This window comes from Senegalimassilia sp., assembly GCF_977052095.1.
Genome location: NZ_CDRSTZ010000008.1, coordinates 1 through 57,671 on the forward strand (window position 1 = coordinate 1; position 57,671 = coordinate 57,671).

Genomic DNA, 57,671 nt, shown 5'->3' on the forward strand with positions numbered 1-57,671 from the left:
CATGTTCATTCGCTGGTCAACTCCGTAGCGTCGACCGAAAGGTCGACACCTCATAGAAAGCGCCGCAGGCGCGCCACCAATTTCTCAAGGCGCCCGCAAAACGCGGCGCCCGCTTCCTAAAACGCCCTCGGCGCACTTTCGCTCAACGCGGGGCGAGCGCATCATGACCAGTCGTCGCAAATTTTTCAAATTGGGGTCCAATCACGCAGATGTGGGAAAGCGATTCAGGATACTATGGTTCCAACGCCTCGAGAAAGGACCCATCTATGATCCTGCTGTCTATTATCTTCCTGGTGGTTGTGTTGGCTGTTGTTTCTGCCGTTATGGGCTCGCCCATGTTCTTCGTGGTGCGGCAACAGGAGTCGTCCATCATCGAGCGGCTTGGCAAGTTCAACCGCATCGTCACGCCTGGCTTCCACGTCATGATTCCGTTCATCGAGCGCCGCGCTGCCAATGTGAACCTGCGCACGCAGGAAGCGCGCTATTCGCTGAACGGCAAAACGAAGGACAACGTCACCATCGGCACGGCCGTGTCCGTGCAGTTCCGCGTCGAGCAGAATCAGGCGCCGGTGGTCGAGCAGTCTGGCATTTACCGCAGTTACTACATTTTGAGCAATCCTATCAACCAGATGGAAAGTTACATTGCTGATGCGCTGCGTTCGGCTATTCCCGGCTATACGCTCGACGAAGTGTTCGACAACAAAGACCTCATCGCGCAAAACGTCAAAGATTCCGTCACCGAGCTGATGGCGGGCTACGGCTACGAGATTATCACCACGCTTATCACCGATATCGAGCTGCCGAAGGACGTTGAGCGCTCCATGAACGCCATCAACTCTGCGCAGCGCGACCAGGAAGCCGCTAAAGCGCTGGCCGAGGCGGAGCGCACGAAAACCGTGGTGGCAGCAAAAGCCCAGGCCGAGGCCATGGAGCAAACGGGCATCGGCATTGCCAACCAGCGCAAGGCCATCGCCGACGGCATCGCAGCGTCGCTCGACACCATCAAATCGTCGGGCGTCACCGCCCAAGAGGCCAACGAGCTGTTCCTGTACACCCAGTGGGTCGAAATGATGAATTCGTTCGCTGAATCCGGAAAAGCGTCAACGGTGGTGCTGCCCAGCTCCTTCGACAGCAAGTCCTCAATTCTGCCCGACCTGCTCGCGGCTCAGCAAACAGAGAAGGGCTCGGGGGAATAGCGGACGCTTAACCCGCCAACTTACGGAGCAGTTCGATCTCTGCGGCGTAACCGGGCAGTTCGTTGGGGGTTTCTAGAATGAACGGCAAATCGCGCAGCTGCGGGTGCGTGACGATGCGCTCGAATGCTTCCAGGCCGATGTAGCCTTCGCCGATGCGTTCGTGGCGGTCTTTATGGGCGCCGCAGGGGTTCTTCGAATCGTTCAAGTGCACGGCGCGCAACCGCTCGATGCCGATGACGCGATCGAATTCGTCAAGCACGCCGTCAAGGTTGTTCACGATATCGTACCCACCGTCGTGCACATGGCACGTGTCCAGGCACACGCCCATGTGGTCGGAAAGCTCCACGCGCTCGATGATGGCAGCCAGTTCCTCGAACGTGCGGCCGACTTCCGTGCCTTTGCCTGCCATGGTTTCCAGCAGAACCGTGGTGGTCTGCTGGGGGCGTAACACCTCGTTCAGCAGGCCCGCAATCAGATCGATGCCTGCTTCGGCGCCCTGCTTCACGTGGCTTCCCGGATGGAAGTTGTAGTAACTGCCCGGCACGGCCTCCATGCGCACCAGGTCATCGGCCATGCACTCGCGGGCAAACTCGCGCGCATGCGGCTTGTCCGAGCATGGGTTCAACGTATAGGGCGCATGCGCCACCAACGTGCCGAAGTTGTTAGCGGTTAGCAATTCGCGCAACGCCGCGGCGTCAGCGGGATCGATTGCCTTTGCCGAACCGCCGCGCGGATTGCGCGTAAAGAAGGCGAACGTGTTCGCCCCGATGCCTAGCGCGGTCTTTCCCATGGCAAGATAGCCCTTTGATGTGGATAAATGACATCCAATGGTCAGCATTGTCAATTCCTTCCTGCGACTGAGCAACAAAGCCCACCGACAGCTCATTACGAATGACGGCAAGGCGAAGTGCTGCAGCCGCGTTTCGTAGTTTTAACCTAGATTGACATCTCAAAGTACGTTCGATGTGACATAAGTCTGTCAAAAACCAAGAACGAGCTGGTAATATTCAAACATGCTTCCTGGGCGCCAGGAAGGAGCGCGACATGCCAGTTTCAAAAGGCAGGCACCTTGTCATGTTCGATAGGCGCATGATCGAAGACATGCTCAGAGACGGCGAGAGCGTGGGCGCGATCGCCGGAAAGATCGGCGTAAGCTGGGCGACGGTGGCCCGCGAAATCAAGAGGCACAGGACCCGGGACACCACCCACTATCAGAACCTGGACGGCAAGAACCTCTGCCAGTTCCGCGACAGCTGCAGGATGACGAACATGTGCAGGACGGGCTGCAATTCGAGATGCTCGAGGTGCGCCAGCGCGGCATGCAACAAGGTGTGCGAAAAGTACGTCGAGGTGCCCGAATGCCCCAAGCTCTCGAGGGCGCCGTACGTGTGCAACGGGTGCCGGTCGAGGATCACGCTCGCATGCAGGCATCGCTGCTGGTTCTACGACGCGGACGCGGCAAACGAGGAGGCCGCATGGGCGAAGGTGGCGGGCCGCCAAGGCGTCGACTGCTCGCCCGAGGAGCTCGCGGCAATGGTCGCCGTGGTGAAGCCGCTGATGAAGAAGGGGCAAAGCCTGAGCCATATCTGGCAGACCCACGGGTCCGAGTTTCCCGTCGGAGCGAGGACGTTCTACCGCTACATCAATCTCGGGATCCTCGACATCTGCAACCTCGAGCTCCCCAAAAAGGTGAAATACAAGCCGAGGCGGAGGCGAAAGAAGGACGAGGTCCCGTTCAGGCATTCCCTTGAGGGCAGGACATACGAGGACTTCCAGAGGCTCGACTACGACGTCCAGATGTCTGCCGTCGAAATGGACTGCGTGGTGTCGGCCAAAGGCTCGGACAAAGCCATCCTCACACTCCTGTTCAGGCGCTTCTGCTTTCAGATCATGGTGATGCTGCCGGCGCATACCTCGGAGTGCGTGACGAGGGCGCTCGACAGCATCGAGATGCTCTGCGGGCGGCAAGCGTTCATGGACAGCTTCAACGTCCTCCTCACTGACAGGGGGTCCGAGTTCCTCGACTACGAGGCGATCGAGCGAAGCGTGGACGGAGGCAGGCGCTGCTCCGTCTACTACTGCGACCCGCTGCAGTCCGGGCAGAAGGGCCGCTGCGAGAAAAACCACGTCGAGCTGAGGAAAATCCTCCCAAAGGGAACCTGCTTCGAGGGAATCACCAACTACGAGCTCTCGATCATCTGCTCCCACGTCAACTCTTACACGAGGCCGGTGCTGGGCGGCACGGCGCCCATAGACATCGCCAGCAGAATACTGCCCGCCGACCTGTTCGACGGGCTGGCAATCAGGAAGATCAACCCCGACGAGGTCGTCATGAGGCCGAGCCTGCTCGCCGAGCTAGGGCTCAGGTAGACGCGAGGACGAACCGCGAAAAAGCAAGGCGCCCGGGACCGAACGGAATACGCTCTCCATTGCGCGCCCTGAGCATGTGACATAAGTCTGTCACATCATTTGACGGGGGCTAGGATACGTGTATGCTGTAAGGGGGTCGAACAAGCAGGCGCACAACCGTTCTCTGACCTCGACGGACTTAAGTCAGCATCCTCCAAGGCGCCTGGCCAGGGATTGTCAGGGTTAAGTCACAACTTCATCCAGACTTCACGAAATGCTGACTTTGCTTTGTCAATCAACCTGCGAACCTGCGAAAAGAATGTTAACGATTTATCGATAATATATGTTATGTAAACTAACCGATAATAGGTGAATGATTTCCGATTTGTATTGTCACTTATCGTCATTTGCTTCTTTAATCACCTAACCGCGTTCCGAACATTCTCACACGCAAGACATTTTTGAATAAACTTGTAGCCCAATGATTATGCCAAGGCCCTTGGGTTCGACAATGCGCATACTGGACACGCTTACTGCTAGGAACACCCTAACTGTTTACTGGATCTTCTGAATTGACGAATCGAAGATGTACTGCACGCCGTGGATTTTCAGCCCTTGAATCTTTCCATCCTTCAGTAACGACAGTACGCGTTGTTCGGAAGCAGACAGCCGAGCAGCAGCATCCTCGACTGAAATCATATTCGAGTCAAAGCGCATAGATTCAAGCATCAACGCGCCTTGGTCTTCCAAGGTTAGCCTTTGATACGTAGTGCCATAATCTTCTCCAGGCTCGGTATTATCGGCAATTGCGCGAATGACCGCATCGTCTTCTGGCTTAATGGCCGCCGCGCTTAACAACTTGCGCATAATCAACGGATACCCAGCCCGTGGAGCTGTGATATACAGATCCTCATCGTCAAGCGTCACTTCAACGCCTTCGCGCTGAGCGATGGATTTCAACTCGGACAAAAGCCAGCCCCAAGCACGTATTTCTTCATGATTGCCCGTAGCCATATCATTCTCCCTAACTAGATTCGATCTATTGCAACCTTTTGTAATATTCAGTATAATACCGAACAGAGGTTCGATTATTAGTTGCTCATACCTCTATCGTTTCTGCACCATGTACTTAACAACCAGGAAGGCTCATATGAATTCAAGCAAAATGCATCCATTGCAGGCAAAGAGCCTTCTATTCTTCGTTAGCCTGCTGGCTTTGCTCATTTGCGCCATCATCGCACTCAACGGATGCGGGCCGTCTGATGAAGAGCGCATCACCGAAGCCCTTACCACCGAGCTTGAAACCATCAAAAGCCATGACGATCAATTTATAAGCTCTCTCGTTTCCGAAGACACGCAACAGGCGTTGCAAAACGTAAATATTAATGCAAAAACATTCTGCACCTCCCTACTTGATGGGTTCGATTATCAAATCAACTCGATTGAAGTCAATAAAGATACCGCTCAAGCATCCGTAACTATCACATGCAAAAACTTGTCGGATGCAACAAGCACCCTTAAGAGCGACGCTGAAACCAGTTCAGCAAACGGGACGGGAACGAACCTCACCGACGACGAGCTCTCTCAAACCATAGCGGAGAACTCGCTGGATTACCTACAAAACGCTCAACCCAAGCAGCACGACCCCATTACCATCTCGCTTTCGTTACAAGACAAGAAATGGGAAGTTGACCAGCAAGCAAAATCAGCGTTCACTCAGCTACTTCTCTAGCAGACAGATCGCGATATCATGATTCTATAAGCTCATTGCGTTACTAAAAAGGCGTAATGCGCGGCTATTGCATCAACCTTATCAGCCCGCAAACCTTTCCAAGAAACACAGGAAGCCGAAAACGACAGAAGGCATGCTCAACGTTGAAATCCTCAAGAGTTAGTCAACGGACGTTATCTTGCAACAGGTCTTCTCGAGCAAATGCCTGCAGACCCGAGGCGTTATGCCAAAGCGTATAGTTATGCGTTATGCAAAGAGGTTACGATTCGCAAACTTTTTCATAGATCGCAAACAGCTCGGGCATTTCGCGTTTGATGCTTACCGGCTTGAACGTGTCCGAGGACACAAGACAATGCACGCTCGAACCGGTGCAGCAAGGACGAGCCGTTTCCAAGTCATCGCCCTCCTTGAATACCTCATATGAATACGTGGTTTTCGTACCCTTTGATTCCGAAACCCACGTACGCACGATAGCAACATCACCATAACGAAGAGGCTGGCCATAGTTGACGGTAAAGCTTACAACAGGAGACATGTACCCAGCATCTTCGATTTTTTTGTACGGAAACCCGTTCGCCTCAAGAAAGTGCGTGCGAGCGTCCTCGAAATACAGCAGGTAGTTAGCGTGGTATACCACGCCCATTTTGTCGGTTTCCGCATAACGAATGGTTATCGGCGTGCAGACTTTCATGATGCTCTCCCTAACCAGCTAAAACGTTTAGAATGGAATGTATGGACTCAATCGTAACGTATATCGAACGCGAACAAAGAACATTCGCCGAATCGCCGTTTAACCCCGTTGATTCGCTGGTGTTCTCTTCCTTGTGCTATTTCAACTTCGATACCGCTTCCCCACTTGAGCAGTTTGCAGGCGCCAACGTTACGCTTGATGCACATACCGAACAACGCGTCTTGATTGCAGACATCCTTGCACTTTGCGATCACACGCAATTGACAAGCGGAAGCTGGCTCAAAGACGCTGATGAGACCACGCAGTTTATCGCAGCGCTTCGCGCAAGCCGTCGCTATCGCGACGTCGCCATTGCTTTTTTCGCCAACGAAATGGCCGATGCTGTAGACAAGCAGTTTTCCGCTTCAACGTTCTTCTTTTATGGAAAGCATAGCGAAGTAGCTTACGTTGCGTTCCGTGGCACCGATGGAACGCTTACCGGCTGGAAGGAAGACTTCAATCTTTCATACAAAGCCGTCATACCGTCTCAACGATCGGCGGTGGCGTACCTCTCCGGCGTATCGTCTGCGACCGATTGTCCGTTGATACTAGGCGGACACTCCAAAGGGGGCAATTTAGCCCAGTATGCGGCATTATGCACTGATGGAGCTACGTACCAGAAAATCATTGCCGTGTACGATCACGATGGGCCCTCGTTTTTGGAAGACCCCTCCCCTCGCCGCTCGAGCGCTTCTTATGAACAAAAGCTGCATAAGATGGTTCCCGAATCATCCGCATTCGGCATGATCCTGGAACGTCGCGATGATTACCAAGTGGTGCAGGCATCGGCGTTCGCTCTCTTTCAGCACTGCCCCTTTACGTGGCAGGTTGAAGGTGATGATTTCGTCTACCAGCAAGACCTCAATGCATCGGCGCAGGTCTTCGACAACGCGCTGGACACATGGCTACGAAGCAAAACGCCTGCTGAGCGTGAACGGTTCATTCAAACCATCTACGATTTGATAACGCAAACAAATGCAACCAGCTGGGCGGAATTTCAAACAAATCTAGCCTCGAATATGGCAACCGTTATGGGAGCCGGGTCAAAACTCGACGTAGACACAAAGCGGTTTCTTGCAAGCACACTCAAAGGACTCGGCAGAACGCTGAAAGCCCAAACAATCGAACGCATCAAGAATGCCGGCAGCTCGCTCTGGCAAACAGACACAAGAAAGCGATAACCATACATGACCAACGCCAACAATCAAAATAAGCAATCATTCGGACGTTTCACACTTACCATGGCATGCAATCTAGCTGCCCCGCACACCTGGCCAGCAGCTATTCTCCCTACGTCTGTTGCCGTTGCCTGCGCAGCCGCAACGGGAGGCACCGTATCGTTCAGCATGTCCTGCGTTTTGTTTGCCATCTGCATCCTTATGCAATCGTCCGTCAATACCTTTAACGACTATTACGACTACGTGAAAGGCGCTGACTCTATCGATGACGATGTCGATCCGTCAGACGCTGTACTGCTTTACAACAACGTGAACCCACGATCTGCGCTTGCGCTTGCCGTAGGGCTTTTAGTTGCCGCGTTTGCCCTGGGTATCTACGTCATTTGGCAGGCAGGTATTATTCCGCTCATTATTGGCATCATCGGCGCTGTGTTCGTGGTGTTGTACTCCGCCGGCAAAACACCCATCTCATATCTGCCTATCGGCGAAGTTGTAAGCGGCGTGGTGATGGGCGGTCTTATCCCGTTGGCGTGCTACTACGTGCTTTCCGGCAGCCTTACTCCCCTGGCACTTCTTTGGGCACTTCCGGAAATCTTGGGCGTGGGCCTCATTATGTTCACGAACAACACTTGCGATATCGAAAAGGATATCGACGCAAACCGTCACACCTTATCGGTAGTGCTCGGGCGCGAAAAAGCACGCAGGGCATACCACGCAGTGCTATATACCTGGATAATTGCCATCGTGGTACTTGTTGCATTCTGTTTCACCAAAGGGGTTATTGCCCTTCCCTTCATGATTCTGTCCGCATATCCTATGCTGAAAGCGCTGCTGGCTAATCCGCTTGCACCGCAAAGTAGGCAAGCTGCCATGTCACAAGTTTGCGGCGTAAACATCGCATTGGGCGCATGGTATACTGCAGCGATTTTCGCAAGTAACGCGGCGATTATGTTATAGATGCACCAAGGGGATACGGCTAAAGGACTCAACGTAAGGGGACGTCATGCTTGAACTACTTCGTATATTTGTAGCGGTGGGGCTTGGTTGTGCTTCGGCCATCATTGGCATGCAATTGCTTCGCGGCAACTACCTATCGTTGGTTTTCAAGTTCGACGATTCGAAGAACTTCGAGAAGCAGCAACAAGAGCACACTGCTCAACTGCTGGGTAAACTAGCAGCAACTGTAACGTTTGCATTTTTCGCAGCTGACGTATGCTTGCTGTTCTTCGAGATTGGCCGATCGCTGAACGTACCGCCGATGTCGCAAATCTTCTCGATCGGTTGCGATGTGGCCATGATTGCGTTCTTGGTTCTGACGGTGCGTTTGTTCGCGAAACTGGGCACCACAAAAGACCCCAAAGCCAAGTTCAAATCAAGCAACGTGCGTGTTTCAACCTATGTGTTGGTGCTGGTGATTCTACTGACCGTACTCTCGCTGCTCTTCTAACGAGAGCAGAACTAAGGCCTAACGCCAAGCAATCTGAACCTTGTCAGCGATCATGTGCGGCAACGATGCCAGAGAGAAACCATTAAGCAGCTGTTCCGGTGTTGCAGGTTCACACGTTGCTGCAATGCCGGTAATACCTGCAATGTGCCCGATAACGGCTTCAGGCGAACCAAAGCGAGCAAGCAGTTCATCGATAGCGGCATCGTGATCGCGCTTGGACAAGCGACGATTCATCTCGGCAACAACCAGAGGGATATGGGCATACTCGGGGTGTTCAAGGCCAAGCACGTCCTGAAGATACAACTGTTGCGGCGTTGAACACAGCAAGTCAACGCCCCGAACAACGGAAGTCACGCCTTGAGCCGCGTCATCGACCACCACGGCAAGCTGATAGGCAAATGCCTGGTCGGAGCGCTGAACAAGAAAGTCACCACACTCGGTAGCAAGATTCTGCCGATAGTCCCCCTGTACCAAATCGGCAAATGCATACACGGCATCCGGAACGATCAACCGTTGCGCCGGCTTTCGCGTCAAAGCGCGTTCTTTGCGTTGTTCGTCCGTTAGATTCTTGCATGTTCCGGGATAAACAAACTTCTCACCGCGATGTGGCGCCGATGCTGCGTGCAAATCCGCCCGCGAGCAAAAGCACGGGTATACCAACCCTTTATTCTGAAGCAGACGAAACCCCTCTCGATACGCCTCGTCCCTATCATGCTGAAAATACGGGCCCTTGTCCCAGGTAAGGCCCAAGGCTTCGAAATCACGCTGCACGGCATCGATATAGCACGCCTTCGAACGCTCCCTATCCAGGTCTTCAATGCGCAGCACGATGCTGCCGCCTTGGGACTTCGCCACCAGCCACGCCATCAGCGCCGCAAAAATGTTGCCGGCATGCATGCGGCCGGTAGGACACGGAGCGAACCGCCCCACAACGGGACGGTTCGCAGGTACCTTGCAGACTATTTCGGAAGGACAAGCCATTACTTGCGCAGATCCTCTACATGCTTCGTTTTGCCGATGGAACGCTCGATGCCACCGGGCTCGACAAGCTTCACCTTCGAAGCAACCAGCATAACGCTCTTGAGCTCCTTCTCGATGCGCTTGCGGAACGCATCCATCTCCTCAAACGAATCGCTGAACGCCTCGGGCTTCAGCTCCACATGCACGACCATGCGGTCAAGGCCGGTCTCGTTATCCACAACGATGCGGTAATGCGGCGTGACGCCCTCGATACCGGAAAGCACGTCCTCAACCTGGCTGGGGAACACATTCGTTCCGCGGATGATGAGCATGTCGTCGCAGCGAGAACGAACCTTCTGCATGCGCGCAGACGTGCGGCCGCACGCACACGGCTCCGTGATGACGCGCGTGAGGTCGTGCGTGCGATAGCGCAGCACGGGGATAGCTTGCTTGTCAAGCGGCGTGAGCACCAGCTCGCCCATTTCTCCCTCGGGCACCGGTTCGCCCGTGTTCGGATCGACGACCTCCCACAGGAAGTGGTCCTCGGCAATGTGCTGCATGTCGCGCGATGCCAGGCACTCGCCCGACACGCCCGGGCCCATAACTTCTGTAAGGCCGTAATTGTCGGTGCACACGATATGCATGCGGGATTCAATCTCAGCCTTCAGGGCCTGCGGACACGGTTCGCCGCCGAACAGGCCGACGCGCAGCGTGGACTTCTCCCAATCGAAGCCCATCTGCTCGCCCACCTCGCACACGTGCAGCGCGTAAGACGGCGTGGCCACCAGCACGGTTGAGCCGTAATCCTGAATCATCTGAATCTGACGCTCGGTGTTGCCCGAACCAGCGGGAATCATCATGCAGCCAAGGCGCTGCAGGCCGTAGTGCAGGCCGAAACCGCCGGTGAACATGCCATAGCCGAATGCCATCTGCACGCGATCGGTAGGCACGACGCCAGCCATCTGCACCAGGCGCATGATGCAGTCGTTCCACACATCCATATCGTGACGGTTGTAGCCAACGACGATCGGCTTGCCCGTGGTGCCCGAAGAGGCGTGCAGCTCGACAACCTCTTCAAGCGGAACGGCGAACATTCCGTACGGGAACGTCTTGCGCAGGGCGCTTTTGTCCGTAAACGGCAGCTTGCGAACATCCTCGAGCGTTTTGATGTCGCTGGGCTTCACGCCCATCTCGTCCATCTGGTTGCGATACCACTCGACGCGCTCGTAGGTCCATGCAACCTGCGCGATGAGCTTCTCCAGCTGAATAGCGCGGATGCGCTCGCGGGAGCAGCACTCAACATCCGGGTTGTGGATGGGCAGCTCGTCGAACTTGCCTGCGGCAGCGGCGGCAAGGGCCGCACCCTTTTTCGAAATATCGATCATCGTCAAAACTCTTTCCTGCCGCGCGTTAGGCGACGTCAGCGCTCATGTTCTTCAAATCCTCTTGAGCAAGCAGCTCGACCGGCTGCTCGGCAAGCAGCTGCTCGGCGCGCTCAAGGTCTTTCACGTACAGGCAAATATACGTGGAGATGAGCGAATAGCTGTATTTGACGTTGATGTTGCACGCGGACAGCACGCCCATGACGCGCGCCAGCTCGCCGGGATTGTCCTCGAGGCGCAGGCACAGCACCGGCGTTTTCGTGGCAGCGCAGTTCATATCGCGCAGCACCTCAAGCGCCTTGTCGGGGTCGTCCACCACGAAGCGCACGATGCCGTAATCGCCGGTATCGGAAGCGCTGTATCCGCGCACGCTGACGTTCGCCTGCGTGAAGCCATCGATGACGCGTGCCAAATGGCCCGGCTTGCTTTCAACGAACACGCTGATCTGCTCGACGCTCATGGGGACTTACGCCTCCTTCTTCGCGAACTCGTAGCCCGCACGGAATGCGCGCATGTTCGCCTCGATGGTTTTCTGCGGAACGCGCTGCGAGATGACCTGCTCCCACACTTCCTCGGAGAAGTCCAGGCGCGTGGCAAGCGCGCCAAGCAGCACGACGTTCACGGATTTCGCCGTGGCCACCTCGGCCGCAATGGGGCCCGCAGGGATAAGCGTGGCGCCCACAGCTTCAAGCTTCTCGCGCGCGTTGGCAGGCATGGAAGCTTTGCCGGTAAGCACCGGTAGCGGCTTGATAGCCTCGTCAGCAACCAACAGATAGCCGCCCTCGCGCACAAACGGCAGGTTGCGCAGCGCCTCGGTGGTCTCGAACGACACGACGCAATCGGCGCAGCCTGCATCGGCCACCATGGTGGCAACAGGCTCGGTGCCGAAACGCACGACGGTGGTAACGGCGCCGCCGCGCTGCGACATGCCGTGGATCTCGGAAACCTTCACGTCGTAGCCCGACGCAAGCGCGGTGCGGGCAAGCAGGTCAGCGGCAAGGACGGTACCCTGTCCGCCGACGCCGCACAACAAAACGGTGGTAGCGCTCGACATGGCTTACTCCCCTTCCTTGGCCGTGGAAACGATGCTCTTGAACGCGCAGTACTGGGCGCACTGGCCGCACCCGATGCACTGCGAGGCGTCGATGATGGCATGCCCGTCTTCCTCGCGCGTGGCGATGGCCGGGCAGCCAAGCGTGGAGCACACGCCGCACGCGGTGCACGTATCGGCAACCACGTAGACAGGCTTTTTGATGCGGTCAATCAGCACGCAGGGGCTGCGGAACACGATGACGGACAGCTCATCGGAGCGCGTGGCCTCGCGCAGCGCCAGGCGAACGGCCTTCATGTCGTTCGGGTCGACGGTGCGCACGTCCTCAACGCCGATGGCGCGGATGACGCCTTCCATGTCAAGCTCGCGCGACGGACGATGCTGCAGCGTTTCGCCGTTGAACGGGTTGCCCTGGCGACCGGTCATGGCCGTGGTGCGGTTGTCGAGCACGCACACCGTGCCGGCGCCCTTGTTGTACACGGTGCTGACAAGCGCCGACAAGCCCGAATGAGCGAACGTGGAGTCGCCGATGACGGCCACGATAGGACGATGCTCCGTACCGGCCCAAGCAAGCTCGAAGCCGTGGGACATGGAAACGGAAGCACCCATGTCGATGGTGGTGTCCATGGCCGAAAGCGGCGGCAGCGCACCAAGCGTATAGCATCCGATATCGCCCGTGACCACGGCCTTCATGCGCGAAAGCTCCTTGAACACCAAGCGATGCGGGCATCCGGCGCACAGCGCGGGCGGACGGCCGGGAAGGTCGTCGGGCGCAGCCTGGTGCGCAGGCGCCTCAACACCGAACGCAGCGCGGATCAGGCCCGGCGACATCTCGCCATCGCGCGGCAGACCGCAGGGGAAGTTCGCCACGTCGATGCCCAGCGCACGCACCGCGTCGGTAAGGTACGTAGAAGCCTCTTCCACCACGTAGACCGCATCGACTTCGGACGCAAAATCGCGCAAGGCCTCTTTCGGCAGCGGGTAGGAAACGCCCAGCTTGAACACGGACGCCTCGGGGAGCGCCTCAAGTACATGCTGATAGCACGCACCCGCGCACACGACACCAATGGAGGTACCCTTGTACTCCACCTTGTTGTACGGGCACGTCTCAACCCACTGCTCAAGCTGCTCTAAGCGGGCAAGCTGCACCTTGCGGCGCGGCTTGGCGAACGCCGGCATCATGACCCACTTCGCCGGGTTCGTCTCATACGGCACCAGGTCGTGCTCGACGCGCTGGCCGCACTCAACAGGTGTGCGCGTATGCGACACGCGCACAGAAGAGCGGATGAAGAACGGGGTGTCGAACTGCTCGGACAAGTCGAACGCATCGCGCGTGAACGCAAGCGCCTCAGCGGAGTCCGACGGGTCCAGCATGGGGATGTGCGCAGACAGCGCATAGTAATGCGAGTCCTGCTCGTCCTGCGACGAGTACATGCCCGGGTCGTCGGCCGCCAAAATGACGAAACCGCCGCCGACGCCGGTATACGACGTGGTGAACAGCGGGTCGGCGGCCACGTTCACGCCGACGTGCTTCATGGTTGCGAGCACGCGCGCGCCGGCGGCGCTAGCGCCTACGCCCACCTCCACGGCCACTTTCTCGTTGATGCACCACTCGGCGTACACGCCGTCTTTCTTCGCAAACGTCTCAAGCGTTTCGGTGGAAGGCGTGCCGGGGTATGCCACGCCGATGCGGCACCCCGCCTCCCACGCGCCTTGCGCGATTGCTTCGTTGCCAGATAACAGTTCCATAGTGCTCCCGTCTTTCGGGGAAAGCGCCCCGTCTTCCCCTGCTCTATTCGCTCCTAAAGCCTAAAACTCAAATAGCTCGGTTACTCCTCTTTATAAACCAGGCAGAATGCACCGATTTGCACAACATCGCCGTCGGCAAGCAGGTACGTGTCGACGCTGTTGTTGTTCACCCACACGCCGTTAAACGACGCTTCATCGGAAATCTCGTAGCCCGAATCGCACGGATACACGGAGGCGTGCATGCGCGACACCGTCATATCATTCAGGAAAATATCGCACTGAGGACTGCGTCCGATGGTCAGACGCTTGTCCCCCAGCTTGAACGACACGCCCGTCTGCGGCCCGCGCACCACGTGCAGCACCGCCGTGGGCTTCGTTTTCGCTGCGGACACAAGCGCGTCTTCACCGAAGGTAAGCGGCGTGAAACGCTGCGTAGAGCCTTGCAGCTTGAAGCCGCACTGCGGGCAGGCCGCGTCCAGCGGATCGATAGGGTTGTTGCAAACAGGGCACACATTCGCCATGGTGAATCTCCTTTTTCGTGTTTGCAGTTAAACGGCAGAAGTCTTGTCAACGATAAGCGGCGTGGTGTTGAGCAGCTGCGATGTGGCAACCGTATCCGCGCCAGAGAAACCGCGCATGAAGCGATCGAACGCGATGCCGATGGATTCGAACACGCTTGGCGCAGGCACGTCTTTGCACGCCACCAGATCTTGCGTGGCAACAACCTGGTTGCGCTGCTTGAACGTGACGGTACCCACCTTGTCGCCCGCATGTACGTCGCCCGAAACGTTGTCGAACGTGACCGACTGGCTGACGTTACCGTTAAGGTCGAACACCTCGACGGCGGCCGCAGGGTCGGCAAACGTGGCCGGGATGGTGCGGTCGATCCAGTCGGCGTGCGCAACCTGCGCCACCAACGGCACCGACGCACCGTTCATCTGCGCAGACTGATCGCTGTGAGCCAGCTGGTACGTTTGCTTGTGATCAAACACCCATTCGCACAGCTCATCGGCATCGAAGAAGCGCTGGCTTTCCGAAGACGAGTCCAGCACGATGGCGTACAGCTCTTCGCCATCTTTGTTCACCGCGCCGGCAAAGCACGCGCCGGCCTTTTCGGTATAGCCCGTTTTCACGCCGATGGCATTATCGTTGATATCGAAGAATCCGTCGGTGGTTTCCAGGAACACATCGGCCGCAGCGCCGCTGCGCGTTACCGTGATGGTGGTGGAACCACCGCCGACAATAGACCGAAACGTTTGATTGCGCATGGCGTACGCAACGACTTTCGCCTGATCCGCAGCGGTGCTGTGCAGGTTTCCCGCATACTGGTCGAAATCAAGACCGTGCGGATTCTCGTACACCGTGTTCGTGCAGCCGATCTTTGCGGCCGTAGCGTTCATCTGCGCAACGAAAGCATCCGCCGCAGAGTTCCCGCTTGCCTGCCCCGAAGTCTGCAGCGCAGCGCCAACGGTTTCGGCCAGCGCAATGGCGCCATCGTTTCCCGAAGGTACCAGCAGCGCCTTCAGCGCCGTTTCCAGCGTCATGACGTCGCCTTCTTGCAGGCCGGCCGACGACTCGCCCACCTCGGCGGCATCGGCCGACACCGTCACTTTCGTGTCAAGCGACACCAAGCCCGCATCAACGGCATCAAGCGTAACCGCTGCCGTCATGATCTTCGTGACCGACGCGATGTTAGCCGCCTCATCGGCATTTCGCTCGAAATACACGGTGCCATCAGCATCTACGACAATGGCACGCTCGGCATCGATGTTCGGGCACTGCGCAACAGCCAGGCCGCGTGCATCCACCGTTTCACCGTATACGGTATCGGCTTTGCGCACATCAGCGTGAGCCGCCGCAGGCCAGCCAAGCACCGGCGTGCATGCAAGCACGAACACAAGCACGCACGCGAGTGCGCGTGCGTGCATGCAAGCCTGCCTATGAAAGGGAAAGCTAGTCGACAACGTAGAGATCCTCCGGAGCAACCGGCTCGAACCCGGCGTCGGCGAGCTTGCGCTCGACCTCGTCGTCGCCAGCCACCTTCAACACATCGACCGCGTGACCGCCTTCGACGGACATGCAGTAGCCGTATTCAACGTTGACGTTCTGCTCGTCCAAAAACTCGAGCAGATTCGCCAAACCGCCCGGAACGTCGGGCACGCGCACGCCGAGCACCGGCGTGACGGCTGCGCGCCAACCAGCGCCGCGCAGCGCTTCGGCCGTAGCCTCGGGCTTGTCGCACAGCATGCGGGCCACGCCGAAGTCCTCGGTGTCGGCCAGATACAGCGCGTGCATGTTGCTGCCGGCAACGGCCACCGCACGCGTGGCGGCGGCCAAGCGGCCCTTTTCGTTCTCAAGGAAAATAGTCAGCTGGGAAATCATGGCCTACTGCTCCTTTCGCAGGTCGATGATGCGCTTTGCCTTGCCCTCGCTACGCTCGATGGACTTCGGCTCAACAAGCTTGATGTCCACGGCAATCTGCAGGTTGCTCTTCAACTCGGCGGCCAGGCGCTTCTTGAGGTCCTCAAGCTTGCGAATCTCGTCGAACGGGAACTCGGGCACGGTCTCGACGCGCAGCTCGACGTGGTCGAGCGGGCCGCGTGTGGTGAGGACGATCTGATACTGCGTGGCGATCTCAGGGAAGCCGGTGATAACCTGCTCGATCTGCGACGGGAACACGTTGACGCCGCGCAGGATGAGCATGTCGTCGGAGCGGCCGATGATCTTGCCGATCTTGCGGTGCGTGCGGCCGCAGGCGCACGGCTCGGAGATGATGCGCGTGATGTCGCGCGTGCGGTAGCGCACCAGCGGGCAGCACTCGCGCGTCAGCGTGGTGAACACCAGCTCGCCGTACTGGCCGTCGGGAACCGGCTGAAGCGTTTGCGGGTCGATGATCTCGGCGAAGAAATGGTCCTCGGCCAGGTGCAGGCCGCTCATTTCCTTGCACTCGAACGCCACGCCCGGGCCCATGACTTCGGACAGGCCGTACACGTCGCAATACTGGATGCCCAGCTTCTCGGCGATTTCCTCGCGCATGCCCTGGCTGCAGGGCTCGGCGCCGAAGATGCCGGCGTGCAACTTCAGGTCGGTGGCGGGGTTCATGCCCATCTCGATGCACGTATCGGCAATAAGCAGAGCGTAAGAAGGCGTGCAGCACAGCACGTCGACGTCCATGTCCTTAAGCATCTGAATCTGGCGCTTCGTGTTGCCAGAAGAGGTGGGGACGACGGCGCAGCCGGCGGTTTCTCCGCCATAGTGCGCGCCCAGACCACCCGTGAACAGGCCATAACCGTAAGAGACCTGCATGGTGGAGTTCTCATCGCAATCGCAGATGGCAAGACCGCGCGCAAAGCACTCGCCCCAATGCTTCAGATCGTTGGCGGTAGAGCCGACAACCGTTGCCTGGCCGGTGGTGCCAGAAGAGGCGTGGAGGCGGGCAACCTTGCTGCGCGGCACGGCGAACAGGCCGTCGGGATAATTATCGCGCATATCCTGCTTCAGGACAAAGGGGAACTTCGTGATGTCTTCGAGCGTTTTCAGGTCGCCCGGCTCGACGCCAGCTTCCTTAAACGTTTTCTGGTAGAAAGGAACGTTGTCGTATGCGTACTGTACGCACCATTTCATGCGCTCAAGCTGCAGGTCGCGCAGCTCCTCACGTGGCATCGTCTCAATTTCCGGCTGGAAGTACACCTTTCTCTTACCTTTCTTTGTGCGCGGCGCCTGGCTTGCGGTAAAACGTATCGCCGCTTAGATATGAAGTTACCCCGCCGCCGTGTCCGGCCCCTTGACCACCACTTCGTTCACCGGGTCGTACACAGAAGCGAACAGGTCTTGCCGCACGATGTTGCCAGCGGCATCTTTGACCGTGCGCGTGACCTCGATGGTGGAACCATCGGTGCCGCGCGTTTTCACGTAGCTGGTACCCGGGGCCAGCGTATCGTCGACCTTCGTGGTAGACGAATGCGTCTTGCCCTTCTCCCATTGACCGGTTTCGGTGGATACCTGGTAACCGGAATCGACTCCATACAGTGTAGCGGTTACGAACCCTTCTGAGCACGAGACCTTTACCAAAACATCGTTGGCGGTATCGTTTTGCCATACAAGGTCAAGCTCGGGATAGCTGACGGCCGCATCGCGCCCCTGCGGGTAGCTGGCGATGTAAAGCGAATGGTTGTGCCGCTCTTTGATGGGCAGGCCCGACTCGTACACGGCATTGAACACCGTGGTGGCAACCTGACAGATGCCGCCACCCACCGAATCGGTGTATTCGCCGTCGATGATGGCGCCGGCGCCCAAAAAGCCCTTCTCTTCATCGCAGTTGCCGGTGGTGTCGTTGTACGACCACGTCTGGCCTGCAGCGCAGATCGAGTTGTCAAGCAACTGAGAGACCAGCGCGATATTGTGATTGCGGTTTTCCGTGCCGGCACCCGTCGTGAACTGCGTGGTATACGTACCGATTGGCCCGACGACGCCGCAGGCAAGCGCATCATCAAGAGAAAGTTCCGCAGGCATGGCAGTAGAAGCAACGTCAACCTTCGGCGTAGATTGCGCTGGCTCGATGTCGCTGCCGGAGCCGAACAGCGCCGAGGTCAAGGCCGAAGCGGCGTCCGACACCAGCGGCAACGAACCCGAGCCGCTTGTCCTCACCGTCACCGTCCCGTCCTGGGCAGCAGAAAACGACACCCCGGAAAGCGCGTTGCCCGAAGACTGCCGAATGCCGGAGAGCATAGAAGACTTAGCAAGATCGCTGTCGATATAGGGGCGCAGATGCCACGAATCGCCCTCGCCTTCGATGGAGGTTGCAACCCACGCGCCCACTTCCGATGCCGAAGCTTCCCACGCCGTTCCCTCGAAGTCGAACTCGGCACCTCCGGTAAGCGCGGAGGTGACCGCCTGGGCGGCTTGCGTGGCGTCCTGCTCGGTAATGCGCAGCGGAGCATAATCGGTGTGGGCCACCATCTGACCGCCGCCTTGCAGCAGAAGGGGAGCAAGCTGGTCGCACAGCGACGAGCGATTCACTTCCCAACCGTCATGGCCAGGCTGCACGTAAGCAACGCCGCCCGAAACGGCTATGTCGTAGTCGGCATGCGGCTGTCCGATGGCCGCATCTATTTCGGCTGCGAACGCATCGACAAGCTGATCGTTAAACGTAGGCGTTACGGAAATGTCCGTCCCGAAAAACTGCGCGCTAAGACGCGACAGCGCGCCGCCGGAGTCACGACCGACGGCAAGGGCGGCATCGGCAAGGCCCTCGGCATCGATGGCAACGCCAAGGCCCGCCCCATCGGTAACCCACGCCTGCTTCGAAGCCTTCGCCTCGTCGACGGCCATCTGCTCGGCCAGGGCGGCGTCCTGCTGATCTTGCTGAGAAGCCGCTTCGGCCGTTTGAGCCGCGGCTTCGTCCGATGCGAAGACGGTGACGCTTGCTGCACGAAGCGGTTGCCTATACGCGTCATCAACAGCTGAAATGATTTCATCGCGAGTCATTCCCGACGCATCAACGGAACCCACATGCACGCCCTGATAGGCGCGGCCGGCCGTGGTGCAGCCGTCAACGCCAATACCGACCGCAAGCAAGCACGCAACAACAACGGCAACGCCCGCCACGCGGCTTTTGCGAACCAGCGAGGCAAACCCTTTGCCGACAAGACGAATAAGCGAAGCCAGGAAACCTAGCACGGAAGAGCCGATGGAGCGCAAAACCCCTGCCGTAGCAGACGCGCCCGTCGACGAGCGGGACGATGCTTGGTGATTGCGGCTGCGCGCTAAGCGCCGTTTGGCGTCGTCCTTCACCCACAGCTCGGGCTGTCGAAACCCGGCGTTTTCGGTGCCGGTAACTTGTTGACGGCCAGAACGCTGGCGAGTTTGTGGAGCAGCCGCCTTGTCGCGCTGCCTTCCGCGAGCGGACGGCTGGTTACGAGCGCCAGCATGCTGCGCGCGTCCTTGCACCCTTTGACCTTGGGAAACGCCTCGTGTTGACGCGCCACGCTCATAAGAGCGTCCAGAACGCGAAGAGCCCGCTTGCCTATTCAAGCGGGCAGATGCTGAATCGTTTGTTCGAGAGTGCTGGCCGTGCGAAGGCCGGCCCGCAGATGAGCTTTGGCGCGAGCGCGTTTCGCCGACCCGACGCGTAGGCTGTTTGCGCGCCGGAGGCAGCTGCCCCTGATCACCAGTCACTACAGACGACCTTTCGCCTCAAGACGCTTCGCCTTCTGCATTTTGCGGTAGCCCGCCAGCACGTAGTACGTGGTGGTGCACAGGCCCAAAAGCAAGCCGGCGTACACGAACCAGATACCCCACGAGCATGCAACGCCGTTGAAGCCCGGCAGCCACGCGACGTCGACCCAGCCCAGGCCGCCGATAAGCGGCATGTTCAGCAGCAGGCCCGCGAACCCGACGAACAGAAACGTGGTGGCAACCTTGCCCGGATAGATGACGGCAACGCGCTGCTTATAGCGCTTGAGCAGGTACGCACCGCCGATGAGCATCAGCAAATCGCGGCCGAGCACTACCACAACAATCCAAGCGGGCAAGCGACCCACCAAAAGCAGGCCGACCACGCCGCAGATCATCAGGATGCGGTCGACGGCCGGGTCAAGCAGCTGTCCAAGCTTCGACACGCAGTGCGTGCGACGCGCCACCTGCCCGTCGATCCAGTCGGTGCAAGCGGCCAGCGCGAACATGAATGTGGCCAGCAAATCGTATCCGTTGAGCAGCAGCACCAGATACACGGGCACCATGCACAGCCGGATAAAAGATATGACGTTCGGAATGGTGAAAATGCGATTGGTTACCTGCTCGTTGTTTTTCGCTGACATGCGTTCCCTACCCCATGGCCTTACATAAAGGCGGGGCGCCGCAGCGCCCCGCCTGCAATCTGCTATCAGATTATAGTAACTCAGCCCGCGATAAAACGTTACGGTTAAGCAACCTATTGCTGCCCATCTACACGTTTTTACGCCGTTTTCGGCCGCTCGGGCACCTCGAACACGTGCATGCTTTTGCTCCGCGAAACGGCGGCGTACGTGGGCTCCATGGTCAGCGACCCCTTCGGGCACTCGTATACGCAGCTGGCGCATTGTACGCAGCGGAAATGGTCGATCGTCCACTTGCGCGCCTTCTTGTCCACCTCGATGGCGCCGCAGGGGCACCGCTTCTGGCACAGGCTGCACAGGATGCACGTGTCAACGTCCACCACCACATGGCCTTTCAACCCGCGCGGCGGCTCTTTTTTCTGCACCGGGTACAGCACCGTTTCGGGCTTTTTGAACAGCGACCCGAACGTCATCTTTCCAAGTTTGAATCCGCCCATGCCACTACCTTTCCGTGCAGCTGATGCAGGGGTCGATGGTCAGCACGATGTTGTTGACATCGGCCAGATCGCACCCCTTCAGCGCCAACGTCATGCCTGCAAGGTTCTGCGAAGTTGGCGTGCGCATGCGCATGCGCTCCAAGTACTTCGTGCCGTTGCCGCGTGCATAGTAGTAGCACTCGCCGCGCGGCTGCTCAAGCACGTTGCACGCCTCGGCGCCGGCCGTGGGGTTGCCCTTGACCTTCACGGCGATATCGCCGGCAGGGATGGTGTCGATCATCTCGTTGATGATGTCGATGGACTGCAGCACCTCTTGGCAGCGCACCTTCACGCGCGCATAGCAGTCGCCGTCGTTGTCAAGCACGGGCTGGAAGTCGGATAGCTTGCCGTATGCGCCGTTGCCAAGCATGCGCACGTCGTAGTTCACGCCCGACGCACGGCCGAACGGCCCGACAAGGCTTTGCGCCACGGCGTCGTCGTGGCTGATATAGCCCACGCCCACCAGGCGGTTCTTCACAGACGTATCGGTAAGCAGCGTTGCCACGATCTGCTTGTACTCGTCGGTGATGCCCGCAAGCACCTGCTTGATGTAGGCGAACATGTCGGAGTCGATGTCGCGCTGCACGCCGCCCACCTTCACCACGGAGAAGATGACGCGGCCGCCCGTGGTTTTCTCGAAGATGTCGAGCACGCGCTCGCGCAGGCGCCAGCAGTGCATGAACAGGCTTTCGAAGCCGAACGCGTCGGCGGCAAGGCCCAGCCACAGCACGTGCGAGTGGATACGCGACAGCTCGTGCCAGATGACGCGCAGGTACTCCGCGCGCTCGGGAATCTCCACTCCCATAAGCTGCTCGACCGTTTCGGCATAGCCCATGGAATGGCCGAACGCGCAGATGCCGCAGATGCGCTCGGCAACATAGATGAACTGGTTGTAGTCGCGCGTTTCCACCAGCTTTTCCAAGCCGCGGTGCACGAAGCCGATTTGTGGGATGGCCTCGAGGACCGTCTCGTCTTCCACCACGAGGTCAAGATGCAAAGGCTCGGGAAGCACCGGGTGCTGCGGGCCGAACGGGATGACCGTTGCCTTTCCCATGCTTACTCACCTGCCTTTCCGTCGGCGCCGGCACCAGCCGCGCGCTGCTTCTCCAAAAACGCCGCACGCACGCGCGCCGCTTTCTCGGGATCCATGTTCTTCAAGCGCTCCTCAAGCACGGCAACCTTCTCGTCGTGCTCGGCCTTCGCCGTTTCCTGACGGGCGCGCGCATCTAGCGCTGCACGCACCTTCGCCGCGCGCTCGGGGTCGAGCTGGGCAAGCTTGGCCTCAAGCTCGGCCTGCTTCTGTGGCGTTTGCTGACCGACGGCGCGCTGGGACTCCAGCTTCGCCTCGTTCGTAAGCGCCCCGCGCACCTGCGCGGCCTTTTCGGGGTCCATGTCGGCAAGCTTGGCCTTGCGCGCCATGGCGGTGCGCACCTTCGCGGCCTTCTCGGGGTCCATGGCGGCAAGCTTGGCCTCAAGCTGCTCGTCGAACACCTGCGGCTTGGCGGCCTCGGCCTCCTGCTCGGCCTTCTTGGCCTTCGCGGCTAGCGCGGCCTTCACCCGGGCGATCTTCTCGGGGTCGGCGCCGGCCATCTTCAGCTCGATGTCGGCAGCGGCGGCGGAAGGAGCCACGCCCGTGACCTTCGCCTTCGCATACGGATGCTCCGTCACGAACGACGCATTGGCCGCGGCAGCCTGGCGGGCACGCTCGGCCTTAGCGGCGGCTGCTTTCTTCGCCTTGTCGCGGGCGGCCTTCTGAGCAGGCGAGATGATGGTCATCGGCTCGCGCTGCGCCACGGCATAGAAATTGCCCTTGAAATCGATGGCGATGTTGCGGATCTCGACGCCGAACAAGTCGTGAATCTCGTTCTCGAACACGAACGCGGCGATGAAGTTGTCGGTGATGCTGGGGATGGGCATGCCCTTCTGCACGCCCTTGATGGTGAACACTTCAAGTACGCCGTCTTTCATGAACGTGTACTGCACGTCGATGCCGGCCTCGGTGTTGACGGCAAGCACCTGCACGAAACGGTGGCCTTCGGCCTTCAGCCGCGCCGAAAGCTCAGGCAGGCTCTCGATGGAGATCTCTTGATACTTTGCAGGAATGGCCATGCTGCCTTACGCCCCCTTTCGCTGTTCGTTCATTGCAGCGCGCTTCTCTTCGAGGATGCCGACCGCCTCGACGACGGCATCGATGATGGCCTCGGGGCGCACCGCACAGCCCGGGGCGTACACGTCAACGGGAATGGCCTGGTCAACGCCGCCGATGACGTTGTAGCAGTCGTGGAAGATGCCACCGGAGCATGCGCAGATGCCGCACGCCACCACCACTTTCGGCTCGAGCATCTGGTCGTAGATCTCCTTCACGACCGAGATGTTGCGCTCGTTGACGCTGCCGGTGACCAAGAAGATATCGGCATGCTTGGGGTTGCCGGTGTTCACGACGCCGAAGCGCTCAGCGTCGAAACCCGGGCACAGAGCCGCAAGCACCTCGATGTCGCAGCCGTTGCAGCTTGACGCATCGTAGTGGATGACCCACGGCGATTTCGCGAAATAAGCCATACGCGCTCCTTACAGATAGACCAGCACGGCCATGTTGATGCCGCCGGCCACCAGTGCCACCGCCCACGCGCTTTTCAGCATCAGCTGCCACTTGACGCGGGCGAAGTTGTTGTCGATGAGAATCTCCAGGAAAAACGCCAGCGCCGCTGCGACGATGGCCACCACGATGGATACGGGGTTGCCCCACACGAAGAACAGGCCGATCCAGCCAAGCGCCAGCACGTTCTCGCACCAGTGCATGACCTCCACCTTCGCCAGCGTGCGCCCGGACATCTCCGTGGTGACGCCTTTGACGAGCTCTTGGTGCGCGTGGTGCGAATAGCTGAGGTCGAACGGGCTTTTGCGCATCTTGATGGTGAGGATAAACAAAAAGCCCAGAAACGCCAGCCATGCCACCGTGATGGCCGGAGCGTCCAGCGCGAAGGCCGCCGCGCTGTCAAACGACCCCGTGGCCAGGAAAAACGCCACGGCGATGAACAAGCTCATAGGCTCTTCGGCCATGATCTGCAGCGCCTCGCGAGCAGCGCCCACCTCGGAGTACGGGCTGCGCGTGCAGTACGCCGCCAGGATGAAGAACAGGCTGGAAAGCGTCAGCACGAACACAGACAGAAGCAGGTTGCCGCCACCGAAGAAGATGCCGCCGGCCAGCACGGCGAACGCCAGCGCGCACGTGATGTAGGTGCCCTCGACGCTGTTGACGGCGGCGCGGTCCTTTTCAAGCAGCTTGCGCACGTCGTAGTACGGCTGCAGGATCGGCGGGCCCACGCGGCCTTGCATGCGAGCGGACAGCTTTCGGTCAAGGCCGGCCAGCAGGCAGCCGACGATGGGTGCGAGCACGGCGAAGGCGATGGTGCCCACGATGATCGGAATCAGAAACATGAGACCACTCCCTTCCTAGATGATGCCGCAGGAGCACACGAGCGCTGCTGCGAACGCGACGACGATGATGAGCGTGCAAGCACCGGTGGCCACGGGCGTGATCTTCGCTTCGCCGAAGATGCCCTCAAGGTACCAGTTGCGCGCCGTTGCCATGGTTTCGCCCGAAAGCGAGTTCGTGAACGTGCGATTCGCGTTGTTCGCGCTGATGCCCGACAGGTATACAGGCGCCTGCTTGACCTGCTTGGCGCCCAGGCCGGCGAACAGGACGACGAACACCACCACCGACAGGATGGCGCCGACCCACAGGTTCGCATCGCTGACGGCTTGCTGATACGTGCCGTACACGCTGGTGATGTAGGGATCGACCACGAACCAGCTGATGACGGGAAGCCCTGCGCAGCACAGCAAGCACAGCACGGCCATGAGCATGAGCGCAACCCACTCGCTGCGGTGCACGGTTGTCTCGATGTTCAGCGGATGCGCCGCAATGCCCGAAAGCTTGCCGAGCCACTTCGCCCAGAACAAAAACGTTGCGGCCGAGCCGAAGCCCAGGATGATGACGAGCGCGACGTTGCCGGTGTCGGCGAACGTGACGAGCGTGCCCCACTTCGCGATGAGCATGCCGAACGGCGCCACGAACATGACCATGATGCCGGCCATCATGAAGCGGGCCAGCCGCGGCATGCGCTCGAACAGCAGGTCCATGTCCTCGATGTTGCGGCTGCCGATGTGATGCTCGGCCGTGCCCACGCACAGGAACAGCAGGCTTTTCGCCACGGCATGGAACAGCACCAGGAACGCCGCCGCCCAGATGGCCTCGGGCGTGCCAACGCCGGCGCAGGCCACGATCAGGCCCAGGTTGGCGATGGTGGAGTACGCCAGCACGCGCTTGGCGTTAGACTGAGAGATGGCCATAAAGCTGCACAGCATGAACGTCAAGCCGCCCACCAGGATGGTCATGACCGCGGGAACCGGGCACACCACGAAGATGGGCGCCAGCTTGATGAGCAAAAACACGCCGGCCTTCACCATGGTGGAAGAGTGCAGCAGCGCAGAGGTGGGAGTAGGTGCCACCATGGCGCCGAGCAGCCACGTGTGGAACGGCATCTGCGCGGCCTTCGTGATGCCCGCGAACGCAAGCGCCGTTGCCGGCAGCGCCGCAAGCACGGGGAATGCCGAGCCCAGCTGCAAAAACTCCAGCATGGACAGCGTGCCGAACTGCACGGCGATGGCGTACAGGCCCACCAAAAAGCCGATGCCGCCGGCCAGGTTCATGACGATTTGGCGGAACGCGTTGCGGATGGCCTCCTCGGTGCGCGTGTAGCCGATAAGCAAAAACGAGCACACCGTGGTGATTTCCCAACCGGTGAACAGCCACAGCAGGTTGTTCGAGAACACGATGACGTACATAGCGGAAAGGAACAGGAACATAAGCGCGAAGAACGTCGGGCGGCGATCCTTTGCGCCGGCGGGCTCGTGCGCCTGGAAGTCTTCCATGTAGCCGAGCGCGTACACGCAGATGCCGCTGCCAACCACGCCGATGATGAACGCCATGAGCAGCGAGAGGCTGTCGATGTACAGGCCGTACTGCACCTCGATGCCGTGAGCGAACACCAGCTCGAACACAAGCGAACCTACCACCTGCACCACGGCGAGGATGCATGCGAGCGCGTTTTTATACTTCACACCGAAGTCAAAGACCACACCGGCAATCACCACGCCTACGACGGTGCATACCGCATCGACCGCTCCAGAAGAGAATTCAATCTGCAGCCACGGCGTTCCCAGGTTGGCCATAACCAGCCAAATGGAGCCGACGCCGATGACGACAGCCGCCGCGCACACGATCACGCGCCGCGCCGTTTCGTTGCGCGCCACCAAAAGCACGCCGGCGACAAGCAACGGGAACAGGATAAGGAACCCGATCAGTGCCACGCTGCCTCCCCCTTTCGTCTTAGTTCGACCTTCGCGCACAGCGCTCGGAATGAGGCGTCATGCGGTGCCCGGACGTCGGACACAGTTGGACACTTTAGCATTGCCGGCCGGTAAGACCGCCACGTCTGCGAGGCCGGGCCGATTTGTCCGGTAAATGGGGGTGATTTAGAAACAGAAAGGGTCTTGCGTCGCGCAGGCGTGGCAAAATCTCAGGTCAGCGGCAAGACGGCTCGAACGCGAAAACACCCCTGGAGGCGCGCGGGCGCGACCAGGGACGCTTATAGGCAAAAGCTAGCTCGGTTTAGTTGACCAGCTTAACCAGCGAGACCTTCAGCTGGTTCATGTCGATAGGTTTGGCCAGGTGAGCGGATAGCCGTGTGGGGGCGGATGACGGCGAGACGGAGCCGGCATCGTCTTGCCGGGCTCCAACATCCTTCAGGATAAGCAAGCGGGCCACCTTCGAAGCGAAGGCGGCCCGCTTTCGTTTACGCGTCTTTGCGGTAGCGCGCCAGCGCGCGCACCAGCTTGTCGGCATCGATGGGCTTGGCAAGGTGGTCGTTCATGCCCGACTCGCGCGAATAGGCCACGTCATCGGCAAAAGCGTTGGCGCTCATGGCCACGATGGGCACGCACTTCGCGTCGGTGCGGTTCATGGCGCGGATGGCGCGCGTGGCCTCGTAGCCGTTCACATTCGGCATCATGATGTCCATGAGCACCAGATCGAACGAGCCCGGTGCGGCGGCGGCGAACGCATCCACGGCCTCGCGCCCATTGAACGCGGTGGTAACGTGCGCGCCGGCTTGGTCAAGCACGAACTCCGCGATCTCGCGGTTCAGTTCGTTGTCCTCTACCAGCAAGATGGACATGCCCGCAAGCGTGACGTCGCCTTGCTCGTCCAGCTCTTCGTTGCGCTGCTGTGCGTCGAAGTCGATGACCAACGGCAGCGTGATGACGCACGTGGTGCCCACGTCAAGTTCGCTATCGAACGTGATGGCGCCGCCCATCAGCTCCGTCAGCTGCTTGGCGATGACCGTGCCCAGGCCCGTGCCCGAAGGCTGCGCCTCAATTTTTTGCACCTCGCGGCTGAACGGCTCGAACAGGTGCTGCTGGAAATCTTTGCTCATGCCAATGCCGGTGTCGGCCACCGTGATGCGGTACATGGCCGTGGCGCCTTCCGCATGCAGCTCTTCGCACGATAGGCGCACGGTGCCGCCGGGCTTGTTGTACTTCACCGCGTTGCTCGCAATGTTCATGATGACGCGCTTCAAGTGAGTCTGGCTTGCCATGACATACGGATGCTCGATGTGGTCCTGCTCTTTGATGATGGTGACGTGCAACTCGCCGGCCTGGCGCTCAAGCATCTCGCACACCTCGTCGTTGAGCGCCACCAGGTTCGTGGAGCGCAACTCAAGCTCCACTTCCCCGCTTTCAAGCTTGCTCATGTCAAGCACTTCGCTGACCAGGTCAAGCAGAATGCCCGACGCCATCCAGATCTTCTGACGGCACTCGCGCTGCTTGGCAACGTCGCCGTCGAACGCGTTGCCCATTTCCACCATGCCGCGGATGCCGTTGATGGGCGTGCGGATATCGTGGCTCATGCGTTGCAGAAACTCGGTTTTCGCCGTGTTCGCGCTTTGCGCCTCGCGCGCCGCTTCGGCCAGTCGTTCGCTGTATTCGTGCTCCTGCGCAACCAACTCGAGCAGATGCTCGTGCTCGGACTGCCTGCGCAACAGCACCACCAAAATAACGAACACCGCGTACAGCGCCAGCGCAAGCACCACGCTTAAGGCCACGCCGCCAAGGTTGTTGCGCAGCGGCGTGTAGGTATACACGTAGTAATCGCGAGCTTTGTCGAACGATGCGATGAACCACGTGGACTCGACGTTGATGACCGACGCCTTGCCCAGCGTGCAGCGTTCCTTGATGGCGGAAATGACGCCTTTGTCGAAATCGCCGATGCCCTCGGACTGCAGCTGCGCCAACGTCATCGTGTTCGTCGCAATGTAGTTGCCGTCGTTTTCCACAACGATGCAGCCATTGTTTTGCGTGCTGTAGCCTTCGACCATGCTTTGCAGCGTCAAGGAATAGCGATTCCCGAACGCGGGCTTCGTGCGGTACAGCGACACGATGACGCCCGGCGCGTCAAGGCGGTTCGAGCAGCCGACGTCAACGTGCGACCCGTCTTCAAGCTCGATGCGCGTGGCGTACGTTTTCAGCGGATAGCGCGCCACGTCGAGGGCGGACGTTTCGCGCAGCTCCGATTCCACCTGCGCATACCCCACCTCGTCGGAAGAATAGGAACCCACGAGGTCGCCTTCGGGCGTCAGCACAAGAGCGGCCGTCAAGCTGAGCTCGCCGGCATAGCGCTGCAGGCTTTCGGTATCTGTGGCACCGCCGTCTTGGCTGACGTCGCGCGCAAGCTGACCGGCCGACTCGATGGAGCGCAGAAGGCTTTTCGTGGTCGACGCGTCGTTGAACGAGTCGTACGTCAGGCTTTGGCTTTTCGTGAAATCGACCACGCCTGCCATGCGGTCTGCCACCTGCGAGAATGTGACGTTGAAGGCGGCGAAACCCGCCACCACGCCCATTACCACGCCGATGGCGATGATGACGGCCCAGAACCTGTTTGAAAGCCAGTTTCCGTTACTCATGCAGGCCCTCCACGTTCAAAAACGGGCTGGGGTCGTCGAAATAGCGCTTGAGGATGGACTCCATGGTGCCGTCGGCCAGCATGTCGTCAAACGCGCCTTGCAACGCCTCGGCGATGCCGCGCTCGTCGTTAAGGTCAAATGCGCAGCCCAATCCCACGTCAAGCAGCGATTCGTCAAGAACGCGCAGGTCAACGCCATAATCTTTCTCGTATTGCAACACGGAGGTCTCATGGGCGGCAATGGCGTCCACATAGCCCTTCGACAGCGCGGGCACCAGGTACGAGCGGTCGGAGAAGCTGAACATCTTGCCCACCTCGGGCATGTCAGCGTTCGTGCCGTTCAAGATGATGCTTTCGGGCTTCGTGGTGGCCTGCACGGCAATGGTTTTGCCCGCCAAGTCGGAAAGCGAATAGATGCTGCTTTGCGGATCAACTGCAATGACCTGGCGGCTTGCCAGGTAAGGGCCCGCCCAGCGATAGTCGTCTTCGCGGCCCGTCATGCTAAAGCAGCTCATGATGCAATCGATGTCACCGGCGGCCAAACGTTCGGTCTTCTTCTCCCAGGGGATATAGGTGAATTCGGGCTTGTAGCCGATGCGGCGGAACGCCTCGGTGGCAATGTCGACGTCGATGCCCGAAGGCACGCCGTTTTCGTCGTTCGAGGAATAAGGAGGGTACACGTCGGCGCCCACGGTGATGGGCTGCAAACCATCGGTTGTTTGCGACGATTCGCCAGATTGAGCGCAGCCGACAAGCAGCGCAAGCGCGAACACGATTGCCGTTATGGCTATCAGTCGGCGTTTTCTCATAGTGCTCTCCCTCGTTAGTGCAGTGACGTCAAGTCTAGCAGAAACGAGGGCACCACCTTCACCAGCGGGCGCGCTAATAACATAAGCGGGGCGAAAATATCATCATATTCGCCCACGCTTCGGCGAACGGCGTTTAGCAGGACGCAAACTCCACGATGGCCTGCAGAACCTTATCGCGTTCCAGCGGCTTGGTAAGGTGCGTGTCCAAGCGCTTCGATTTTCGCCTGCATGGTGGACGGATTCACGAGTCTGCCCCTGTCCGGTTCCCAAGTTTTGGCCGTTATGATTACAGGCCATATCACTCGGATAGCAGCGAACTGTCACGGAAACAAGCCTGTTTTAGAGCAAGGTTGATGACATCGAACAAAAACGTTAATGGGAAGAAAAAGAAACAAGGTATCGCGGTGATACCGAAGTTGATACAAAGCTCATGTAAACAAAAAGCAGGTCAGAAGCATTTCTTCTGACCTGCTGTAATAAGCTGGTCGGGTTGACAGGATTTGAACCTGCGACCCCTTGACCCCCAGTCAAGTGCGCTACCAAACTGCGCCACAACCCGAACTCATTGGTTCGCTGCTCCTTGAAGCAGCTCATTTATAATACCAAAACCTCGAAAGCGCGCAAGGGGTTAATTGTAAAAAGTTTTACCCCTTTTGCTTTCCGCGCCGCATTACTGCAGGTATTCGAGCGCGCGATCCAAGATTACGTCGGCCAAACGGCTCTTCGACATGGTGGGAAGCTCTTCCACCTCTTCGCAGTCCACGAAGAACACGGTGTTGTCGTCCGTGCCGAACGCAAGGCCCTCGCCCACGCGGTTCGCCACGATCACGTCGGCCTTCTTCTTCTCAAGCTTCTTCTGCGCGTTGGCGATGACGTCGTTCGTTTCAGCGGCGAACCCGACGACCACCTGGTGCGGGCCCTTGCGGCTTGCCAGAGTTTTCAAGATGTCGGGGTTTTCCACCAGCTTGATGGTGCACAGATCGGCGTCGGCTTGGCCCTTCTTCAGCTTGCAATCGGCCACGTGCTCGGGGCGCATGTCGGCCACGGCGGCGGCGAACAGCGAGATGTCGGCAGTTTCGAACGCCGCTTCGCAGGCCTCAAGCATCTGCACGGCCGTTTTCACGCGCACCACGTCAACGCCCTCAGGCTTCGACAGCGAAACCGGACCGGACACCAGCGTGACCTTCGCGCCGCGCAGCGCCGCCGCCTTCGCGATGGCGTAGCCGGTTTTGCCGCTGGAGTGGTTGGAGATGTAGCGCACCGGGTCGATGGGCTCCACCGTGGGGCCCGCCGTGATAAGCACGTGCTTGCCGGAAAGGTCGCGCTTCACGCCAAGCACTTCAAGCGTTTTCGCCACGATGACGTCGGGGTCGGCCAAACGGCCGCGACCCACGTCGCCGCAGGCCAGGTAGCCCTCGTCGGCTTCCACGAAATGCACGCCGCGGATGACCAGCTTGCCGATGTTGTAGCGCGTGGCGGCCGCCTCGTACATGTGCACGTTCATGGCCGGCGCGATGACCATAGGCGCCGTGCAGGCAAGCGCCGTGGTGGTAAGCAGGTCGTCGGCGATGCCGTTGGCGATCTTCGCGATGACGTTGGCCGTGGCGGGCGCGATGACGAACGCGTCGCACTCCTCGGCCAGCGAGATATGGTGGATAGGGTCGGTGGGGTCGTCGAACAGGTCGATGGCCACCTTCTCGTGCGTGAGCGCGCGGAACGTCACCGGATCGACGAAATGCGTCGCGTGCTCAGTCATGCACACCTTCACGCGAATCCCTGCTTTCTGGAAGCCGCGCACGATCTCGCACGACTTGTATGCGCCGATGCCGCCGGTCACCCCAACGAGCACGGTCTTTTGAGGTTGAGCGTCAACGTTTGTCATGATGTTCCTGCTATTCCTTCCCGTCTGTATACGAAGCAAGCACGTGGGCAAGCGCCTGGGCGTGCGCGCGCGTTCCGTTCAAGCACGGCACGTACACCAGCTCGTTGCCCGAAAGCACTTTACCCGCATCTGCCAGCTGCTGGCAATAATGCGGACGCAGTTCGTAATCGATATCATAAAGCGTTTCCAGGCAATCAACGGCGAAATTTGGGCAAACCATGAACACGCGCCCCGAAGATGCGTGCGCCCACCGCTCAAGGATGTTTCGCGTGAAGGGCTGCAGCCACTCGCGGCCTTTATCGAACTGGCAGTTGTAGCCGACCGTCCACTGCCTGCGCTCGATGCCCAGCCGGCCCGCCACGCCAAGCGCCGTGGCGCCCGTTTGCACCTCGTAGGTGTCCCCCGCCTCGATGTCCACCAGCGGGATAGAGTGATAGTTGAACAGCAACCGATCGCCTTCACGCTGCCCGAAGCCCGCATCGCGCACTGCCTGCGCGACGGCGTCCAGGTAAACCGGGTCTTTGCCGTAGTGCTTCACAAGCGTGCAGGGGACGTCCCAGTTCGCCGCTGCAAGCGCGGCGTTCACGCTGTCGCTGACGCTGTACGTGGTGCTGTAAGCGCTTTGCGGGTACAGCGGCAGCACCACCAGGCGCGCACACCCGGCGCGCCTGAGCTTGTCCACGGCATCAGGAATGGTGGGAAACCCGTAGCTTTGCCCCACGGCAACGTGCACGTTCGCGCCCGTGGCACGCAGCTCGTCTTCCAGCAGTTCGCGCAGCTTGGCGTGCTCCACATCGAACGGCGAGCCTTGCGCCGTCCAAATCTTGCCGTACTTCGCGCCGGAAACACGCCCGCGCTTCGGCAAAATGCACAGGTGCAGAATCAGCCACCAGCACGTCTTGTTCATAGGGCGGATACGCGGGTCCATCAGGAAACGGCCCAGATACGCGCGTACGTCGCGCGGGGCGGGGCTTGCGGGCGAGCCGGTATTTGCGATAAGCACGCCTGTTGGCGGCGTCATGTTCGTCATCGTGATAATCCTTGCAAGAAGCTTTGAGCTACGGATGCGCGCGCGTTGCAACCGCAGGGAAGCGAAGCGCGCAGGGCAACGGTACCACAACCTAACATGCCGCAACATCCTCCAGACGGTGTACCGGCGCGCTGGGATGCGGAGCGTCCGCCAGAAGCGCCGCCACCTCGTCGCCCGCCTGCGTGCGACCCATGCTGCGCGGCGCCAGCGCATAGAGCACGGCTTGCAGATCGTCGGTGAGGTTGTCGGCGAAGAACAGCTCCTGGCCCGTCATGGGCTGGGTGAAGCGCACTTGGAACGAGTGCAGGAACTGCCGGTCAAGGTTGAAGTTCGCGTCGGCATCCTTCGGACCGCCGGCGTTGTACACCGGGTCGCCCACCAGCGGGTGGCGCGTGTACTGCATGTGCACGCGAATCTGGTGCGTGCGGCCGGTGAACAGCTTGCAGTCGATAAGCGTGTAGCCGTTGTCGCGCGGCCCATGCTCGAAGCGCTCGAGCACGCGGAACGTGGTTAAGGCGTCGCGCGCCGAGGGGCATTCGCGCACGGCCATGCGCGTGCGCTCGTTCACCGCGCGGGCGATGGGCGCGTCGACCATGCCCGTGTCGTGCGGGATGACGCCGTGCACGAGCGCCAGGTAGCGGCGGTCGACGGCGCGATCGTGGATGTCGGCCATGAGCGCCAAGCCCGTGGCGTCGTTTTTCGCGGCAAGCATAAGGCCGGTGGTGTCGCGGTCAAGACGGTGCACGATGCCCGGGCGATCGTCTTCGCCTTGCACGTTGCACAGGTGGTCGGCCCCGCAATGATGCACAAGAGCGTTCACCAGCGTGCCGTCGGCGTGGTCGATGGACGGATGGCACACCAGCCCCGCCTGTTTCGAGATGACCAGCAGATCGTCGTCTTCGTAGCGCACGTCAAGCGGAATGTTCTGCGCGCGCACCGGGCCGGCCGCCGGCGGCTCTTCAAGCTCGTACACCACCGTGTCGCCAGCCGCCAACGCGTGTTTTTTGGCCACCGTGGCGCCGTTGACGAACACCGCACCCGATTCCACGGCGCGCGCCGCAGCGGAGCGGCTGGGGTACAAACCATGCCCCGCCAGTACCGCGTCGATGCGCTGACCTGCGTCTTCAGGTTTTGCAGTATAGCTTTTCAACACGCCCATCTAGCGCTCCTCCCCTGCCTTCGCCCCTGCTTTGCGCTCGCGCACCAGCCAGGCAACCAAAAACAGCACCAGGCCGCACGTCACGCCGATGTCGGCGATATTGAACACGGGGAAGTTCATGAACGTGAGGTCGATGAAGTCCACCACGTAGCCAAGCATGAAGCGGTCGATGGCGTTGCCGATGCCGCCGCCGACCACCAACGCCAAGCCCACCACTTCAGGCCAGCTGACAACCTTGCGCTGCACCACCAGAAACGCCGTCAAGCACGCACACATGACCAGCGAGAACACCCCGAGCGCCACCGTGGCGCCTGCGAACATGCTCCACGCGCCGCCCGTGTTGTGCACCAGCAGCAGGCGGAACAACCCCGCAATGGGGCCGGAAAGCACCGTGCCGGAACACGCCGTGTTCAGCGCCGCCTTCACCACCTGGTCGAGCAGCACCCACGCAACCGTAATGGCGGCGAAGACGCCAAGACGTGCGCCGGCGTTTTTGCTGCCAAGCGGCGCAGGGCCGGCGCCTGTGGCACCGGCCCTTTTGCTTGCAGCAATGTTTTCATTCACTTGCTGGGACAAACGCTACTCCTCCGTGAAGCCGATGGCATCGAGCGCCTCGCCGCAGCGAGCGCACACGTGCGGATGGTTCGCGTTGCCGCCGAGCTGGCGATAATTCCAGCAACGCGGGCACTTGTCGCCCTCGGCGGGCTTGACCTCGCAAGACAGCTCCTCGCCGGCGGCGAACGAAACGCCGGAGACGATGAACAGCTCCTCGAACACCGCGGTGTCGAACGCGGCCAGCGCGTCAAGCGTAGCCTGCGGCGCGGTAACCACCACGGCAGCTTCCTGGCTCTTGTTGATGACCTTTGCGGCGCGCGCGTCCTCAAGCGCCTTCGTCACCACGTCGCGCACCTCAAGGGCGCCGCCGAACGCGGAGAGCACCTGCGCCTCGGCGTCCTTGCCGGGAAGCGCGGGCACGAAATCGGCGCGGTGCGGCCAACCGGCCAGCTGCACGTTGTCCACGCGGCCTTCGCGGTTGCGCATGGCCTCGGGATAGTGCTCCCACACCTCGTCTGCCGTAAACGACAGGATAGGCGACAGCACGCGCACGAGCACCTCGAGGATGTTCATGAGCACGGTCTGCACGGCGCGCCGGCGCGGGCTGTTCGGAGCCTCGGAGTACAGGCGGTCCTTCGTGACGTCCATGTACACGCTGGACAAGTCGTTCACGAAATCGTACACAGCACGATACACGCCGTTGAACTTGAACGCGTCGTAAGCTTCCTCCACGTCGGAAAGCAGCTTGGCCGTTTTCGCCATCATGTACTGGTCGATGGGCTCAAGCGCGCTCCAATCGGTGACGGCGTCTTTCTGGTCGTCGAAGTCGGACAGGTTGCCCAACAGGAAGCGGAACGTGTTGCGGAAGCGGCGGTACGCGTCGGAAACCTGCTTCAGGATGTTGTCGGAAATGGACACGTCCTGCGCGTAGTCGGCCGAAGCCACCCACAGGCGCAGCACGTCGGCGCCGTACTTGCTGGTGACGTCCGCCGGGTCAACGCCGTTGCCAAGCGACTTCGACATCTTGCGGCCCTGCTCGTCAACGGTGAAGCCGCACGACAGGATGTTCTTGTACGGTGCACAGCCGTAGGCGCCCACGGACGTGAGCAGGCTGGACTGGAACCAACCGCGATGCTGGTCGGAGCCTTCCAGGTACATGTCGGCCGGGAACACGAGGCCCTCGTCGGCGCGGTGACGCAGCACGCTGGTGTGCGTGACGCCGGACTCCCACCACACATCAAGGATGTCCTTTTCAGGCACCAGCTCGGTGCAGCCGCACTTCTCGCAGTGCGTGCCGTGGGGCAGGTACTCCGACGGCTTCTTCGTGAACCACGCGTCGGCGCCTTCCTTGTAGAACAGGTCGATGACGGCGTCGAACGTTGCCTCGTTCGCCACGGTTTCGCCGCACTTGGCGCACTTGAACACGGGGATGGGCACGCCCCAGCTGCGCTGGCGCGAGATGCACCAGTCGGGGCGGTCGGCCACCATGGAGCCGATGCGGTTGACGGCCCAACCCGGGTAGAACGTCACGTCGCGCTGGATGGCGTCGAGCGCGCGGCCGCGCAGGCCGTTTTCCTCCATGGACACGAACCACTGGTCGGTTGCGCGGAAGATGACGGGCTCGTGGCAACGCCAGCAGTGCGGGTAGCTGTGCGTGATCTTGCGCGCAGCCACCAGCGTGCCCTGCTCGCGCAGCCAATCGATGATGACGGGGTTGGCGTCGTCTGTGTCAAGGCCGGCGAACGGGCCGGCATCGGCAGTAAGCACGCCGTTGTCGTCGACGGGCATGAGGATGGGGATATCGAACTGCAGGCCCACCAGGTAGTCGTCCTGGCCGTGACCAGGCGCGGTGTGCACGCAGCCGGTACCGGAATCAAGCGTGACGTGGTCGCCGTAGATGATCTTGCCCTTGAGGTCGTGGCGGATGGGGCACGTGTAGGTAAGGCCCGTCAGCTCGGTGCCCTTCAGCGTGACCGGTTCGCCGTCTTCGCCGCGCACCATGTCGTAGGACTCCCAGCCCGCGATCTCGGCGACCTGCCCCACCAGCTCCTTCGCGAAGATCATGTTCGAGCCGTCTGCCGTGACCATGACGTAGTCGGCATCGGGCATAAGGCACACGGCGGCGTTGGCCGGCAGCGTCCAGGGCGTGGTGGTCCAGATGAGCACGTAGGCGTCGCCCGTGGCACCGGCGGCCTCGAAGATGCCCGGCATGGCGTCAAGCTTGAACTTCACGTACACGGAAGGCGACGTTTCGTCGGAGTATTCAATTTCGGCCTCGGCCAGCGCCGTGTGGCACTTCTTGCACCAGTGGATGGGCTTGCGGCCGCGGTAGACCTGGCCCTTCAGGTACAGGTCCTTGAAGATTTCGACGTTGCCCGCCTCGAAGTTCGGGATGTAGGTGAGGTACGGGTGCTCCCAGTCGGCGTTCACGCCCAGGCGCTTGAAGCCCTCGCGCTGGATGCCCACGTACTTCGTGGCCCACTCGCGGCACAGACGGCGCAGCTCGGGCTGCGGGGTTGCCTTCATCTTGTCGGGGCCCAGCGTTACCTCCACCATGTGCTCGATGGGCTGGCCGTGGCAGTCCCAACCCGGCACGTACGGCGTGAAATAGCCGCGCTGAGCATGGCTTTTATTCACGAAGTCCTTCAGCACCTTGTTGAAGGCGTGGCCGATGTGGATGGGGCCGTTGGCGTACGGCGGGCCGTCGTGCAGCACAAAGGGCTTGCCGTCCTTGTTCTTCTCGAGAACCTTCTCGTAGATGTGCTCAGACTCCCACTTCTCGAGTCGCTTCGGCTCGCTTTGCGGGAGGTTGCCTCGCATCGGGAAATCCGTCTGCGGGAGATTCATGGTGTTCTTGTACGTATTCGCCACGAGATCGCGCCTTCCTTTGCTGACACTATGTTCAAGCGGGCATGCCGCCCCAACTTACAAACTTGATTAGTATAAAGGAAACCGGCGCGGCCGGGGAAAACCAGCCGGCAGTTTTCGCAATGAGTGCACAGGGGCGCTGTCGAAGGGCCAGCGTGGTCGTGTTCTAGCGCGCAGGCGCGTTTGCTTCGCCTCCTTGAGGAGAGGAGCATGCGGCCGAAAGGCAGAAAGCTTCCAGGCGGTTAGGCTCGCGGAGGTTCATCGTTCAGAAGCCGCCGATTATTATTCTCCGGCGAAACAATCACGCTTCCCGGGTTATACTTGATGCATATACGTACGCGCTTGTTCCCATCGGGAAAGGACTTTCCATGACGATGAGCTTTGAGCTGGTCACCGATTCATGTTGCAACCTCGCTGAAGAGACGATTGACCGCTACGGTCTGCACGTGCTGCCGCTGACGTTTATGGCCGATGGCGAAGATACCGTGTATCAAAGCTATCTCAAGGGCGAGAAGACCGACCTTTCCCGGTTCTACAAGATGATGCGCGACGGCAAGGTGTTCCGCACGTCGCTGCCAAACTTAAGTAACACCGAGGCGCTATTTCGCAGCTTGCTTGATGCAGGTCGCGACATTTTGTACCTGGGCTTTTCCAGCGGGCTTTCCGGAACATACGAGGCCACGGAACTGTTGGCCAAACAGCTGCGCGGCGAGTACCCCGACCGCAAGATCTACACCGTGGATACGCTCGCGGCGTCGGGCGGCCAGGGCCTGCTGGTGTGGCATGCGTGCCAACATGCGGAAGCCGGCGAGGGTATCGATGCGGTGCGCGACTGGGTCGAAGGCAACAAGCTGCGCCTGGCGCACTGGTTCACGGTGGACGACCTCATGTTCTTGTGGCGCGGCGGGCGCGTGTCGAAGACCAGCGCGTGGGCCGGCACGCTGCTGAACATCAAGCCTGTGCTGCACGTGGACGACGAAGGGCACCTTATCCCCATGGAGAAGGTGCGCGGACGCAAGAAGTCGCTGACGGCGCTTTTGAACCACATGGAGAAGACGGGCACGCAGCCGCTTGCCGACCAGATGGTGTTCATCACGCACGGCGACTGTCTTGAAGAGGCGCAGTGGCTTGAGCAGCAGATTCGCGAGCGCTTCGGCGTGCGCGACATCGTGGTGAACTGCATCGACCCGGTCATCGGCGCGCATTCGGGTCCGGGGACCATGGCGCTGTTCTTCTTGGCTTCAAGCCGCAACTAGATTTCGGGGTTGCACCGCTTGGGGCTCTCGGTGGCCCAGTCGCTCAGACAGTCCTCGCTTGGTGAAACAGCCCACTGGGCTGTTTCAGTCGCTGCGGAACTCGCTTTGTGGGCCACCGAGAGCCCCAAACTACGTTAACCCGCTAGTAGGTGCGTTTGAATCCTGCTTCACTTGTATAGGTACAAGAAGAGCTCCCAGGTGGGAGCTCTTCTTGTAAAGAGTATGTGTTGCGGGAACCCGCTTAGGCCATCATGACCTGAGCGCACAGGAGGATGCCGCCGAACACCAGCGTGAACACCACGATGGGCCACACGAACTTCAACCACTTCGAGTACTTCATGTCCAACATGGTCAACGTTGCCAGCACCAGGCCCGTAGGCGCCAGGTACAGCATGGCGTACTGACCCCACTGATATGCGCAGACGATGGAGAAGCGGTCGATGCCAACCGTGTCGGCCAGCGGCGCCATGATGGGCATGGCCAGCACGGCCAGGCCGGAGGACGACGGAACCACGAAGCCGAGCAGGAAGAAGATGACCATCATGATGATGATGAACGCCGGACCTGCCATACCCTGAACCGCGTTCGAGGACCAGAACAGCAGCGTGTCGGAAATGAGGCCTTGCTCCATAATCAGGTTGATGCCGCGCGCCAGGCCGATGATCAGCGACACGCCCACCAAGGACGATGCGCCGTCGATGAACGCGTTAACGACGACCTTCTCTTCCGTGCCCGAGATGAACATGATGATGATGGAGATGGCCAGGAACATGGCGGCCATCTGCGGGAACCACCAGCCCAGGTTCATAACGCCGTACACCATCAGCACGAATGCAGCGATGAACAGCACGAGGATGACCTTCTTGCGCAGGCTGAAGCCTTCCGCATGGGCCGCGGCCGTCTCGCCGCGCTCGACGCTGAACAGCTTCGCGAAATGCTCGCGGTCCTCATAGGTGTAAGAGAACTCGGGGTTCGCCTTGATCTTCTTGCAGTACCAGTACAGGTACGAGATCACCACGATGGCACCGACGATGCAGCCGGCCACGCGCCATTCGAAGCCTTCCATGAAGTTGATGCCTGCGGCATTCGAGGCGATAACCACCGAGAACGGATTGATGGTGGAGAACGTGGTGCCCATGGAGCCGGCAAGGAAGATAGCGCCCACGCACACGATGGAGTCATAGCCAAGCGCTAAGAACACCGGCACTAAGATGGGATAGAACGCCACGGCCTCTTCTTCAAGGCCGCACGACGTGCCGCCGAGCACCATGAGCAAGGCAACCAGGAACACCAGCAGGAACTCACGGCCCTTCGTCTTCTTCGTCAGCGCCATAAGGCCCGATTCGAAGGCTCCCGTGGCGTTCACCACGCCGATTAAGCCGCCGAGCACCAGGATGAACACCATGATGTCCACTCCGTCGATGGTGCCCGACACCATGGCCTGCGTGATGTCGGCGATGCCCTTCGGCTGAGCGTCAAGCTGCTCGTACGTGCCGGGGATGGAGATGGCCTTCGTGATGGCGCCGCCCGTGAACTGCTCGATGTCGATCTTCACGCCCAGCTGATCAAGCTCGTCTTGCGTGGCGGGCACCTCGCTGATGTCGCCTTGCGGGCTGGTGATGGACAGCGTGTTCGAATCGGCTACGTATTGAAGCTTGGCGTATTGGCCAGCCGGTACGAACCAGGTCGCGATGACGGCGATGATGGTCAGCGCGAACAGGATCGTAAACGCAGTCGGGAAACTGAGCTTCTTTTTCTTCTTCTGCTTCTTGTCCTTCTTATCGGTGGGCACGCCTATGGGTTCGGCGGCAGCGGCCTCCGTTGACATACGCACTCCCCTTTCCTTGAGCGCTTCCGGTTTGCGCGACCGGAATGGTCCTTTTCGCCGGCGGCCTTCGCGCTTGGCTCGCTTTGGCTACGGCGTACAAATGACTACCCGCTTGGCTCGGGCGAGATGCATTTTGGCGAGGTTTAGCGGTTCAAAGCTAGAAGAAAAGCGGGTATATATAGGGGTATAAACCGGGTATATATGCGATTGAACAGGTGTTTTGCAGTTGCAAAATGATGAGCGTATACTAATCGAAAACCCAAACGTGTCGCGAAAAGGGGAAGCGAAGCGCTATGGATTCAAGCCTGATTTTGTTCTATTACTCCATCGTCATGCAAGTGTGCGCCATCCTAACGGCCGCAAGCTGCTTGGCGGCGTACCTGGTGTCGCGCAACAAGGTGCAGCTGTACAGCTTCGTCGGCTTCTTCATGTACTACATCGACTGCATGCTGGTGTTCCGCGACGACTACGTAATGGCGTCGCAAACAGCAGCTGCGCACGAAGGGTTCTATATTGGCGACCCCGTTTCGTCCATAGTGTTCGGATGCACCTTTTTAAGCGCGTTCTGGCTTGTGGTATGCGAATACGTAGAGCAAGATTCGAAGGTCATGCGCTTTGCTCCGGCGGTGCTGTTCATCGTCGCCAGCCTGACCGTGACGCTTTTGATGCCGCAAAGCTATTTTCATATGTTCGTTTTCTATTCGCTGCGCGAGGTGTTCATGGCATGGATGCTCATCTACAGCGCCTATCGCTACGTCACCATGAGTCATCAGCAACAACACGTGCGCCTCAAACGGTTCAAGCGGTTCTACGTGGCCCTGTGGTTTTTGGTGCTGGCCACCGTTGCGGAAAACGTGGTGTTCCTGCTGATTGTGAACCCCGGCATCGTGGATGCAGACCTGCCGTTTTTCCCCGAGCGAAATTTCGCGGAGAACCTGCTGGCGCTCACGTGCGCGTTCATCGCGTTCCGCAACTCGCTGAAGTACCTATCGATGCGCCACATCGACCCGCCGAAGGAAGGCGGACAGCACGTGGAGGCGTTCATCGAGCAGAACCTGGTGGCATACGCCGCTTCCCGGCGCCTCTCGCCACGCGAAACCGAGATTCTGCGTCTGATTCTGCTGGGCAAAGACAACCAGAACATCGCAACAGAGCTGTCGCTGGCACCCGGAACGGTGAAGGTGCACGTGCACCATATCCTGCAGAAAACGCAAATGGCGAACAGGCAGAAGCTCATCCAAGACTATTGGAATTACGTGTAGCGAAGCGCGTCCCCTTACCAGCTTTACTTGTAGTCGGCGGGGTTTTTGGCTGAGGTGCCGGTGGTGTTGCCGGCGTTGCGTAGTTCGTGACCGAAGCGCACGGCCGATTCGCCGAAGCGGTCTTTTACCAGGTCGGTGGCCGTAAGCAGACCGCGTCGTTTCTTGCTGTCCTTCACGCGCGGCGCCGCATCCGAGCTGTTCGGCGCCACATCCGCCACGTCAAACAGCGTTCCCTGCTCGCCCGCCACGCCGTCGAAGCCGCCAACCGACACGCCGACAAGGCGCACGGCCATGCCGGGTTCCCACAGCTCGTCAAGCATGTTGCACAGCAGAGGCGCGAACGAAAGCTCGTCATCGGTGGGATTTTGCAGCCGGCGCTGCACCGAGCGGTTCGAGCGATCGGCATAACGAAGCCGCAACCCAATGGTAAGGCCCGCAAGCCCCTTGCCGCGCAGGCGCCGTCCCACCTTCGCCGCCTGCGAATTGATAGCGGCCTCGATGTCCACCCGCTGCGTTAAATCGTTCGCGAATGTCACCTCGTTCGACACCGACTTCACCGGGGCACCCTGTTCAACGGGCGCATCGTCTAAGCCGCAGGCGCGCACGTACATGGTGCGGCCGTTCTTGCCGAATAGCCGCTCAAGGCGCGGCTGCCCTTCAAGCACCAGCTGCCCAAGCGTTTCGATGCCGCGATGGCGCAGCTTCTCCTCGGTAGCTTTGCCGATGCCGCTCATCACGCGGATGGGCAGCGGATCGAGAAACTGCCGCTCGGTTCCGGGGTACACCACCGTCAGCCCGCGCGGCTTGTCCATGTCGGAGGCGATCTTCGCCACCGTCTTCGACGTGCCCACGCCCACCGAGCACGTGACGCCAAGGGCCTCGACGCGCTGCTGGATGCGCAGGGCAACCAAAACCGGGTGCTCGCGATTCACGCGCGTGGGCGTGACGTCCAGAAACGCCTCGTCGATGCTGACCTGCTGCACGTGCGGGGTCTCGTCGCGCAAGATAGCCATAACCTGGTAGCTGACTTCCTTGTACCGGTCATAGCGCCCAGGGGCCCAAATGGCATGCGGGCACAGCTTGCACGCCTGCGAAGCGGGCATGGCGGAGTGCACGCCGAACTTACGCGCCTCGTAAGAAGCCGTCGACACCACGCCGTGCTTTTCAGCGTCGCCGCCCACGATGACGGGCTTGCCGCGCCAAGCCGGGTGGTCAAGCTGTTCGACCGAAGCGAAGAACGCGTCAAGGTCCACCAGCAGAATTGCCGGACCGTCCCACGCCGCCAGGGCACCGTCGATATGTTCGCCGCGTTCGTTGTTCATACGCAGAAGTCTAGCATGCGCGGCAAAACGTTGCAGCGCGAACCGGTCCTTGGTGCGCGGCGGATTCCGCGAAGCTTGCATGCGTGTGATAGCATGGTTCTTCGACTAAAATGAGCCCGCTGCGCCCAGCCCGAAGAAAGGAGGCACGTTGGAAAAGCACATGGGAAACCTGCGCGCTACCGGATACGGAGCCGTTGCCCCCGCGCTTGACGCGCCGCCCGTTCTTCCGTGCGGAGACGCCGCGAAGGCCATCGACTGGTTCGACTTCTCGCAAACGCTCAACCCGCTGGGCACGCCCGCATCGTTCGCGAACGCCATGCACCGCATCTCGCGCTCGAACGTCACGCCCACGCAAGAGCGTGCGGCGCGGGCGCAAACGCCCAGCTTGCTGGCGCGCCTGTATGGCGTGGCGGCGGAAAACGTTGCCGTAGGCGCTTCGGCCACCGACGTGCTGACGGCGGTGGCGAACGCGTTCGAGCCGCGCAACGTCGCCGTGCCCGTGCCCTCGCGCGCCACGTACGAGCAGTGCCTAGGGTCTGCGGGGCATCGCATCGTGGAGATTCCCAGTCCCGACGGGTTCATCGTGCCCGACCCGGCCATGGCCCACCGGCTCGGCATGCCGTTCAACGCCGCCATGCTGGCGAACCCGGCGTTTCCCACCAGTCGCCTGCTGGCGCGCCAAACGCTGCTTGATTACCTTGACGCCTGCGATTGGGTGATCGTGGACGAGCGCGGCATCGACCTGACGCTGGGCGGCGAGTCGATGGTGGGGCTTTTGCGCGAACATTCGAACCTTATCATCATTCGCTCGCTTACCGACGCGTTCTCGCTGCCGGGCCTGCCGCTTTCCTGCGCGCTTGCCCATCCGGCCGTAGCGCGGCGCATTTCGCTTGCCGTAGCGAAGCCCACGTCGGCAACGCTTTCCGCCGAATTGGCGAAGCTGGCCGCCAGCGAGCATCACCTTGACGTCACGCGCGAGCTGCTAGACACCGAGATCCCCTGGATGCAGTGCATGCTGAGCCTGGTTCCCGGCATCAGCATCTTCCCCGCCGAGGCGAACTTCGTCATGTGCGCGTACCGGCCCGGCGCCACCATGCGTCTTGGAGCAGCCGATGCGCCCGACCTGGTGCGGCAGCTGCAAGCGCGCGGTTTTCTGGTGCGCACGCTCGATCGCACGCCAGGCGTAGAACCGGGCACGCACTTCTGCGTATCTGTACGCACCCGCCCCGAGAACGAGCGATTCGTAGCCGTGCTACGCGAGATTGTCATGAGGTAGTCTGGCACAAGCAAGGCGGTCTTCAACAACAGCCACCACCACCACGCAAAAGCGCCCCTGGCCAGCAAAACTGCTGACTAGGGGCGCTTTTTCTCTTCGTGGCGCAAACACTATTCGATGCCCTTGACCTCGTAACCGGCGTCCACCACGGCCGCGGTCAGCACGTCATCGGCAACGTCGGCCGTCAGCTTGGCGACGGCCGTGCCGGCGTCGAGGTCCACCACGGCCTCGGATACGCCCTCGACGCTCTCAAGCGCCTTCTTCACGTGTGCAACGCAGTGCTGGCACATCATGCCTTCGACGGTAAGCTTCTTCTCCATGAAGATCTCCTGTTCCGCGGGTTCCCCCGCATCGGTTCCAACCGTATCAAGCTCGGGCGCGCTTGCGTCCGCAACTGCTTCGTTTTGCTGCGCCTCTTTGCGCTTGGCCAGCACTTGCTGCGCCGCCTGCGTGGTAAACGCGGGCTTCCAGCCGCGTAGACGCAGGGCGTTAGACACCACGCACACGCTTGAGCAGCTCATGGCCGCCGCGGCGATCATGGGGTTCAGCGTGAAGCCGGCGAAGCTGAACAGGCCGGCCGCAACGGGAATGCACACCGTGTTGTAGATAAGCGCCCAGAACAGGTTCTGCTTGATGTTGCGCAGCGTGGAGCGCGACAGCTGAATGGCGGCCGGCACGTCAAGCACGTCCGAGCTCATAAGCACCACGTCGGCGCTGTCGATGGCGATATCGGTGCCGGCGCCGATGGCGATGCCCACGTCGGCGCGGGCAAGCGCCGGCGCGTCGTTGATGCCGTCGCCCACCATGGCAACGCGGCCCTGCGCGGACAGGCGTCGAATCTCGCGCTCCTTGCCTTCGGGCAGCACGCCGGCGATGACCTCGTCGACGCCGACGCTGGCCCCGATGGCGCGGGCCGTGCGCTCGTTGTCGCCGGTGAGCATGACGGTGCGGATGCCCATGGCCGAAAGCTCCGCGATAGCGGCGGCGCTCGTCGGCTTCACGGTGTCGGCAACGGCTATCATGCCCAGCGCACGGCCGGCAGACGCGAAGTACAGCGGCGTTTTCCCTTCATCGGCAAGCTGGTGTGCACGCGATTCGAACGCGGAAACATCGATGCCGTGCTGTCCCATGAGCTGGGCGTTTCCTGCAAACGCAACGGTACCGCCCACAGTGGCGCGCACGCCGCCGCCCGGCACCTGCTCGAAGGCGTCGACCGGTTGAAGCTGTGCACCGGCGCTATCGGCCCACGCCACAACAGCTTGCGCCAGCGGATGCTCGCTGCGCTGCTCGACAGAGCGCGCAAGGCTGGCCAGCGCAAACGCGTCGACGCCAGCTGCACACACCACGTCGGTGACCGCAGGCTTGCCCGTGGTCAGGGTGCCCGTCTTGTCGAACACCACCGTTTTCACGTCGTGCGACACCTCAAGCGCCTCGGCCGACTTGATAAGGATGCCGCTGGTGGCGCCGCGGCCCGTGCCCACCATGATGGCCGTAGGCGTGGCCAGGCCCAGCGAGCACGGACAGCTGATGACCAGCACGGAAATGGCATGCGTCAGCGCCGTGGACACGTCGCCGGACAGCGCCATCCACAAGACGAACGCAGCCACGGCGATGCAGATGACCACCGGCACGAACACGCCGGCGATCTTGTCGGCGATCTTCTCGATGGGCGCCTTCGTGGACGTGGCCTCGTCGACAAGGCGGATGATGCCCGCAAGCGTGGTGTCGGCGCCCACGCGGTCGGCGCGCATGGCGAACCACCCGGTGGTGTTCACCGTGGCACCCGTGACCGCATCACCGGGGCGCTTGCCCACCGGCACGCTTTCACCCGTGATGACCGACTCGTCCACCACGCCTTCGCCTTCAAGCACCACGCCGTCGACGGGCACGCCTTCGCCCGCCTTCACCACCAGCACGTCGCCCACGCGCACCTGTTCAACGGGCACGAGCTGCTCGGAACCGTCCGGCCCGCGGCGCGTGGCCTCTTTCGGCGTCAGGTCCATCAGCTTCGTGATGGCGTCGGTGGTTTTGCCCTTCGCGCGCGCCTCGAAGTATTTGCCCAGCGTGATGAGCGTCAAGATCATGGCCGCCGACTCGAAATACAGGTCCATGGCCGCCGCATGCGCGAAATCGATGTCGCCGTGCCCCATGCCCCAGCCGATGCGGTAGATGGCAGCGATGCCGTAGATGGTTGAGGCCGCCGAGCCCAGCGCGATGAGCGAGTCCATGTTCGGCGCGCCGTGCGCCAGCGTTTTGAAGCCCACGCGGAAGAATTTGAAGTTCACGAAGATGACGGGCAGCAGCAATAAGAACTGCGTGAACGCGAACGTGAGCATGTTCTCGCGGCCCAAGAAGATGTCGGGCAGTGGCCAGCCCATCATGTGCCCCATGGACAGATAGAACAGCGGGATGGTGAAGCAGAAGCTTACGATGAGGCGCACCTTCACGCGCTTTGCCTCGGCAGCCGCATCGTTGACAGGCCGCGCGGCGGGCGCCGCCGCACCAGCTTGGCCAGGCTCGGGCCGCAAGAACGCGCCGTAGCCGGCTTTTTCCACGGCTGCCGAAATGGCCGCCGCCACGGCATCGCTGCCGTCGTAGTCCACTTCCATGCTGTTTTTCAGCAGGTTCACGGCCACGCCATCGACGCCCGCGACGCCGGCCGTGGCCTTCTCCACGCGCGACGAGCAGGCGGCACACGTCATGCCCGTCACGTCAAACGTACGTTTCATCGCACCCTTCCTTTTGCCCTAGCGAGCGAATTTCTTGATGAGCTGCATGGCCTCGTCGATGATTTCGGTGTTGCCCTGCTCGATCTGCTCGACGACGCACGTTTCCAGATGGTTTTGCAGCAAGATGGCCGAGATGCTGTGCACAGCGCTTTCGGCAGCAGAAAGCTGCATGAGCACGTCCCCGCAGTAGCGGTTGTCGTCGATCATGGATTTCACGCCGTTGAGCTGGCCGATTACGCGGTTTAAGCGCTTTTGCAGGTCGTCTTGCATCTGCTGGCTGCGCGGCGTTGCCTTATGATGGCAGCAGCAGGATTTCTGCGGTGCCGATGCCGCTTTCGCCGATTCGCCCATGAGCTCACCTTCTTTCGATATACCCCCACGGGGCATCATTTGAACGGTAGTTAGTATATACCCCCATGGGGTACTGTCAAGCACTTGTTATCTGTGGGTAACGGTTGTGAGAAGGTTTACGGGGGAAGAAATCCCTTTGTCGCTCGAGAGCAATCGCGAAAAGCTAAAAAGGCTGGCGAACACCGTTCGCCAGCCTTTGAGAGCAGGGTTGCCCAAGGGCGCAAGCCGCAAGTGGGCGCGCTAAAGCGCAGCACCCGAAACGCGGCCGCTTCGCTTCCATGCGAGCACTACAGGATGTCGCCGCGCACGCTGAACGTGGTCACCGACAGCGGGATACCCTTGCCGCTGCGCGCCAGCGCGTTGCGCGCCGCCATCTCAAGGCCGCCGCAGCACGGCACCTCCATGCGGCACACGGTGATAGAGCGGATGTCGTTCGACTCGATGATGGCCTGCAGCTTCTCGGAATAGTCGACGCCGTCAAGCTTCGGGCACCCGATGACGCACGTGCGCCCGCGCATGAAATCGCGATGGAAATCGCCGTATGCGAACGCCGTGCAATCGGCGGCGATGAGCAGGTCGGCGCCGTTGAAATACGGCGCGCGCACGGGCACCAGCTTGATCTCCAGCGGCCACGACGAGATTTCGGACGGGCGCGCGGGACCGTCAGTTGCCGCAGACACATCATGCTCAATCGATTGCGCGCGCGTGCCGGGGCATCCGGACGGCTGACCAGCAGGACGCAGCACCTGCATGCGCGAACCCGGGCAACCGCCGGCCGCAGGAGCCGGCGCCGCAGCTTTCGCCTTGTTCGCCAGCACGGCGGCCTCATCGTAAGCCGCTGCTTCGCGCTCCACAAACGTGATGGCGCCCGTGGGGCACGCAGGCAGGCAATCGCCCAGGCCATCGCAGTAATCATCGCGCATAAGGCGCGCCTTGCCGTCCACCAGGCCGATAGCGCCCTCGTGGCACGCCTTCACGCAGATGCCGCAACCGTTGCACGCGGCTTCGTCGATATGGATAACACGTCGAATCATGGTAACCCCCGCTGTCTTTGCGCGCCCGGCCGGTACCTCTCGTGCGCCATGCCGAACGCTGTTCAATCATTGACGTAACCCTATCAAACGAGCGACTCACGAAATGTTCCAATTCCCACAAAATTGAAGCTGCTCAGAATCGCCACATTCGCCAGCCAAACGAACGTCGAAAGCTACGAAACGGCGCCAAGTATCGCAAAAGCCCGAATGCCGCAGCCCTGTCACCGGCCGAACCTTCCAAGCAATAGGCATGCGCATGCGCCGCACCCCATACCGACACATGCCCCGCGCCTCTTCCACATACGCCGCGCCGAAACCGCAAAAGTCAAATTTGTTCCACGAACATACTCAACCCCCTTGACAGCATGCATACCGTTTCTATACTTATGAACAGTTGCTCATATGTTTAGCCATGAAGAACCAGGAGCAAATATGACGGAAAGAGCCACCATCGACCAAACGTCAGCAGCTCAAGCGCCGCAACCGGAAGACGCGTGCCCCTGCGGCTGCAACCGCGAGGCATCGCAACAGCTGTTCGACACCATGCCGGACGAAGAGCTGCTCTACGACTTGGCCGACCTGTTCAAAGTGTTCGCCGACACCACGCGCATCAAAATCCTGTTCGCGCTCATGAACCACGAGATGCCCGTCGGCGAGCTGGCCGAGGCCATCGGCGCCACGCAGTCAGCCGTGTCGCACCAGTTGCGCCAACTCAAGCAGGCGCACCTGGTGAAATTCCAGCGCGACGGCAAGTCCATCATCTACTCCCTGTCCGACGACCACGTGTACACCATGCTGGCCCAAGGCATGACCCATATCTGCGAATAGCCGGGCGCATCGCCCGCAACCATTCCACCTAACCGTAAGCAAAGAAAGGAACCACCATGCGCAAGACGTTCAAACTCGACGAGCTGGACTGCGCCAACTGCGGCGCGAAAATCGAGGCGGAAATCAAGAAGATCGACGGCGTGAACGATGCGAAGGTGACGTTCATGACGCAGAAGCTCATGATCGACGCCGATGACGCGCGCTTCGAGCAGATCCTCGACGAAGCGCAGAAAGCCGCGCACAAGTACGAGCCGGACTGCGACATCGTCCGCTAAAACAAAAGAAGCGGCCCGCTGCCACGGAACCGCTCCATAAGTGAAACCGCTTCAGAAAGATACCCGAACCATGAACAAAAAGCAACGCAGATGGCGCAAGCGCATCATCGTAGCGCTCGTGTTGTTCGCCATCATCTTCGCCGTCGAGCACCTGCTGCCGCTTGAAGCGTGGCTAGGACGCGCGAACAGCGTCTACCTGCTGTTCGTGCTGTACCTGGTGCCCTACCTTATCGCCGGCCACGACGTGCTGCTGCGCGCGGCAACGAACATCAAAACCGGCGAGGTGTTCGACGAGAACCTCCTCATGGCTGTGGCCACCATCGGCGCGTTCGCCATGATCGCGTTCCCCGACGCGGAACCCTCTATGGCCGAAGGCTGCGCCGTCATGCTGTTTTACCAGGTAGGCGAGCTGTTCCAAAGCTACGCCGTCGGCAAATCGCGCAAGGACATCGCCGCAATGATGGACATTGCCCCCGATTGCGCGAACGTAGAGCGCGACGGCGAACTGTGCGAGGTCGACCCCAACGATGTTGCCGTGGGCAGCGTCATCGTGGTGAAGCCCGGCGAGCGCGTACCCATCGACGGCATCATCGAGGAAGGCGAAAGCCAGCTTGACACCGCCGCGCTGACGGGCGAATCGGTGCCGCGCCACGTGGAGGCGGGCGCCGAGGTTATCTCGGGTTGCGTGAACATGACGGGCGTGCTGCGCGTGCGCACCACGAAGCCGTTCGGCGAATCCACCGTCAGCCGCATCCTCGAGCTGGTGGAAAACGCCGCCGAGAAGAAAGCGAAAACCGAGAACTTCATCACGCGCTTCGCGCGCTACTACACCCCCACCGTCACGGGCTTGGCCGCGCTCATCGCCGTGGTGCCGCCGCTTGTGGGCATGGGCGCTTGGAGCGACTGGATTTTCCGCGGCCTGACGTTTTTGGTAGTCAGCTGCCCGTGCGCCCTGGTCATCAGCGTGCCGCTGAGCTTCTTCGGCGGCATCGGCGGTGCCAGCAAGCTGGGCGTGCTGGTGAAGGGGTCGAACTACCTGGAAGCGTTGGCGAAAGTTGACACCGTCGTGTTTGACAAGACGGGCACGCTCACGAACGGCTCGTTTAACGTGGTGGCGGTTCACGCGGAAAACGACGTGGACCCCGACGAGCTGCTCGCGTTCGCTGCGCACGCCGAGTCGTACTCCGACCATCCCATCGCCGTGTCGGTGAAGCAGGCATACAGCGGGCAGATCGACCAAGCGCGCATCTCGGAGGTGCGCGAAGAAGCCGGCCGCGGCGTTGCCGCCATCATCGACGAGCACGAGGTGCTCGTGGGCAACGACAAGCTTATGGCGGCCCACGGTGCAAGCTTTACGGATTGCGAGCTGGTGGGCACCATTCTGCATGTGGCCATCGACGGCACCTACGTCGGCCACATCGTCATCGCCGACGTGGTGAAGCCCGACGCCGCCGAAACCATCGAGCGGCTGCATGCGGCAGGCGTGCGCAAAACGGTCATGCTCACGGGCGACCGCGCTGAAGTGGCGCAAGCCGTTGCCGAAGAGCTGGGCATCGACGAGTTCCACGCGCAGCTGCTGCCCGCCGACAAGGTCGAGCAGGTCGAGCGTCTGCTGGCCGCGCAAACCGACGGCGCGAATCTGGCATTCGTGGGCGACGGCATCAACGACGCGCCCGTGCTCACGCGCGCTGACGTGGGCATTGCCATGGGCGCCATGGGGTCGGACGCGGCCATCGAAGCCGCCGACGTGGTGCTCATGGACGACAAGCCGTCGAACATCTCGCGCGCCATCCGCCTGGCACGGCGCACCATGCGCATCGTGTGGCAGAACATCGTGTTCGCGCTGGGCGTTAAGTTCGTAGTGCTGGTGCTGGCGGCCGTAGGTATCGCGAACATGTGGCTTGCAGTGTTCGCCGACGTGGGCGTGGCCATCCTAGCCATCCTCAACGCTATGCGCTGCATGAACGTAAACTCGCTGAAGAAGTAGACAGCCAACTTATGGAAAGCCTGTCCCGCACGGGACGGGCTTTTCTCATCTTCGCTAGAATAGAATGCCGAAATTTCAAGCGAAGGGATGGCGCATGGCCGACAACACGCAAACACAAACGAACGAAACCGCAGTTGAAGCGGCCAACGACCCCGTTTTCCAACAGGAGCAGGCGCACTTGTCCGACACGTACGCCAAACTGGAGGCCATGGCGAAAACGCTGGCCGAGAAAATGGAACGCCGGCGCTGGCAAGCCGCGCAGGATAAAGACGACATGCAAGAAGAGGTGAAGCACAACTTCGCCAGCGACGGCGAGGCGCAGGAAACCTACGTCGACTACGCCGTGCTGAACAACCTCATCCGCGATTACAACCTGGAGCAGGACGCCGACAGCGAGCGCTTGGCTGCGGCAGCCAAGCTGCTGGAGCAGCCCTATTTCGCGAAGATCAGCCTGGAGATGCGCCCGGGCGCGCCGGCGAAGGACATCTACATCGGGCTTGCCGGCGTTGCCGACGACAATTACCGCCGCATGGTGGTTGACTGGCGCAGCCCCGTGGCCGAGGTGTACTACAACCAGGAAAACGGCGCCACGTCGTATGTGGCCAACGGCCGCACCATCAACGTGAACCTGCTGACGCGCCGCCAGTTCGACCTGGAGCGCGACCAGCTGCACGCCTACTTCGACTCCGACGTGGCCATCGAGGACTCGCTGCTTCTGCAGTCGCTTTCGGCGCAGCGCTCCGAGCACATGAAGGCCATCACGGCCACCATCCAAAAAGAGCAGAACCTCATCATCCGCCACAAGGACGTGCCGGCGCTTCTGGTAGCGGGCATCGCCGGCAGCGGCAAGACCAGTGTGCTGCTGCAGCGCATCGCCTACCTGTTCTACCGCAACCGCGGCGATCTGGACCCGCGCCAGGTGTTCCTGATCAGCCCAAACCCCGTGTTCGCCAAATACATCGAGAACGTGCTGCCCGACCTGGGAGAGCGCAACCCCGAAACCATCACGTACCGCGAGTTCGCCGCGCGTCTGCTGCCCGCCGCGCGCAACCCGAAGGCCGAAGCGTGTCCGCTGGAGCTTTTGTGGCGCATCGACGACGCCGTGGAGCACCTGACGTTCGAGCCGAACGATTTCCGCGACATCACGTTCTACGGAACGCGCCTGGTGGCAGGTGCGGCCATCATGCAGCTGATGCAGAAATACCCCAACGTGCCGGCCGGCCCGCACCTGGTGACGCTGGTGCGCGAAGAGCTGTTCCGCCGCCTGGACGCGCGCCTGAAGCAGATGGCCGCCACCGAAGCGGTGCAGGACGAGCTGTTGTGCCTGTCGCTTGACGAACAGGTACGCCTGTTCAACGCCCCGTTCGACCCGCAAACCGAGCAAGAGGCCCGCGATTGCGCGCTTACGTACCTGCAGGAACGCTTCTCCGGCGCCGTGCTGGCCATCGAACGCGACGAGTGGCTGCGCCTCGACCGCATCGGCATGCGCCTTCTGGGCGTGGAGAACCTGCCGGCAAGCGCATGGCTGTACCTGAACATGGCCGTCACGGGCATGGGCAATCCCGATGCACGCTACGTCATGATCGACGAGGTGCAGGATTACACGCCCGACCAGCTTGCCGTCATGGCCCGCTTCTTCCGCCGGGCTCACTTCATGCTGCTGGGCGACCCGCACCAGGCCATCCGCCCCGAAACAGCCAGCTACGAGCAGATTCGCGCCGTGTTCCGCCGCCTGCGCGGTTCCATCGAGGAGTGCCAGCTGCTGACCAGCTACCGCTCCACCCCCGAGATCACCGCGCTGTTCGCCGGCCTTCTGCCCGAAAACGAGCGCATGAGCATCTCGGCCGTGCAGCGCGCCGACACCCCGCCGGCGCTTATCGCCTGCCCCACGCAGGATGATTACGAGCGCGAACTGCGCGCCGCCATCGTAAACGCGCGCGAAAACGACGGGCTAACGGCCGTGGTCGTTCCTTGGAAGCACGAGCTGAAGAAGCTGGCACGCCTGCTGGGCGACGACATGCCGCGTATCATCGACGAAGGCCAGCGTCTGCCGGCATCTGGTGTGCTGGCGCTAACGTTGCCGCTGGCGAAGGGCCTGGAATTCGACCACGTCATCGTGCCCGACGCCGGGCCGGGGCTGTTCCCCGCCGACGACCGCGTGGCGCAAAACCGCCTGTACACCACCATCAGCCGCGCAACGCGCACCATCACGCTGCTGGCAAACGGCAGCTTCACGCCGCTGCTTGATTTCCCGAACTAGGAGAGCCATGTCCCGCACCGCACCTTCGACCGCGCGCCGCACGCTGCACTACTATTGGCAGGTCACGCGCAAGCATCTGGGGTTGTTCGTGGCCTTGATGGCGTCCACGTTTCTGTTCGTGGCACTGCTTTCGTATGGCAACCCCTATGTGATGAGCTTGGTGGTTGATCGCGTAAGCGAGGGAAGCATCACCTCTGACCAGGTGTTTTCCATGTACGGCCCTTATATCGCGGCGCTTATCGCTATCAACTTGGTGGGCCAGGCAGCCAGCAAGCTGCAGGACTACACCATGTACAAGCTGGAAATCGCCGCGGCGTACGACTTGGCCACCATGAGCTTCGACGCGCTGTGCAACCAGTCCATGAGCTTCCACTCCAACCGCTTCGGCGGCACGCTGGTCAGCCAAACCAGCAAGTTCATGAGCGCCTACCAGCAGCTGCTTGAAACCATCACGTTCCCATTTTTGCCCGTGGTGTGCTCCGTCATCTTCACGTGCGCCATCCTGGCGCCGCGCGTGCCGCTGTACGTAGTCATCCTTATGGTGCTGCTGGCCATCTATGCGTGCGTGTCGTACTACATGTACAAGCGAATCCTATCGCTGAACGAGAAAGCGGCCAGCGCGCAAAATCAGCTATCCGGCGAGCTGTCCGATTCGGTGGCGAACATCTTGGCGGTGAAAACATCAGGGCGAGAGGACTACGAGCGCGCGCTGTTCGACCAGGCCAACCGCAACGTGGTGGAACGCGACAGCAAGCGCATGTGGGCAAGCCTTACGCGCGGCATCATCACGGCGGCCATCACCGTGGTCATCATGAGCGTGGTTGCCGTGTTCATTGCCGGCGGCAACGCGTGGTTCGGCATCACGCCCGGTACGCTCGTGATGATGTTCACGTACACGTACACCGTGACGAACCAGTTCAACTTCATCAACAACGGCCTGCAGCGCTTCAACCGCGCGTTCGGCGACGCGTCCGGCATGACGGCAACGCTCGACGAGCCGCGCCTGGTAGCCGACAAGCCCGGCGCGCCCGCCATGGTGGTGCGCGAAGGCACCATCGATTTTCAGAACATCGGCTTCTATTACACCGATGGCAACGTGAAAACTCCAGTTTTCGAGGATTTCAACCTGCATATTCCCGCAGGTCAACGCGTTGGTTTGGTCGGCTTGAGCGGAGCGGGGAAAACAACGCTCACGAAGCTGTTGCTGCGCCTGTCCGACATCCAGGACGGCCGCATCTTGATCGATGGCCAAAACGTGGCCGATTGCACGCAGCAAAGCCTGCGCCGCTCCATCGCCTACGTGCCTCAAGAGGCGCTGCTGTTCCACCGCACCATCGCCGAGAATATTTCGTACGGCCGCCCCGACGCCGCCATGGAGCAGATTCGCGAGGCGGCGCGCCTAGCCAATGCGCTGGAGTTCATCGAGAACCTGCCGCAAGGGTTCGAAACCATCACGGGCGAGCGCGGCGTGAAGCTTTCCGGCGGGCAGCGTCAGCGTGTGGCCATCGCCCGCGCGCTGCTGGCAGACTGCCCCGTGCTGGTGCTTGACGAGGCCACCAGCGCGCTTGACTCCGAAAGCGAAGCGCTGGTGCAAGATGCGCTGAAAACGCTTATGCGCGGGCGCACGTGCATCGTGGTGGCGCATCGTCTGTCCACGGTTGCCAGCCTCGACCGCATCGTGGTGCTCGACCACGGCAAAGTGGTCGAAGACGGCCCGCACGCCGAACTCATCAAAGCCGGCGGCGAGTACGCCCACCTCTGGGACCGCCAAACCGGCGCCTATCTAGAGTAAGGCAAGAAAGCCCAAAGCAGCTTCACCAGCGGAGATGCACCCAAAACGTAGGGCCGAGCGAAAGCTCGGCCCAGATAAAAGAGCGCGAAGCGCGACACCAACTTCTCCCGCGCGCTCGCGTTCGGCAAACGCTATCGATTCTCGATGCTGCCGATATTCTTCAGCTCGATCTGAATCAGCCCGTTCGGCGTGCTTTTGAACTCGATGAGCTCGGTGTTGTGGCTGTATTCGGCCGGGAACGTCAACACGATGCCCGTGTCGGTAACGATCTTGTGGTTGCGGCTGACGCGTTTGGCCACGTCGCGCTCCATGTAGACGCGCTCCCCCAGCTGCTCGTCGGCTGCAGCCTGCTCGAAACGACGGCGCGGTCCTTCGTCATCGAACACTTCGTCCACGAACTCGTCGAACGGCACCTCGTCGGAGTCGTCGGCGTTTTCGGCCAGGTACGCCTTTGCACGGCCCATGGCCACGGCCGAGTTCACACCGAACTCCTCCGCGACCTCTTCCACAAGCCCCATGGTGGTGTCGAACAGCTCTTTGCTGGACGCCTCGTTCGAGCACTGAAGCAGCCCATCGGGAATTAGCCAGCGTTCCTCGCCTGCAATCTCGCGCGGCTTATCCACGAACTGCACGGCCATGGTACGTGCGTTCACCAGGGCAAACGAGGCGATCTTCTGCGAAGGGTTCGGCAAAATGGCGTGGTGACGCTCGATGTTGTTGCGCGTGACACCGTCTTCGCCATGTCCCACCTCGTGCATGAACGCGGGCTTGCTTTCAAGCAGCAGCAACCCGAAGTAGTGCTCGCTGCGCGCATTGTACGCCGCAGCCTCCGCGGCGGCGGTAGCGGCAGCAATCTCCTCTTCGGTGGCATCATCGGGAATGGGAGGCATGGCCGGCGGCTTTTCCTGGTCTTCGAAGTCAACCACCAGCAAGTCGCACGAGGCGGGATTCTCCATACGCCCCAGCTCATCGGACATGAACTGGGCCACCTGCACCGACAGGTCCACGAAAGTGCGCTCGCCCTTGAAATACGCCGTCAACTCGGCAGCGAACCCGCTATCGGCGAAAAACTCGCCGCGTCGGTTGTCCATGCCGCCAAGCGCATGACGTGCGATGCGCATCACGTACGACTTCACGTTCTTGTTCGTCAGGTCAAGCTCATCTTCGGAGAACACGTTTACGCACGACACGAAATCGAACACGTGCAAAATGGCATGGTTAATCTTGAACATCGACTTACTTGCAACCTTTCACCTGGTAGAACAACCGCCTCAACGCCGCAGCACCGTTTACTGCCTGTCGGCAAAACCCCACATGCGCACCTCGGGCTCAAGGCGCACGCCTTCGTTTTCGAACACGCGCTGCTGCACCCGCGCGATAAGCTCGCGCACATCAGCGGCGGTGGCGCCGCCCGCGTTCACCACGAAGCCCGTGTGCTTCTGCGACACCTGCGCGCCGCCGACGCGAAACCCGCGCAGCCCGGCATCCTGGATCAGCTTGCCCGCGAAATACCCCGCCGGGCGTTTGAACGTGGAGCCGGCGCTGGGCATATCAAGCGGCTGTTTTTCCGCTCGGCGCGCCGAAAGGTCGTCCATGCGCGTGCGGATGGACGCGGCGTTATCGGGGCGCAGCTGCAGCACGGCGCCCAACACGGTCCAGCCCTCATCCCCCATCATGGAATGGCGATAGCCCCAGCACGCCTGCCAGGCAGTCACCTCAACGATGCGGCCGTCCGGCGTGGCGCACGTCAAGCCGCAGCACACGTCGCGAAACTCGCCGCCGTAAGCGCCCGCGTTCATAATGGCCGCGCCGCCGATGGTGCCCGGAATGCCGCTGGCGAACTCGTAGCCGGCAAGCCCGGCCGCCAGAGCAGCCTGTGCCACCTGCTCGTTCGAAGCGCCCGCATCCACGAACAGCTTCGTGCCTTGCACCTTGATGCCCGAGAAGCGTTGCGCAAGCCGCACGACCACAGCGTCCACACCAGCATCGGACACCAGCAAGTCGCTTCCCAAGCCCAGCA

Annotated in this window: 49 protein-coding genes and 1 tRNA gene (1 of these 50 running past the window's edge); 14 read left to right on the top strand and 36 right to left on the bottom strand. The window is 60.8% G+C overall.

Going from position 1 to position 57,671, the window contains the following annotated elements:
• The first annotated feature begins 266 nt into the window (after nucleotides 1–266).
• On the top strand, nucleotides 267–1,196 hold the full coding sequence (locus tag ACWI6D_RS02795; protein ID WP_449133579.1) for an SPFH domain-containing protein: 930 nt from the start codon (nucleotides 267–269) through the stop codon (nucleotides 1,194–1,196).
• 7 nt (nucleotides 1,197–1,203) lie between these two features.
• Here the strand turns inward: ACWI6D_RS02795 and ACWI6D_RS02800 are convergent, their stop codons facing one another.
• On the bottom strand, nucleotides 1,204–2,034 hold the full coding sequence (locus ACWI6D_RS02800) for a deoxyribonuclease IV (RefSeq protein ID WP_449133580.1): 831 nt from the start codon (nucleotides 2,032–2,034) through the stop codon (nucleotides 1,204–1,206).
• Between the two features lie 206 nt (nucleotides 2,035–2,240).
• Here ACWI6D_RS02800 and ACWI6D_RS02805 point away from each other — a divergent pair, with 206 nt between their 5' ends.
• Entirely contained in the window at nucleotides 2,241–3,566 is a 1,326-nt protein-coding gene (locus ACWI6D_RS02805; RefSeq protein ID WP_449133581.1) for an IS30 family transposase, read from the top strand.
• Between the two features lie 534 nt (nucleotides 3,567–4,100).
• On the opposite strand, the gene ACWI6D_RS02810 is transcribed toward ACWI6D_RS02805, so the two are convergent.
• On the bottom strand, nucleotides 4,101–4,559 hold the full coding sequence (locus ACWI6D_RS02810) for a hypothetical protein (protein WP_302716723.1): 459 nt from the start codon (nucleotides 4,557–4,559) through the stop codon (nucleotides 4,101–4,103).
• Between the two features lie 136 nt (nucleotides 4,560–4,695).
• On the opposite strand from ACWI6D_RS02810, the gene ACWI6D_RS02815 reads away from it, so the two are divergent.
• Nucleotides 4,696–5,277, top strand: a complete 582-nt coding sequence (locus ACWI6D_RS02815; RefSeq protein WP_449133582.1) for a hypothetical protein — start codon at nucleotides 4,696–4,698, stop codon at nucleotides 5,275–5,277.
• Between the two features lie 259 nt (nucleotides 5,278–5,536).
• Here the strand turns inward: ACWI6D_RS02815 and ACWI6D_RS02820 are convergent, their stop codons facing one another.
• Complete coding sequence (locus ACWI6D_RS02820; RefSeq protein ID WP_288284160.1) at nucleotides 5,537–5,968, bottom strand: acyl-CoA thioesterase; 432 nt, start codon at nucleotides 5,966–5,968, stop codon at nucleotides 5,537–5,539.
• Nucleotides 5,969–6,009: 41 nt separating this feature from the next.
• Between ACWI6D_RS02820 and ACWI6D_RS02825 the strand changes: the two genes are divergently transcribed.
• From ACWI6D_RS02825 to ACWI6D_RS02835, 3 genes are read left to right on the top strand one after another with little or no spacing between them, the layout of a single operon-like run.
• The gene (locus tag ACWI6D_RS02825; protein WP_449133583.1) at nucleotides 6,010–7,188 is read left to right on the top strand and encodes an Mbeg1-like protein; all 1,179 of its coding nucleotides are present in this window, start codon (nucleotides 6,010–6,012) and stop codon (nucleotides 7,186–7,188) included.
• Nucleotides 7,189–7,194: 6 nt separating this feature from the next.
• Nucleotides 7,195–8,142 carry a prenyltransferase gene (locus ACWI6D_RS02830; RefSeq protein WP_449133584.1) on the top strand — a complete coding sequence of 316 codons (948 nt, stop codon included), beginning with the start codon at nucleotides 7,195–7,197 and terminating at the stop codon, nucleotides 8,140–8,142.
• Between the two features lie 46 nt (nucleotides 8,143–8,188).
• Complete coding sequence (locus ACWI6D_RS02835) at nucleotides 8,189–8,632, top strand: hypothetical protein (protein ID WP_449133585.1); 444 nt, start codon at nucleotides 8,189–8,191, stop codon at nucleotides 8,630–8,632.
• 18 nt (nucleotides 8,633–8,650) lie between these two features.
• Here ACWI6D_RS02835 and gluQRS read toward each other — a convergent pair whose 3' ends face one another.
• The 26 genes from gluQRS to ileS form a co-directional block, all read right to left on the bottom strand.
• Nucleotides 8,651–9,613 carry a tRNA glutamyl-Q(34) synthetase GluQRS gene (gene gluQRS / locus ACWI6D_RS02840; RefSeq protein WP_449133586.1) on the bottom strand — a complete coding sequence of 321 codons (963 nt, stop codon included), beginning with the start codon at nucleotides 9,611–9,613 and terminating at the stop codon, nucleotides 8,651–8,653.
• Nucleotides 9,613–10,977 (bottom strand): phenylacetate--CoA ligase family protein, encoded by a 1,365-nt coding sequence (locus ACWI6D_RS02845; protein ID WP_303251239.1) that lies wholly within the window; start codon nucleotides 10,975–10,977, stop codon nucleotides 9,613–9,615. The genes gluQRS and ACWI6D_RS02845 overlap by 1 nt, the downstream gene beginning before the upstream one ends.
• Before the next feature lie 25 nt (nucleotides 10,978–11,002).
• Nucleotides 11,003–11,434, bottom strand: a complete 432-nt coding sequence (locus ACWI6D_RS02850; protein WP_449133587.1) for a hypothetical protein — start codon at nucleotides 11,432–11,434, stop codon at nucleotides 11,003–11,005.
• Between the two features lie 6 nt (nucleotides 11,435–11,440).
• Nucleotides 11,441–12,028 carry an indolepyruvate oxidoreductase subunit beta gene (locus tag ACWI6D_RS02855; protein WP_449133588.1) on the bottom strand — a complete coding sequence of 196 codons (588 nt, stop codon included), beginning with the start codon at nucleotides 12,026–12,028 and terminating at the stop codon, nucleotides 11,441–11,443.
• Nucleotides 12,029–12,031: 3 nt separating this feature from the next.
• Nucleotides 12,032–13,774: a thiamine pyrophosphate-dependent enzyme gene (locus tag ACWI6D_RS02860; protein WP_449133589.1), complete on the bottom strand. Its 1,743-nt coding sequence runs from the start codon at nucleotides 13,772–13,774 to the stop codon at nucleotides 12,032–12,034.
• 80 nt (nucleotides 13,775–13,854) lie between these two features.
• On the bottom strand, nucleotides 13,855–14,295 hold the full coding sequence (locus ACWI6D_RS02865) for an FHA domain-containing protein (protein WP_449133590.1): 441 nt from the start codon (nucleotides 14,293–14,295) through the stop codon (nucleotides 13,855–13,857).
• 27 nt (nucleotides 14,296–14,322) lie between these two features.
• A complete protein-coding gene (locus tag ACWI6D_RS02870; RefSeq protein ID WP_449133591.1) occupies nucleotides 14,323–15,702 on the bottom strand; it encodes a D-alanyl-D-alanine carboxypeptidase family protein in 1,380 nt (459 codons plus the stop codon).
• A 25-nt stretch (nucleotides 15,703–15,727) separates the two neighbouring features.
• Nucleotides 15,728–16,156, bottom strand: a complete 429-nt coding sequence (locus tag ACWI6D_RS02875) for a hypothetical protein (protein WP_449133592.1) — start codon at nucleotides 16,154–16,156, stop codon at nucleotides 15,728–15,730.
• Nucleotides 16,157–16,159: 3 nt separating this feature from the next.
• Nucleotides 16,160–17,464, bottom strand: coding sequence for a phenylacetate--CoA ligase family protein (locus tag ACWI6D_RS02880; protein WP_449133593.1), 1,305 nt, complete (start codon nucleotides 17,462–17,464; stop codon nucleotides 16,160–16,162).
• A gap of 69 nt (nucleotides 17,465–17,533) precedes the next feature.
• A complete protein-coding gene (locus tag ACWI6D_RS02885; protein WP_449133594.1) occupies nucleotides 17,534–19,723 on the bottom strand; it encodes a VanW family protein in 2,190 nt (729 codons plus the stop codon).
• 227 nt (nucleotides 19,724–19,950) lie between these two features.
• Nucleotides 19,951–20,592 (bottom strand): CDP-alcohol phosphatidyltransferase family protein, encoded by a 642-nt coding sequence (locus tag ACWI6D_RS02890; protein WP_449133595.1) that lies wholly within the window; start codon nucleotides 20,590–20,592, stop codon nucleotides 19,951–19,953.
• 137 nt (nucleotides 20,593–20,729) lie between these two features.
• On the bottom strand, nucleotides 20,730–21,086 hold the full coding sequence (locus ACWI6D_RS02895) for a 4Fe-4S dicluster domain-containing protein (protein WP_449133596.1): 357 nt from the start codon (nucleotides 21,084–21,086) through the stop codon (nucleotides 20,730–20,732).
• Between the two features lie 4 nt (nucleotides 21,087–21,090).
• Complete coding sequence (locus ACWI6D_RS02900) at nucleotides 21,091–22,179, bottom strand: hydrogenase large subunit (RefSeq protein WP_303251249.1); 1,089 nt, start codon at nucleotides 22,177–22,179, stop codon at nucleotides 21,091–21,093.
• Nucleotides 22,180–22,181: 2 nt separating this feature from the next.
• Nucleotides 22,182–23,234 carry an NADH-quinone oxidoreductase subunit C gene (locus ACWI6D_RS02905; RefSeq protein WP_449133597.1) on the bottom strand — a complete coding sequence of 351 codons (1,053 nt, stop codon included), beginning with the start codon at nucleotides 23,232–23,234 and terminating at the stop codon, nucleotides 22,182–22,184.
• A gap of 6 nt (nucleotides 23,235–23,240) precedes the next feature.
• Nucleotides 23,241–23,684, bottom strand: coding sequence for an NADH-quinone oxidoreductase subunit B family protein (locus tag ACWI6D_RS02910; protein ID WP_129422853.1), 444 nt, complete (start codon nucleotides 23,682–23,684; stop codon nucleotides 23,241–23,243).
• Between the two features lie 9 nt (nucleotides 23,685–23,693).
• Nucleotides 23,694–24,563 carry an NADH-quinone oxidoreductase subunit H gene (locus tag ACWI6D_RS02915; RefSeq protein ID WP_449133598.1) on the bottom strand — a complete coding sequence of 290 codons (870 nt, stop codon included), beginning with the start codon at nucleotides 24,561–24,563 and terminating at the stop codon, nucleotides 23,694–23,696.
• A 15-nt stretch (nucleotides 24,564–24,578) separates the two neighbouring features.
• Nucleotides 24,579–26,498 carry an NADH-quinone oxidoreductase subunit 5 family protein gene (locus tag ACWI6D_RS02920; RefSeq protein WP_449133599.1) on the bottom strand — a complete coding sequence of 640 codons (1,920 nt, stop codon included), beginning with the start codon at nucleotides 26,496–26,498 and terminating at the stop codon, nucleotides 24,579–24,581.
• Between the two features lie 301 nt (nucleotides 26,499–26,799).
• Complete coding sequence (locus ACWI6D_RS02925) at nucleotides 26,800–26,946, bottom strand: hypothetical protein (RefSeq protein WP_449133600.1); 147 nt, start codon at nucleotides 26,944–26,946, stop codon at nucleotides 26,800–26,802.
• A gap of 37 nt (nucleotides 26,947–26,983) precedes the next feature.
• On the bottom strand, nucleotides 26,984–29,149 hold the full coding sequence (locus ACWI6D_RS02930) for a hybrid sensor histidine kinase/response regulator (RefSeq protein WP_449133601.1): 2,166 nt from the start codon (nucleotides 29,147–29,149) through the stop codon (nucleotides 26,984–26,986).
• Nucleotides 29,142–29,957 (bottom strand): substrate-binding periplasmic protein, encoded by an 816-nt coding sequence (locus tag ACWI6D_RS02935; protein ID WP_449133602.1) that lies wholly within the window; start codon nucleotides 29,955–29,957, stop codon nucleotides 29,142–29,144. Before ACWI6D_RS02935 ends, ACWI6D_RS02930 begins: the two co-directional genes overlap by 8 nt.
• A 482-nt stretch (nucleotides 29,958–30,439) precedes the next feature.
• Nucleotides 30,440–30,516, bottom strand: a tRNA-Pro gene (locus ACWI6D_RS02940).
• 111 nt (nucleotides 30,517–30,627) lie between these two features.
• Nucleotides 30,628–31,839: a bifunctional phosphopantothenoylcysteine decarboxylase/phosphopantothenate--cysteine ligase CoaBC gene (gene coaBC, locus ACWI6D_RS02945; RefSeq protein WP_449133603.1), complete on the bottom strand. Its 1,212-nt coding sequence runs from the start codon at nucleotides 31,837–31,839 to the stop codon at nucleotides 30,628–30,630.
• A 10-nt stretch (nucleotides 31,840–31,849) separates the two neighbouring features.
• A complete protein-coding gene (gene hemH / locus ACWI6D_RS02950; RefSeq protein WP_449133604.1) occupies nucleotides 31,850–32,869 on the bottom strand; it encodes a ferrochelatase in 1,020 nt (339 codons plus the stop codon).
• A gap of 91 nt (nucleotides 32,870–32,960) precedes the next feature.
• Nucleotides 32,961–34,028, bottom strand: a complete 1,068-nt coding sequence (locus ACWI6D_RS02955; protein WP_449133605.1) for an RluA family pseudouridine synthase — start codon at nucleotides 34,026–34,028, stop codon at nucleotides 32,961–32,963.
• Nucleotides 34,029–34,604: a signal peptidase II gene (gene lspA, locus ACWI6D_RS02960; protein WP_449133606.1), complete on the bottom strand. Its 576-nt coding sequence runs from the start codon at nucleotides 34,602–34,604 to the stop codon at nucleotides 34,029–34,031. It lies immediately after the preceding gene.
• Between the two features lie 3 nt (nucleotides 34,605–34,607).
• Nucleotides 34,608–37,454, bottom strand: a complete 2,847-nt coding sequence (gene ileS / locus ACWI6D_RS02965; RefSeq protein WP_449133607.1) for an isoleucine--tRNA ligase — start codon at nucleotides 37,452–37,454, stop codon at nucleotides 34,608–34,610.
• A gap of 365 nt (nucleotides 37,455–37,819) precedes the next feature.
• Between ileS and ACWI6D_RS02970 the strand changes: the two genes are divergently transcribed.
• On the top strand, nucleotides 37,820–38,707 hold the full coding sequence (locus ACWI6D_RS02970) for a DegV family protein (protein WP_449133608.1): 888 nt from the start codon (nucleotides 37,820–37,822) through the stop codon (nucleotides 38,705–38,707).
• Nucleotides 38,708–38,948: 241 nt separating this feature from the next.
• Here ACWI6D_RS02970 and ACWI6D_RS02975 read toward each other — a convergent pair whose 3' ends face one another.
• On the bottom strand, nucleotides 38,949–40,535 hold the full coding sequence (locus tag ACWI6D_RS02975) for a YfcC family protein (RefSeq protein ID WP_417751402.1): 1,587 nt from the start codon (nucleotides 40,533–40,535) through the stop codon (nucleotides 38,949–38,951).
• A gap of 293 nt (nucleotides 40,536–40,828) precedes the next feature.
• Between ACWI6D_RS02975 and ACWI6D_RS02980 the strand changes: the two genes are divergently transcribed.
• A complete protein-coding gene (locus ACWI6D_RS02980) occupies nucleotides 40,829–41,797 on the top strand; it encodes a response regulator transcription factor (protein ID WP_449133609.1) in 969 nt (322 codons plus the stop codon).
• 23 nt (nucleotides 41,798–41,820) lie between these two features.
• On the opposite strand, the gene dinB is transcribed toward ACWI6D_RS02980, so the two are convergent.
• Entirely contained in the window at nucleotides 41,821–43,119 is a 1,299-nt protein-coding gene (dinB, locus tag ACWI6D_RS02985) for a DNA polymerase IV (RefSeq protein WP_449133610.1), read from the bottom strand.
• Between the two features lie 148 nt (nucleotides 43,120–43,267).
• On the opposite strand from dinB, the gene ACWI6D_RS02990 reads away from it, so the two are divergent.
• Nucleotides 43,268–44,395: an aminotransferase class I/II-fold pyridoxal phosphate-dependent enzyme gene (locus ACWI6D_RS02990; RefSeq protein ID WP_449133611.1), complete on the top strand. Its 1,128-nt coding sequence runs from the start codon at nucleotides 43,268–43,270 to the stop codon at nucleotides 44,393–44,395.
• A gap of 110 nt (nucleotides 44,396–44,505) precedes the next feature.
• On the opposite strand, the gene ACWI6D_RS02995 is transcribed toward ACWI6D_RS02990, so the two are convergent.
• From ACWI6D_RS02995 to ACWI6D_RS03005, 3 genes are all read right to left on the bottom strand, one after another.
• Nucleotides 44,506–47,124 (bottom strand): heavy metal translocating P-type ATPase, encoded by a 2,619-nt coding sequence (locus ACWI6D_RS02995; RefSeq protein WP_449133612.1) that lies wholly within the window; start codon nucleotides 47,122–47,124, stop codon nucleotides 44,506–44,508.
• Between the two features lie 18 nt (nucleotides 47,125–47,142).
• Nucleotides 47,143–47,475, bottom strand: a complete 333-nt coding sequence (locus ACWI6D_RS03000) for a metal-sensing transcriptional repressor (protein WP_288284709.1) — start codon at nucleotides 47,473–47,475, stop codon at nucleotides 47,143–47,145.
• A gap of 287 nt (nucleotides 47,476–47,762) precedes the next feature.
• Nucleotides 47,763–48,509 carry an ATP-binding protein gene (locus ACWI6D_RS03005; RefSeq protein ID WP_449133613.1) on the bottom strand — a complete coding sequence of 249 codons (747 nt, stop codon included), beginning with the start codon at nucleotides 48,507–48,509 and terminating at the stop codon, nucleotides 47,763–47,765.
• A 543-nt stretch (nucleotides 48,510–49,052) separates the two neighbouring features.
• Here ACWI6D_RS03005 and ACWI6D_RS03010 point away from each other — a divergent pair.
• The 5 genes from ACWI6D_RS03010 to ACWI6D_RS03030 all read left to right on the top strand — a co-directional run bounded on the left by ACWI6D_RS03010 (nucleotide 49,053) and on the right by ACWI6D_RS03030 (nucleotide 55,651).
• Nucleotides 49,053–49,337, top strand: coding sequence for an ArsR/SmtB family transcription factor (locus ACWI6D_RS03010; RefSeq protein ID WP_236648315.1), 285 nt, complete (start codon nucleotides 49,053–49,055; stop codon nucleotides 49,335–49,337).
• Nucleotides 49,338–49,393: 56 nt separating this feature from the next.
• Nucleotides 49,394–49,612 carry a cation transporter gene (locus ACWI6D_RS03015; RefSeq protein ID WP_129422834.1) on the top strand — a complete coding sequence of 73 codons (219 nt, stop codon included), beginning with the start codon at nucleotides 49,394–49,396 and terminating at the stop codon, nucleotides 49,610–49,612.
• Between the two features lie 70 nt (nucleotides 49,613–49,682).
• Nucleotides 49,683–51,599, top strand: coding sequence for a heavy metal translocating P-type ATPase (locus ACWI6D_RS03020; RefSeq protein ID WP_449133614.1), 1,917 nt, complete (start codon nucleotides 49,683–49,685; stop codon nucleotides 51,597–51,599).
• Nucleotides 51,600–51,693: 94 nt separating this feature from the next.
• Complete coding sequence (locus tag ACWI6D_RS03025; protein ID WP_449133615.1) at nucleotides 51,694–53,859, top strand: HelD family protein; 2,166 nt, start codon at nucleotides 51,694–51,696, stop codon at nucleotides 53,857–53,859.
• A gap of 7 nt (nucleotides 53,860–53,866) precedes the next feature.
• Entirely contained in the window at nucleotides 53,867–55,651 is a 1,785-nt protein-coding gene (locus tag ACWI6D_RS03030) for an ABC transporter ATP-binding protein (RefSeq protein ID WP_449133616.1), read from the top strand.
• A gap of 131 nt (nucleotides 55,652–55,782) precedes the next feature.
• Here ACWI6D_RS03030 and ACWI6D_RS03035 read toward each other — a convergent pair whose 3' ends face one another.
• Both ACWI6D_RS03035 and murB read right to left on the bottom strand, forming a co-directional pair.
• A complete protein-coding gene (locus ACWI6D_RS03035; RefSeq protein ID WP_449133617.1) occupies nucleotides 55,783–56,883 on the bottom strand; it encodes a nucleoid-associated protein in 1,101 nt (366 codons plus the stop codon).
• 57 nt (nucleotides 56,884–56,940) lie between these two features.
• Nucleotides 56,941–57,671, bottom strand: partial view of a UDP-N-acetylmuramate dehydrogenase gene (gene murB, locus ACWI6D_RS03040; RefSeq protein ID WP_449133618.1) — the 3' portion only. Its footprint extends 199 nt past the window's final position; only the last 731 of its 930 coding nucleotides appear in the window; its start codon lies off the right edge, out of view; it ends in the stop codon at nucleotides 56,941–56,943.

Bases quoted from the DNA above. Each gene is read 5' to 3' on its own strand.
- ACWI6D_RS02935 (WP_449133602.1), bottom strand. From the start codon at position 29,957: ATGAGAAAACGCCGACTGATAGCCATAACGGCAATCGTGTTCGCGCTT.
- ACWI6D_RS02835 (WP_449133585.1), top strand. From the start codon at position 8,189: ATGCTTGAACTACTTCGTATATTTGTAGCGGTGGGGCTTGGTTGTGCT.
- ACWI6D_RS03005 (WP_449133613.1), bottom strand. From the start codon at position 48,509: ATGATTCGACGTGTTATCCATATCGACGAAGCCGCGTGCAACGGTTGC.
- hemH (WP_449133604.1), bottom strand. From the start codon at position 32,869: ATGACGAACATGACGCCGCCAACAGGCGTGCTTATCGCAAATACCGGC.
- ACWI6D_RS02805 (WP_449133581.1), top strand. From the start codon at position 2,241: ATGCCAGTTTCAAAAGGCAGGCACCTTGTCATGTTCGATAGGCGCATG.
- ACWI6D_RS02855 (WP_449133588.1), bottom strand. From the start codon at position 12,028: ATGTCGAGCGCTACCACCGTTTTGTTGTGCGGCGTCGGCGGACAGGGT.
- ACWI6D_RS02815 (WP_449133582.1), top strand. From the start codon at position 4,696: ATGAATTCAAGCAAAATGCATCCATTGCAGGCAAAGAGCCTTCTATTC.
- ACWI6D_RS03000 (WP_288284709.1), bottom strand. From the start codon at position 47,475: ATGGGCGAATCGGCGAAAGCGGCATCGGCACCGCAGAAATCCTGCTGC.
- gluQRS (WP_449133586.1), bottom strand. From the start codon at position 9,613: ATGGCTTGTCCTTCCGAAATAGTCTGCAAGGTACCTGCGAACCGTCCC.
- ACWI6D_RS03015 (WP_129422834.1), top strand. From the start codon at position 49,394: ATGCGCAAGACGTTCAAACTCGACGAGCTGGACTGCGCCAACTGCGGC.
- ACWI6D_RS03025 (WP_449133615.1), top strand. From the start codon at position 51,694: ATGGCCGACAACACGCAAACACAAACGAACGAAACCGCAGTTGAAGCG.
- ACWI6D_RS02895 (WP_449133596.1), bottom strand. From the start codon at position 21,086: ATGGGCGGATTCAAACTTGGAAAGATGACGTTCGGGTCGCTGTTCAAA.
- ACWI6D_RS02870 (WP_449133591.1), bottom strand. From the start codon at position 15,702: ATGCACGCACGCGCACTCGCGTGCGTGCTTGTGTTCGTGCTTGCATGC.
- ACWI6D_RS02875 (WP_449133592.1), bottom strand. From the start codon at position 16,156: ATGATTTCCCAGCTGACTATTTTCCTTGAGAACGAAAAGGGCCGCTTG.
- ACWI6D_RS02995 (WP_449133612.1), bottom strand. From the start codon at position 47,124: ATGAAACGTACGTTTGACGTGACGGGCATGACGTGTGCCGCCTGCTCG.
- ACWI6D_RS02980 (WP_449133609.1), top strand. From the start codon at position 40,829: ATGGATTCAAGCCTGATTTTGTTCTATTACTCCATCGTCATGCAAGTG.
- ACWI6D_RS02905 (WP_449133597.1), bottom strand. From the start codon at position 23,234: ATGGCCATTCCTGCAAAGTATCAAGAGATCTCCATCGAGAGCCTGCCT.
- ACWI6D_RS02800 (WP_449133580.1), bottom strand. From the start codon at position 2,034: ATGCTGACCATTGGATGTCATTTATCCACATCAAAGGGCTATCTTGCC.
- ACWI6D_RS02900 (WP_303251249.1), bottom strand. From the start codon at position 22,179: ATGGGAAAGGCAACGGTCATCCCGTTCGGCCCGCAGCACCCGGTGCTT.
- ACWI6D_RS03030 (WP_449133616.1), top strand. From the start codon at position 53,867: ATGTCCCGCACCGCACCTTCGACCGCGCGCCGCACGCTGCACTACTAT.
- ACWI6D_RS02820 (WP_288284160.1), bottom strand. From the start codon at position 5,968: ATGAAAGTCTGCACGCCGATAACCATTCGTTATGCGGAAACCGACAAA.
- ACWI6D_RS02810 (WP_302716723.1), bottom strand. From the start codon at position 4,559: ATGGCTACGGGCAATCATGAAGAAATACGTGCTTGGGGCTGGCTTTTG.
- ACWI6D_RS02850 (WP_449133587.1), bottom strand. From the start codon at position 11,434: ATGAGCGTCGAGCAGATCAGCGTGTTCGTTGAAAGCAAGCCGGGCCAT.
- ACWI6D_RS02830 (WP_449133584.1), top strand. From the start codon at position 7,195: ATGACCAACGCCAACAATCAAAATAAGCAATCATTCGGACGTTTCACA.
- ACWI6D_RS03035 (WP_449133617.1), bottom strand. From the start codon at position 56,883: ATGTTCAAGATTAACCATGCCATTTTGCACGTGTTCGATTTCGTGTCG.
- ACWI6D_RS02795 (WP_449133579.1), top strand. From the start codon at position 267: ATGATCCTGCTGTCTATTATCTTCCTGGTGGTTGTGTTGGCTGTTGTT.
- coaBC (WP_449133603.1), bottom strand. From the start codon at position 31,839: ATGACAAACGTTGACGCTCAACCTCAAAAGACCGTGCTCGTTGGGGTG.
- ACWI6D_RS02890 (WP_449133595.1), bottom strand. From the start codon at position 20,592: ATGTCAGCGAAAAACAACGAGCAGGTAACCAATCGCATTTTCACCATT.
- ACWI6D_RS02930 (WP_449133601.1), bottom strand. From the start codon at position 29,149: ATGAGTAACGGAAACTGGCTTTCAAACAGGTTCTGGGCCGTCATCATC.
- ACWI6D_RS03010 (WP_236648315.1), top strand. From the start codon at position 49,053: ATGCCGGACGAAGAGCTGCTCTACGACTTGGCCGACCTGTTCAAAGTG.
- ACWI6D_RS02865 (WP_449133590.1), bottom strand. From the start codon at position 14,295: ATGGCGAATGTGTGCCCTGTTTGCAACAACCCTATCGATCCGCTGGAC.
- ACWI6D_RS02825 (WP_449133583.1), top strand. From the start codon at position 6,010: ATGGACTCAATCGTAACGTATATCGAACGCGAACAAAGAACATTCGCC.
- ACWI6D_RS02910 (WP_129422853.1), bottom strand. From the start codon at position 23,684: ATGGCTTATTTCGCGAAATCGCCGTGGGTCATCCACTACGATGCGTCA.
- ACWI6D_RS02970 (WP_449133608.1), top strand. From the start codon at position 37,820: ATGACGATGAGCTTTGAGCTGGTCACCGATTCATGTTGCAACCTCGCT.
- ACWI6D_RS02915 (WP_449133598.1), bottom strand. From the start codon at position 24,563: ATGTTTCTGATTCCGATCATCGTGGGCACCATCGCCTTCGCCGTGCTC.
- ACWI6D_RS02975 (WP_417751402.1), bottom strand. From the start codon at position 40,535: ATGTCAACGGAGGCCGCTGCCGCCGAACCCATAGGCGTGCCCACCGAT.
- ACWI6D_RS02955 (WP_449133605.1), bottom strand. From the start codon at position 34,028: ATGGGCGTGTTGAAAAGCTATACTGCAAAACCTGAAGACGCAGGTCAG.
- dinB (WP_449133610.1), bottom strand. From the start codon at position 43,119: ATGAACAACGAACGCGGCGAACATATCGACGGTGCCCTGGCGGCGTGG.
- ACWI6D_RS02845 (WP_303251239.1), bottom strand. From the start codon at position 10,977: ATGATCGATATTTCGAAAAAGGGTGCGGCCCTTGCCGCCGCTGCCGCA.
- ACWI6D_RS03020 (WP_449133614.1), top strand. From the start codon at position 49,683: ATGAACAAAAAGCAACGCAGATGGCGCAAGCGCATCATCGTAGCGCTC.
- ACWI6D_RS02860 (WP_449133589.1), bottom strand. From the start codon at position 13,774: ATGGAACTGTTATCTGGCAACGAAGCAATCGCGCAAGGCGCGTGGGAG.